The 55,976-nt window shown below is 73.3% G+C and carries 49 protein-coding genes, 2 pseudogenes and 1 riboswitch (1 of these 52 running past the window's edge); of the genes and pseudogenes, 22 read left to right on the forward strand and 29 right to left on the reverse strand.

The window, feature by feature from the left end; genetic code table 11:
- Positions 1–203: 203 nt before the first annotated feature.
- From AB0I68_RS20775 to AB0I68_RS20785, 3 genes are all read right to left on the reverse strand, one after another.
- Positions 204–5,063, reverse strand: a complete 4,860-nt coding sequence (locus AB0I68_RS20775) for a hypothetical protein (RefSeq protein WP_363178800.1) — start codon at positions 5,061–5,063, stop codon at positions 204–206.
- Between the two features lie 91 nt (positions 5,064–5,154).
- A complete protein-coding gene (locus tag AB0I68_RS20780; protein ID WP_363178801.1) occupies positions 5,155–6,057 on the reverse strand; it encodes a hypothetical protein in 903 nt (300 codons plus the stop codon).
- 364 nt (positions 6,058–6,421) lie between these two features.
- Entirely contained in the window at positions 6,422–7,927 is a 1,506-nt protein-coding gene (locus AB0I68_RS20785) for a hypothetical protein (RefSeq protein WP_363178802.1), read from the reverse strand.
- Positions 7,928–8,088: 161 nt separating this feature from the next.
- Here AB0I68_RS20785 and AB0I68_RS20790 point away from each other — a divergent pair, with 161 nt between their 5' ends.
- The 4 genes from AB0I68_RS20790 (at position 8,089) to AB0I68_RS20805 (ending at position 11,624) form a co-directional block, all read left to right on the forward strand.
- Positions 8,089–8,847, forward strand: coding sequence for a 5-oxoprolinase subunit PxpA (locus AB0I68_RS20790; RefSeq protein ID WP_363178936.1), 759 nt, complete (start codon positions 8,089–8,091; stop codon positions 8,845–8,847).
- Complete coding sequence (locus AB0I68_RS20795; protein ID WP_363178803.1) at positions 8,844–9,461, forward strand: allophanate hydrolase subunit 1; 618 nt, start codon at positions 8,844–8,846, stop codon at positions 9,459–9,461. The genes AB0I68_RS20790 and AB0I68_RS20795 overlap by 4 nt, the downstream gene beginning before the upstream one ends.
- Complete coding sequence (locus AB0I68_RS20800; protein WP_363178804.1) at positions 9,458–10,327, forward strand: biotin-dependent carboxyltransferase family protein; 870 nt, start codon at positions 9,458–9,460, stop codon at positions 10,325–10,327. Before AB0I68_RS20795 ends, AB0I68_RS20800 begins: the two co-directional genes overlap by 4 nt.
- Before the next feature lie 820 nt (positions 10,328–11,147).
- Positions 11,148–11,624 (forward strand): DUF2867 domain-containing protein, encoded by a 477-nt coding sequence (locus AB0I68_RS20805; protein ID WP_363178805.1) that lies wholly within the window; start codon positions 11,148–11,150, stop codon positions 11,622–11,624.
- 756 nt (positions 11,625–12,380) lie between these two features.
- Here AB0I68_RS20805 and AB0I68_RS20810 read toward each other — a convergent pair.
- Both AB0I68_RS20810 and AB0I68_RS20815 read right to left on the reverse strand, forming a co-directional pair.
- The gene (locus AB0I68_RS20810) at positions 12,381–13,778 is read right to left on the reverse strand and encodes a HEAT repeat domain-containing protein (RefSeq protein ID WP_363178806.1); all 1,398 of its coding nucleotides are present in this window, start codon (positions 13,776–13,778) and stop codon (positions 12,381–12,383) included.
- 343 nt (positions 13,779–14,121) lie between these two features.
- Positions 14,122–14,544: an ankyrin repeat domain-containing protein gene (locus AB0I68_RS20815; protein ID WP_363178807.1), complete on the reverse strand. Its 423-nt coding sequence runs from the start codon at positions 14,542–14,544 to the stop codon at positions 14,122–14,124.
- Between the two features lie 331 nt (positions 14,545–14,875).
- Between AB0I68_RS20815 and AB0I68_RS20820 the strand changes: the two genes are divergently transcribed.
- Both AB0I68_RS20820 and AB0I68_RS20825 read left to right on the forward strand, forming a co-directional pair.
- On the forward strand, positions 14,876–15,070 hold the full coding sequence (locus tag AB0I68_RS20820; protein WP_030162614.1) for a hypothetical protein: 195 nt from the start codon (positions 14,876–14,878) through the stop codon (positions 15,068–15,070).
- 87 nt (positions 15,071–15,157) lie between these two features.
- The gene (locus AB0I68_RS20825) at positions 15,158–16,825 is read left to right on the forward strand and encodes a hypothetical protein (protein WP_363178808.1); all 1,668 of its coding nucleotides are present in this window, start codon (positions 15,158–15,160) and stop codon (positions 16,823–16,825) included.
- Positions 16,826–16,901: 76 nt separating this feature from the next.
- On the opposite strand, the gene AB0I68_RS20830 is transcribed toward AB0I68_RS20825, so the two are convergent.
- Entirely contained in the window at positions 16,902–18,404 is a 1,503-nt protein-coding gene (locus AB0I68_RS20830; protein ID WP_363178809.1) for a PLP-dependent aminotransferase family protein, read from the reverse strand.
- A gap of 386 nt (positions 18,405–18,790) precedes the next feature.
- Between AB0I68_RS20830 and AB0I68_RS20835 the strand changes: the two genes are divergently transcribed.
- The 3 genes from AB0I68_RS20835 to AB0I68_RS20845 all read left to right on the forward strand — a co-directional run bounded on the left by AB0I68_RS20835 (position 18,791) and on the right by AB0I68_RS20845 (position 21,690).
- Positions 18,791–19,561, forward strand: a complete 771-nt coding sequence (locus AB0I68_RS20835) for a glycerophosphodiester phosphodiesterase family protein (protein WP_363178810.1) — start codon at positions 18,791–18,793, stop codon at positions 19,559–19,561.
- A gap of 67 nt (positions 19,562–19,628) precedes the next feature.
- A complete protein-coding gene (locus tag AB0I68_RS20840) occupies positions 19,629–21,002 on the forward strand; it encodes an MFS transporter (RefSeq protein ID WP_363178811.1) in 1,374 nt (457 codons plus the stop codon).
- A 313-nt stretch (positions 21,003–21,315) separates the two neighbouring features.
- On the forward strand, positions 21,316–21,690 hold the full coding sequence (locus AB0I68_RS20845) for an RNA polymerase-binding protein RbpA (protein WP_007262928.1): 375 nt from the start codon (positions 21,316–21,318) through the stop codon (positions 21,688–21,690).
- Positions 21,691–21,788: 98 nt separating this feature from the next.
- Here the strand turns inward: AB0I68_RS20845 and fxsA are convergent, their stop codons facing one another.
- The 4 genes from fxsA to AB0I68_RS20865 all read right to left on the reverse strand — a co-directional run bounded on the left by fxsA (position 21,789) and on the right by AB0I68_RS20865 (position 25,740).
- Entirely contained in the window at positions 21,789–22,376 is a 588-nt protein-coding gene (gene fxsA / locus AB0I68_RS20850) for an FxsA family membrane protein (protein ID WP_363178812.1), read from the reverse strand.
- Between the two features lie 80 nt (positions 22,377–22,456).
- Positions 22,457–23,242, reverse strand: coding sequence for a polyprenol monophosphomannose synthase (locus tag AB0I68_RS20855; RefSeq protein ID WP_363178813.1), 786 nt, complete (start codon positions 23,240–23,242; stop codon positions 22,457–22,459).
- 322 nt (positions 23,243–23,564) lie between these two features.
- Entirely contained in the window at positions 23,565–25,199 is a 1,635-nt protein-coding gene (locus AB0I68_RS20860) for an amidohydrolase (RefSeq protein WP_363178814.1), read from the reverse strand.
- Positions 25,200–25,299: 100 nt separating this feature from the next.
- Positions 25,300–25,740, reverse strand: a complete 441-nt coding sequence (locus AB0I68_RS20865; RefSeq protein WP_030011705.1) for an Lrp/AsnC family transcriptional regulator — start codon at positions 25,738–25,740, stop codon at positions 25,300–25,302.
- A 217-nt stretch (positions 25,741–25,957) separates the two neighbouring features.
- Between AB0I68_RS20865 and AB0I68_RS20870 the strand changes: the two genes are divergently transcribed.
- The gene (locus tag AB0I68_RS20870) at positions 25,958–26,392 is read left to right on the forward strand and encodes a hypothetical protein (protein WP_363178815.1); all 435 of its coding nucleotides are present in this window, start codon (positions 25,958–25,960) and stop codon (positions 26,390–26,392) included.
- A 27-nt stretch (positions 26,393–26,419) separates the two neighbouring features.
- Here AB0I68_RS20870 and AB0I68_RS20875 read toward each other — a convergent pair whose 3' ends face one another.
- Both AB0I68_RS20875 and AB0I68_RS20880 read right to left on the reverse strand, forming a co-directional pair.
- On the reverse strand, positions 26,420–27,520 hold the full coding sequence (locus tag AB0I68_RS20875) for a phosphotransferase family protein (protein ID WP_363178816.1): 1,101 nt from the start codon (positions 27,518–27,520) through the stop codon (positions 26,420–26,422).
- Positions 27,521–27,535: 15 nt separating this feature from the next.
- On the reverse strand, positions 27,536–28,669 hold the full coding sequence (locus AB0I68_RS20880) for a hypothetical protein (protein ID WP_363178817.1): 1,134 nt from the start codon (positions 28,667–28,669) through the stop codon (positions 27,536–27,538).
- Between the two features lie 239 nt (positions 28,670–28,908).
- On the opposite strand from AB0I68_RS20880, the gene AB0I68_RS20885 reads away from it, so the two are divergent.
- Positions 28,909–29,136, forward strand: coding sequence for a hypothetical protein (locus tag AB0I68_RS20885; protein WP_363178818.1), 228 nt, complete (start codon positions 28,909–28,911; stop codon positions 29,134–29,136).
- Between the two features lie 55 nt (positions 29,137–29,191).
- Here the strand turns inward: AB0I68_RS20885 and AB0I68_RS20890 are convergent, their stop codons facing one another.
- A complete protein-coding gene (locus AB0I68_RS20890; RefSeq protein ID WP_363178937.1) occupies positions 29,192–30,715 on the reverse strand; it encodes a LuxR C-terminal-related transcriptional regulator in 1,524 nt (507 codons plus the stop codon).
- A gap of 157 nt (positions 30,716–30,872) precedes the next feature.
- On the opposite strand from AB0I68_RS20890, the gene AB0I68_RS20895 reads away from it, so the two are divergent.
- The 4 genes from AB0I68_RS20895 to AB0I68_RS20910 all read left to right on the forward strand — a co-directional run bounded on the left by AB0I68_RS20895 (position 30,873) and on the right by AB0I68_RS20910 (position 33,431).
- Complete coding sequence (locus AB0I68_RS20895) at positions 30,873–31,145, forward strand: hypothetical protein (RefSeq protein WP_363178819.1); 273 nt, start codon at positions 30,873–30,875, stop codon at positions 31,143–31,145.
- Between the two features lie 175 nt (positions 31,146–31,320).
- On the forward strand, positions 31,321–31,581 hold the full coding sequence (locus tag AB0I68_RS20900) for a hypothetical protein (protein ID WP_363178820.1): 261 nt from the start codon (positions 31,321–31,323) through the stop codon (positions 31,579–31,581).
- A 45-nt stretch (positions 31,582–31,626) separates the two neighbouring features.
- Positions 31,627–32,499, forward strand: coding sequence for a Crystal protein ET79 (locus AB0I68_RS20905; RefSeq protein ID WP_363178821.1), 873 nt, complete (start codon positions 31,627–31,629; stop codon positions 32,497–32,499).
- 56 nt (positions 32,500–32,555) lie between these two features.
- Positions 32,556–33,431, forward strand: coding sequence for a ribosome-inactivating family protein (locus tag AB0I68_RS20910; protein ID WP_363178822.1), 876 nt, complete (start codon positions 32,556–32,558; stop codon positions 33,429–33,431).
- A gap of 58 nt (positions 33,432–33,489) precedes the next feature.
- On the opposite strand, the gene AB0I68_RS20915 is transcribed toward AB0I68_RS20910, so the two are convergent.
- The 5 genes and pseudogenes from AB0I68_RS20915 to AB0I68_RS20935 all read right to left on the reverse strand — a co-directional run bounded on the left by AB0I68_RS20915 (position 33,490) and on the right by AB0I68_RS20935 (position 37,961).
- Positions 33,490–34,662, reverse strand: a complete 1,173-nt coding sequence (locus tag AB0I68_RS20915) for an acyl-CoA dehydrogenase family protein (protein ID WP_363178823.1) — start codon at positions 34,660–34,662, stop codon at positions 33,490–33,492.
- A 414-nt stretch (positions 34,663–35,076) separates the two neighbouring features.
- Positions 35,077–35,586 (reverse strand): annotated as a pseudogene (locus tag AB0I68_RS20920) (TetR/AcrR family transcriptional regulator); the annotation flags it as partial.
- Positions 35,587–35,729: 143 nt separating this feature from the next.
- On the reverse strand, positions 35,730–35,882 hold the full coding sequence (locus AB0I68_RS20925; RefSeq protein WP_363178824.1) for an SCO1431 family membrane protein: 153 nt from the start codon (positions 35,880–35,882) through the stop codon (positions 35,730–35,732).
- A 126-nt stretch (positions 35,883–36,008) separates the two neighbouring features.
- Positions 36,009–36,437 (reverse strand): SPW repeat protein, encoded by a 429-nt coding sequence (locus AB0I68_RS20930; protein ID WP_363178825.1) that lies wholly within the window; start codon positions 36,435–36,437, stop codon positions 36,009–36,011.
- Positions 36,438–36,530: 93 nt separating this feature from the next.
- Positions 36,531–37,961: a peptidase C39 family protein gene (locus AB0I68_RS20935; protein WP_363178826.1), complete on the reverse strand. Its 1,431-nt coding sequence runs from the start codon at positions 37,959–37,961 to the stop codon at positions 36,531–36,533.
- A gap of 180 nt (positions 37,962–38,141) precedes the next feature.
- Between AB0I68_RS20935 and AB0I68_RS20940 the strand changes: the two genes are divergently transcribed.
- Together AB0I68_RS20940 and AB0I68_RS20945 are read left to right on the forward strand one after the other, a co-directional pair.
- Positions 38,142–38,777 (forward strand): hypothetical protein, encoded by a 636-nt coding sequence (locus tag AB0I68_RS20940; RefSeq protein ID WP_363178827.1) that lies wholly within the window; start codon positions 38,142–38,144, stop codon positions 38,775–38,777.
- Positions 38,778–39,155: 378 nt separating this feature from the next.
- On the forward strand, positions 39,156–41,096 hold the full coding sequence (locus tag AB0I68_RS20945; protein WP_363178828.1) for an AAA family ATPase: 1,941 nt from the start codon (positions 39,156–39,158) through the stop codon (positions 41,094–41,096).
- Between the two features lie 47 nt (positions 41,097–41,143).
- Here the strand turns inward: AB0I68_RS20945 and AB0I68_RS20950 are convergent, their stop codons facing one another.
- The 10 genes from AB0I68_RS20950 to ribD form a co-directional block, all read right to left on the reverse strand.
- A complete protein-coding gene (locus AB0I68_RS20950) occupies positions 41,144–42,217 on the reverse strand; it encodes a hemolysin family protein (protein ID WP_363178829.1) in 1,074 nt (357 codons plus the stop codon).
- Complete coding sequence (locus AB0I68_RS20955) at positions 42,214–43,662, reverse strand: hemolysin family protein (protein WP_363178830.1); 1,449 nt, start codon at positions 43,660–43,662, stop codon at positions 42,214–42,216. Before AB0I68_RS20955 ends, AB0I68_RS20950 begins: the two co-directional genes overlap by 4 nt.
- A 265-nt stretch (positions 43,663–43,927) precedes the next feature.
- Complete coding sequence (locus tag AB0I68_RS20960; RefSeq protein ID WP_363178831.1) at positions 43,928–44,392, reverse strand: PH domain-containing protein; 465 nt, start codon at positions 44,390–44,392, stop codon at positions 43,928–43,930.
- A gap of 53 nt (positions 44,393–44,445) precedes the next feature.
- Complete coding sequence (gene hisG, locus AB0I68_RS20965) at positions 44,446–45,294, reverse strand: ATP phosphoribosyltransferase (RefSeq protein WP_363178832.1); 849 nt, start codon at positions 45,292–45,294, stop codon at positions 44,446–44,448.
- A gap of 78 nt (positions 45,295–45,372) precedes the next feature.
- Positions 45,373–45,654 (reverse strand): phosphoribosyl-ATP diphosphatase, encoded by a 282-nt coding sequence (locus AB0I68_RS20970; RefSeq protein WP_363178833.1) that lies wholly within the window; start codon positions 45,652–45,654, stop codon positions 45,373–45,375.
- Positions 45,655–45,689: 35 nt separating this feature from the next.
- Positions 45,690–46,175: a 6,7-dimethyl-8-ribityllumazine synthase gene (gene ribH, locus AB0I68_RS20975; protein WP_363178834.1), complete on the reverse strand. Its 486-nt coding sequence runs from the start codon at positions 46,173–46,175 to the stop codon at positions 45,690–45,692.
- A gap of 81 nt (positions 46,176–46,256) precedes the next feature.
- The gene (locus tag AB0I68_RS20980; RefSeq protein ID WP_363178835.1) at positions 46,257–47,555 is read right to left on the reverse strand and encodes a bifunctional 3,4-dihydroxy-2-butanone-4-phosphate synthase/GTP cyclohydrolase II; all 1,299 of its coding nucleotides are present in this window, start codon (positions 47,553–47,555) and stop codon (positions 46,257–46,259) included.
- The gene (locus tag AB0I68_RS20985) at positions 47,552–48,205 is read right to left on the reverse strand and encodes a nicotinamide mononucleotide transporter family protein (RefSeq protein WP_363178836.1); all 654 of its coding nucleotides are present in this window, start codon (positions 48,203–48,205) and stop codon (positions 47,552–47,554) included. The genes AB0I68_RS20980 and AB0I68_RS20985 overlap by 4 nt, the downstream gene beginning before the upstream one ends.
- Positions 48,202–48,840 (reverse strand): riboflavin synthase, encoded by a 639-nt coding sequence (locus AB0I68_RS20990; protein WP_363178837.1) that lies wholly within the window; start codon positions 48,838–48,840, stop codon positions 48,202–48,204. The genes AB0I68_RS20985 and AB0I68_RS20990 overlap by 4 nt, the downstream gene beginning before the upstream one ends.
- A complete protein-coding gene (gene ribD / locus AB0I68_RS20995; protein ID WP_363178938.1) occupies positions 48,841–49,926 on the reverse strand; it encodes a bifunctional diaminohydroxyphosphoribosylaminopyrimidine deaminase/5-amino-6-(5-phosphoribosylamino)uracil reductase RibD in 1,086 nt (361 codons plus the stop codon).
- Between the two features lie 223 nt (positions 49,927–50,149).
- Positions 50,150–50,279: riboswitch (FMN riboswitch) on the reverse strand.
- Between the two features lie 278 nt (positions 50,280–50,557).
- On the opposite strand from ribD, the pseudogene AB0I68_RS21000 reads away from it, so the two are divergent.
- From AB0I68_RS21000 to AB0I68_RS21015, 4 genes and pseudogenes are all read left to right on the forward strand, one after another.
- Positions 50,558–51,234: pseudogene (locus AB0I68_RS21000) on the forward strand (glycosyl hydrolase family 18 protein); the annotation flags it as partial.
- Between the two features lie 170 nt (positions 51,235–51,404).
- Positions 51,405–52,289: an RNA polymerase sigma-70 factor gene (locus AB0I68_RS21005; RefSeq protein WP_363178838.1), complete on the forward strand. Its 885-nt coding sequence runs from the start codon at positions 51,405–51,407 to the stop codon at positions 52,287–52,289.
- A gap of 54 nt (positions 52,290–52,343) precedes the next feature.
- Positions 52,344–53,111, forward strand: coding sequence for an NAD(P)H-binding protein (locus AB0I68_RS21010; RefSeq protein ID WP_363178840.1), 768 nt, complete (start codon positions 52,344–52,346; stop codon positions 53,109–53,111).
- 151 nt (positions 53,112–53,262) lie between these two features.
- Positions 53,263–54,231 carry a CorA family divalent cation transporter gene (locus tag AB0I68_RS21015; RefSeq protein ID WP_363178940.1) on the forward strand — a complete coding sequence of 323 codons (969 nt, stop codon included), beginning with the start codon at positions 53,263–53,265 and terminating at the stop codon, positions 54,229–54,231.
- Between the two features lie 65 nt (positions 54,232–54,296).
- Here the strand turns inward: AB0I68_RS21015 and AB0I68_RS21020 are convergent, their stop codons facing one another.
- On the reverse strand, positions 54,297–55,457 hold the full coding sequence (locus tag AB0I68_RS21020) for an ROK family transcriptional regulator (protein WP_363178941.1): 1,161 nt from the start codon (positions 55,455–55,457) through the stop codon (positions 54,297–54,299).
- A 56-nt stretch (positions 55,458–55,513) separates the two neighbouring features.
- On the opposite strand from AB0I68_RS21020, the gene AB0I68_RS21025 reads away from it, so the two are divergent.
- Positions 55,514–55,976, forward strand: partial view of an MFS transporter gene (locus tag AB0I68_RS21025; RefSeq protein ID WP_363178841.1) — the start only. Its footprint extends 752 nt past the window's final position; 463 of the gene's 1,215 nt are visible here — the first part of the coding sequence; it begins with the start codon at positions 55,514–55,516; its stop codon lies off the right edge, out of view.

Raw genomic sequence — 55,976 nt, forward strand, 5'->3', positions numbered from 1 at the left:
AAGGCGGAGGAGGGAGCCAATGCGGTGGGGGCACCTCCCAGCGGTAGCTGGGGGATATTGGCGACCGACGACAACGCGGCAAGGCGCGGTGCCAGACGACCCGGGCCCGGCCCTGATCCGCCGGACACCCCCTAGGGGGGTGTCCGGGGACCGGCGGGCCGGGTCTCGTACCGGCGGCCCGCCGGGGACTCCCGGGGCTGCGGTCAGGAACCGACCGTGGAGCGGCGGAACATGCGGGTCGCCGTGATCTCGCCGTGGATGGTCTCCTGCTCCGGGGACTGCTGGGGCAGGCCCGGGCGCAGGTGCTCCTCGACGCTGATGTACTTCAGGCCCGCCCGCAGGTCCGCGTCGTTGCGCAGCCGGATGACCAGCGGGAACTCGGCGAGGGCCGTGGTGTCGAACAGGCCGGTCGTGTAGAGCAGCTGGACGCCGAGCGCATCGGAGACGGCCCGCTGGAGTTCCAGCAGGTACGTGGCGTTCGCGCGCCCGATCGGGTTGTCGAGGAACAGCGTGCCCGCGTGGCGGTGCTTGTCGCGGCCGCGATCGTTGCTGCGCAGCGCCGCCATCGTGCAGTACAGCGCGATCGCGGCGGTCAGCAGCTGGCCGCCGGAGAAGACGTCGCCCATCTGGCCCACCGGCACGCGCTCGGCGCGCAGCACCGCGTCCGGCTTGAGGATCTCCACCGAGATGCCCTTGGGCTCCAGGGCCGCCTGGACTCCGCGCAGCAGCAGGGACATGCCGTCGCGGCGGCCCTCGCCGAAGGAGGCGCTGCTGTTCTTCTTCACGGCCGCGCGGGTCGCCTCATCGATGACCTCGCCGAGGCGCTCCGTGAGGGTGGCCTGGTCCGGCTCCTCGAAGCGGATACGCAGGAACTCCTGGCCCGACCACTCCCCCAGGCCCTCGGGGAGCTGGGAGAGCCGCTGGGCGGAGCGCAGGGTGGCCAGGGCGGACTCCACCAGTCCGCGCAGCCGGTCGACGATGCTGCCGCGGTTGCGCTCCAGCTGGGTCAGCTCGTCGGTGAGGACGCGCAGCCGGGGTGCGAAGGCCGCCGCCCAGGCCGCGGCGTGCTCGGGCAGGGCGGAGGCGGGCAGTTCGCGGATCTGCTGGCGCGCGGGGGTGCGTACCTGCTCGTACCGGTTGGCGTTGGCGTGCCGGACCAGGATGTCGCTTGCCTCGCGCACGGCCGCCTCGGCGGCCGAGAGGTCGGCCGCGCAGCCGCGCAGGGAGCGGCGGGCCTCGGCGGCGGACTGCCGGGCCTCCTCCAGCGTGCCCGGGTGGGCCGCCGGCTCCTGCTCGTCGTCCTGGTGGGTGTGGTCGCGCAGCAGGTCCCGCAGCATCGCCGCGGTCTCGTCGAAGCCGCCGGCGCCGTCCTCGGCGGTGCGGTGGGCGCGCAGCAGGTCGGCGTGGGCGGCCCGGGCGGTCTCCACGGCCGCGGTGTGCGCGGCGAGCTGGGCGGTGGCGGTGCGCAGGAGGGCCTGGGCCTGTTCGACGTCGCCGGGGATCAGCTCCTCGGGCAGGTCGGTGTGCGCCTCGCCCTCAGTGGGGGCGTGCCGTTCGGCCTCGCCGCGGAGCCGGCCGAGCTGCTCGCTGGCGACCTGCGCGCGGGTCTCCAGCATCTGCACGAGGGCCTCGGCGCGCGCCGCGGCCGCCTGGCGGGAGGGCCCGTCGGCGCCGTCGGTGCCTTCGAGGAGCTGGGCGGCGCGGGTGCGGACCTTGTTGGTGAGCCGGTCGAGTTCGGCGAGGGCGGCGCTCTCGTCGCTCTCGGCGCGGGCCTGCTCGGCGCGCAGGTCGGCGCCGACGCCGACCTTCTCGTACAGCTGGGAGGCGGCCCGGTAGGCCTCGCGGAGGTCGGGCAGCGGCGCCTTGGCGGTGCCGTCGTCCTCGGGCAGGGCCTCGGGGGCGCCGGCGATCTCGGCGCGCTCGGCACGCAGCGCGCGGGCGGTGCGGCGGGCGTCGTCGGCGGCGCGCTGGGCGGCGCGGCGGTCCTCGTCGGCGGCGCGGGCCCGGTCCAGGCAGACCTCGGCGCGGGCCTCGGATTCGGCGGCCTCGTCGGCGAGTTCGCGGACCTTGGCCTGCCAGCCGGCGCGCTCGCGCAGGCGGAAGGCGAGCCCGGCGAGGGCATCGGCGGCGCGGCGGGCCCGCTGGGCGGTGTCCTGGCGCTCGTCGCGGACGCGGGCGGCGTCGGCGGCTGCCTCGTCGGCTTCGGCGCGTACGGTACGGGCCTCCCCGAGCTCGGCGTCGGCCTCCTCGGCGAAGGCACGGGCGGCCTCGGCCTGCTCCGCCAGCTCGGCGAGGCGGCCGGGCGGGCAGCCGGTGCGCCAGGAGGCGAGGCGGGCGGCGAGCTCGCGGTCCCCGGCGAGGCGGGCGGCCAGGTCGCGGATCTCGGTGTCGCGGGCGGTGGCGCGGGTGCGCAGGGCCAGGCGCTCCTCGTCGGCGGCGTGCTCGTCGTGCATGGCCGGGTTCGGCGGTACGAGGAACACCCCGGAGGCGGAGGCGTCGTCGGCCGGGGGCACGGGGGCCAGCAGGGCGGCGGCGGTACCGACGGCCACGGTGGAGCGGGGCAGCAGGGCGGCGCCGGAGAGGACCTCGCGGGCCCGGGAGTGGGTGTCGGGGTCGGTGATGACGACGCCGTCGACGAGCTCGGGGCGGGCCGCGAGGACGGCCGCGTGGTCGGCGGGGTCCACGGACTGGGCGAGGTAGCGCCAGCCGGGCAGGGCCGGGATGCCGTGTTCGCCGAGGTACTCGACGGTGGCGAGCACGTCGGGGCCGGGCGGCAGCAGGCCGCCGTCGCCGAGCGCGCCGAGGATGCGGGCGTCGTCGGCGGCGGCGGTGCGCAGCTCGAACAGCTGGCGTTCGGCCGAGGCGACTCCGTCGGTGAGCAGGTGGCGCAGGTCGTCGGCGTTCCGGTCGAGGTCGGCGACGGTGAGCCCTCCCGCGGTGGTGGGCCGGCCGGGGGCCCCGGTGGCGGATGCGCCGCCGGGCAGGCCGGTGGCCGCAGCGGGGCCCGGGACCCCGGAGCCGGCCGTCGGGGTCTGGGCGCCGGACCCGGCCGCGGGGTGGCCGGGGGGCTGCGTACGGGATCCGGCAGCCGCCGGAGACGCGCCCTCGCCCGCGTCTGTGGCCGTGGCGTAGCCGGACGGCGCAGCGGAGCCCGTGGAGGCGCCGGGCGTGCCGTTCCGCGTGCCCGTACGCGGGTGCGGGAGGAAGGTGTCGGGGACCGGCGGGAGGCCCAGCAGCTCGGCCAGGCGGGGGGAGGCGGCGAGGGAGGACGCCGCCCGGTGCTCGGCGTCGTGCGCGGCCTCGGCCGCGTCGGCGGCGTCCGCGGCGCGGGCGGCGGTGAGTTCGGCGCGGGACTCCGCGGCGGCCGCTTCGCGGGCGGCGTCGGCGGCGGTGCGGGCGGCGTCGCGGGACTCGTCCCAGGCGGCCACGGCGGTCTTCTCGGCGTCACTGGCGGCGAGGGCCGCGCGGGCCGGGTCCGCGTCGGGCGCCGAGTCGTCGAGCCAGCCGGCACGGACGGCCTCGGCGGTCTCCTGCTGGACCTCGGCGAGCCTGGCCCGCAGGTGTTCGGCCTCGCTGCGGGCCCGCTGGGCTGCCGTGGCGGCGGAGGTGGCATCGCGGTGGGCGGCCTCGCCCGTCTCCTGGAGGGCGGCGGACCGCTCCTCCTCCTCGTTGGCGACGCGCTCCCCGTCCTCGGCGGCGGTGTGCAGGGCCCGTACGAGCGCGGCGGCGGCCGTGGCGCGGGCGGCCAGTGCCGGGGCGGCGTCCCGCTCGGCCTCCAGGATCGCGGCGGCCACCCGGGTGGAGCGGTCGGACGCGGCGCGGTGGCGCAGCACGATCTCGGCGGCCTGCCACGCGGAATGCAGGGTGCGGGCTTCGAGGAGTTCGCGGCGCTGTGCGGCGGCGGCCTTGTCCGCGACGGTCAGCGCCAGCGAGGCGTGCCGGTAGGCGAGTTCGGCGGAGACGGCGGCGCTGCGGGAGCGGGCGGACTCGGCGGAGGTGACCCCGTGGGCGGCGCCGGTGACCCGCTGGGCGAGGTCGGCGGCGCGGCCGCGCTCCTCGGCGGCGCGGGCGGACAGCCGCCGGGCGAGGGTGCGCGTACGGCGCTCCGCGCCCGCGTGGACGTCGCGGAGCCGGGAGCGGGTCCCGGCCGCCTCGACGATCTTGGTGAGCAGGTCCACCGAGCCGGCGGTGAAGTCCCGCTCGGCCATCAGCTCGGCGCGGCGGCCGAGCTTGTTGCCGAAGCCGTGGACCAGGTCGGCGAGGCCGTCGGTGTCGCGGTTGTCGGTGACGGCGCGCAGCAGGAGGTCGGTGAAGTCGGAGTCCTTCTTGACCGCGAAGAGGCCGGCGGCCTCGCCCTCGTCGGCGTTCATCTCGCGCTGGTAGCGGAAGAGTTCGGGGTCGAGGCCGAGTTCGGTGAGGTGCTCGTTCCAGCGGTCGTGGATCTCCTCGAAGTACACCTCGAGGTGCGGGTACGCCTTGCCGGCCTCGGTGAGGGCGTCGCGGAAGCCCTTCATCGTGCGGCGCCGGCCCTGGGCGCCGGAGGCGCCTTCGACGGACGGGCGGACGGCGGTGGCCTCGGCGACGGGGAGGTTGTCCAGGCTCAGGCCCGGGCCGGGGCGGAAGGAGTACCAGGCCTCGGCGAACTTGCGCGGGTCGTTGGAGACCTGGCGGCCGCGCCATTCGCTGACCTTGCCGACGACCACGCACTCGCCGGTCTGGGTGTGCTGCCATTCCAGGGCCACGTGGCCGCAGTCGTCGGCGAGCAGGAACTTGCGCAGCACGCCGGAGCTGGCGCCGCCGAGGGTGTTGCGGTGGCCGGGCAGCATCACCGAGAAGATCAGCTTGAGCAGGACGGACTTGCCGCCGCCGTTCTCCAGGAAGAGCACGCCGGCGGGCGCGGGGCGGCGCGGCGGGCCGGTGGGCTCGTCCTCGAAGAACTCCGCCTGGGCGGGCGCCGGGTGGGGCACCGGCTCGCCGACTCCGCGCAGGTCGAGCACGGTGTCGGCGTAGCGCGCACCGGCGGGCCCGATGGAGTAGAGGCGGATCCTGGACAGCTCGTACATGGCGGCGGACTCTCGTGATGTCTCGTGGGTCGTACGTGGATCGTGCGTGGGTCGTACGTGGCTCGTACGGAGGCAGGTCGGGCGGCGGAACTCAGGCGTGGAAGGGCAGGCCGGCGTCGGCGGCGAGCTCCAGGTCGTCGCCCTCGGGCGGCGGGAGGAGGCTGGCGGAGCCGTCGCTGACGGGGACCACGCCGAGTTCCAGGAGCTCGGCCATGGCCGCGCTGCCCGCCATGTCGCGGACCTGGAGCTGGTAGCGGGGGGTGGTGCGGTAGGTGCCGCCGGCGTCGTCGCCGGTGCGCTGGAGGAACCCGGAGTCGGTGAGGAAGGCGGCGGCCTTGCCGACGATGCCGGTGGTCGAGCCGGCGAGGCGGCGGGCGTCCTTGGTGGCGCCGGTCGCACTGCGGCGGGCGTAGACGCGCCAGGCGGCTTCGAGGCCGGGGGCGTCGGTGGCCGGGTCGGTGTTCTCGCCGAGTTCCTCGGCGCGCTCCTCCAGGCGGCGGCAGGTCTGCCGGACGAACGCGTCGACGCCGTTGACGGTGACGCGGCCGATGTAGCCGTCGTCGGCGAGGTCCTCGGGGCGGGGGAAGGCGAGCGCGGCGACGGCGAGGTGGGCGAGGCCGTGCAGGAACCGGTCGGCGGAGTCGGCGGTGGTGCGGCGGGCGTAGTCGCCCATGCGGACGGCGAACACGGAGTCCTCGCCGGCGGCGACGGCCATGCCGGCGCGCGGGGACACCTCCAGGACGACGAGACCGAGGCCGGTGGCGACGGCGTCGGCGAGGCGGCCGAAGGCCGGGTCCTCGCGGTAGCGGCGCAGCAGCTCGGCGTACTCCGCGTCACGGGCGGGGAGCAGCTTGGGCTGCAGCCCGAAGGCGACGAGCCGGGCCGCGTCCGCGGCGTCGGCGGGGGTGACGGTCCCTCCGGGGGCGGGCGCGACGGGAGCCGACGGCGCGTCGGGCTCGCTCCACGCGGGGTACTCGGCGTGGTGGTCGCTCACGGGTGGATCTCCTCGACGGTGCGGTGTTCGTGATGTGCGGCGGCCGGCAGGCCTTGCGGCATGGCCGCTCCGGCCGCAGGCGGACAGGCCGGTCCACCGGCGCGACCGGCACGACCGGGCAGCGTGGCCACGGGCGGGACGGCCCGTCCACCAGCGCGAACGGGCGGGACAGCGCTCCGGCGACGGACCGCGGAGGCCGACACGACAGCGGCCCGGACGACCCGTCCACCGGCACGACCGGGCAGCGTGGCCGCAGGCCGGACGGCCGGTCCACCGGCGCGAACGGGCGGCGTGTCAGCCGTGGCGTGGCCGAGCCCCGTGACAGCGGCCGGCGGGCCCGGACGACGGCCCGGCCGGACGGTGGTCATGCCGCCTCCGTGCGGTCCGCCGTCATCGCGGCGGCGTCCAGGAGGGCCGTGCCGACGATCAGGTCCGCGCCGCCGAACTCGGGGTCGTCGAGCTCCGTGCCGTCGTCCACCGCGAAGAGCAGCCGCTCCTCGCCCTGGCGGTACGCCGTGCCGACCGCCGGGCTCGCCGCGTGGACGGCCAGCAGGGCCACCAGGTACGGCAGGTCCGGGTCACTGCGCCGGGCCTGCGCGAGCAGGCCCGAAAGACGGCGCGGGGCGTCGTGCGGCAGGTCCAGGAGCTCCATCGCGGCGGCGAGCTGCTCCTCGCTGAAGCGGCTGTCGTCCGGGGTCGCGATGAGATCCGGCTCCGGCATCTCCGCTCCGAGGTGCTCGCGCTCCACCGGCGGCGTCAGCAGTATCTCGACGAGGTCGGCGACGCGCACGGAGACGGGCGTGCGCAGGCCCGTGCCCGCCGCGAAGAAGGCGTCGGTGACCCGGCCGGCCTGCGCGACCGGCAGCGGCAGGATCGGGGCCACGAGCTGCCCGTACAGGTCGATCCCGGAGTGCGGCGCCGGGGCCGCGAAGGCCTGGCGGTCCTGCTCGGCGCGGAACAGCGGGCCCGCGTCCAGCAGCCTCGACTGGAGCTGGGTGTGGCGGCGGATGCAGTCCTTGACGATGTCGACGAGCTCGGCGGCGCGCCGCTTGTTCTCCGGCTCTTCCGCCTCGTCGCGCGCCCGGCGGATGTTCGTCAGGATCGCGTTCTCGTGCCGGTAGCGGTCGGCGACGTGGTCGAGGGCCTCCTCGATCATGTCGGGCACGGACTGGAGCCAGTCCACCGCCCGGACGTTGCGCCGGGTCGCGTCCAGCGTGCGGCGCAGGGTCTCGGCGTACTGCACCGTGCGGTACCGGGCCTGCTCGGCGGCGAGCTGGGCGTCCGCCAGCCGGCCGCGGCTGATCAGGACCTCCAGTTTCACCTCGGCGGCGATCTGGGCGCTGGTGACGTCCGTGTCGAGGGCGCCGACCAGAACGTTGACGGCCTCGTCCGTCGTACGGAGGTAGACCGCGCCGCCGTAGCCGGGGACCTCTTCGATCAGCTTGAAGTCGTAGTCCCTGCGGACGTACACCCCGTCGGGCCCGAACGTGCCGTAGATCGCACGGAAGCCCCGGTCGACGCTGCCGACGTTGATCAGGTTCTCGAGCACCCAGCGGGCCACCCGCTCGTGCTCGGACGCCGGGCGGTGCGGTGCCTGCGCGGCGACGCGCGGCAGCAGCCGGGCCACTATCTGCTCGTGGTCGGCGCCGGTGTCGAAGTCCATGTTGAGCGTGACGAGGTCGATCGCGGCGAGCGCGACCTCCGCCATCGCGTAGATCCCGTACTCGCCGACGAGATTGGCCTTGCGTACGTCGAGGTCGTGCAGCGGGGCGGTGCAGGCGAGCGCGCGCAGCCGCCGGGCCAGGCCCTCGTCGGCGGCCGGGCCCGGCGCCGGGGACGGAAGGGTCTTCGCCGGGGCAGGGAGAGTCACGGACAAAGACTAGGCGCTGACCCTGACAACATCCCAAACGGCATGGTTCGGCCGGATCGGTCCCGGGCGTCGCCGAACGCGTCACCGCGGTGCGGGCACTGTTCTACGCTCACCGCATGGCTTCCATGATCACACCTCTGATCACTCCTCCGAACACACCTCTGATCGACCTCAACGCCGATCTCGGTGAGGGCTTCGGACGCTGGACGCTGACCGACGACGAGGCCCTGCTGTCCGTCATCACCAGCGCCAACGTGGCGTGCGGTTTCCACGCCGGGGACCCGTCCATCATGCGCCGGGTCTGCGAGCTGGCCGCGGAGCGGGGCGTACGGATCGGCGCGCAGGTCTCGTACCGCGATCTGGCGGGCTTCGGGCGGCGCTCCATGGACGTGCCCGCGGGCGAGCTGGCCGACGAGGTGGCGTACCAGATCGGGGCGCTGGAGGTCTTCGCACGGGCGGCCGGCTCCCGGGTGTCGTACGTGAAACCGCACGGCGCGCTGTACAACCGTACGGTCCACGACGCCGACCAGGCGGGCGCGGTCGTCGCCGGGGTCCGGACGGCGGTCGGGGCCGACGACCTGCCGGTGCTCGGCCTGCCGGGCTCGCTGCTGCTGGCCGCCGCCGAGGCGGCGGGGCTCACGGCCGTACCGGAGGCGTTCGCCGACCGGGCGTACACGCCGGCCGGGACGCTGGTGCCGCGCAGTGAGCCGGGGGCGGTGCTGCACGACCCGGATGCCGTGGTCGCCCGCGCGGTCGGGATGGCCGCCGAGGGCGCCGTGACGGCCGCCGACGGCTCCCGGGTGGTGGTGGCGGCGCGCTCGCTGTGCCTGCACGGGGACACCCCGGGGGCGGCGCAGCTCGCCCTGCGGGTCCGCGAGGCGCTGGGCGCGGCGGGCGTCCGGGTGGAGGCCTTCGCGTGAGGCCGCTGGCGGTCGGAGGTGAGGCGCTGCTGATCGAGCTGGACTCGGCGGCAGAGGTGGCCGCGCTCCACGCGGAGCTGCTGCGGCGGCGGGACGCGGGCGAGCTGGGCGGCGTACGGGACGTCGTGCCGGCGGCGCGGACCGTGCTGCTGGACGGCGTGCGCGAGCCGGGCGCGCTGGCGGAGCGGATCGCGCGCTGGGAGGTGCCGCCGCTCGCGGAGACCGAGGGGCCGCTGGTCACCGTCCCGGTGCGGTACGACGGGCCGGACCTGGCGGAGGTGGCCCGGCTGTGGGGGGTCGCGGAGCGGGAGGTGGCGGGCATCGTCGGGGGGACGGTCTTCCGGGTGGCCTTCTGCGGGTTCGCGCCCGGCTTCGGCTACCTGACCGGGCTGCCGGAGCAGTTCCACCTGCCGAGGCGGGACACGCCCCGTACGGCCGTCCCGGCGGGCTCGCTGGCACTGGCGGGCGAGTACGCGGGGGTGTACCCGCGCTCCTCCCCCGGCGGCTGGCAGCTGATCGGGACCACGGACGCGGTGCTCTGGGATCCGGAGCGGGAACCGGCGGCGCTGTTCGCGCCGGGGGTGCGGGTGCGGTTCGAGGAGGTGGCGGTGTGAGGGGCGCTGCGCTGGAGGTGGTGCGGCCCGGGGCGCTGACCACGGTCCAGGACCTGGGGCGGCCCGGGTACGCGCACCTGGGGGTGCCCCGGTCGGGCGCACTGGACGCGGGGGCGCACGGGCTGGCCAACCGGCTGCTGGGCAACCCGCCGGAGGCTGCTGCGCTGGAGACCACCCTGGACGGGGTCGGCCTGCGGGCGCTGGCCCCCGTGACCGTGGCGGTCACGGGCGCGCCTTGTGCGGTACGGGTGTCCGGCCGGGCGGTGGCCTGGGGGGCTCCGGTCCGGCTTCGGGCGGGGGCGGAGCTGGAGGTGGGCCGGGCGGAGTCGGGGGTGCGCAGCTACGTCGCGGTGCGGGGAGGGTTCGCCGTACCGCCGGTGCTGGGCAGTCGCTCGACGGACCTGCTGTCGGGGCTGGGGCCGGGCGTGCCGGCCGCCGGGACGGTGCTGCCGGTGGGTGCGGCCGGGCCGGATCCGGTCTGCGGGGCGGACGCGCTGCGGGTGCCGGGGGCGCCGACCGAGCTGGTGCTGCCGTTGCGGCTGGGGCCGCGGGCGGACTGGTTCGAGCCGGCTTCGATCGCGGCCCTGTGGCGTGCGGAGTTCCGGGTCTCGCCGGCGTCGAACCGCATCGGACTCCGCACCGAGGCCGGGGCACGGCTGATGCGCAGCCGCGGCGGTGAACTCCCGAGCGAGGGCATGGTGCTGGGTGCCGTGCAGGTCCCCCCGGACGGCCTGCCGGTGGTGTTCCTGGCCGACCATCCGGTGACGGGCGGATACCCGGTCGTCGGGGTGGTCCCCGCGGGCCCACCCCTGGACGCGGCAGCCCAGGCAAGACCGGGAGTGCCGGTGAGGTTCGTGCGGCGGTAGGGGGATGGGGCGGGGGCTTCGGGGGGCAGGTGGAGGGCGGGGGCGGGGCCTGCGGACTCGGGGTCGGGAGGGCCGGCCGGGACGCCGGGGGGCCGGTCCGTGAACGCGGCGTCGGAGGGGCCGGGGGACGCCGGGGGCGGGCCGTCGACTCGGGGTCGGGTGAGCGGGTCGGGACGCCGGGTGCGCTGGCTGCTCGGGGGTCGGGACGGCTGGTCGGGACTTCGGGGCGGGGTTTCGGTCGGCCGGGGTCGGTGGAGTGTCCGGGGGCGTCCCGTCAGTCCACTGTCCTTCCGTTGCGGTCCGGGCCGTCAAGGGCGCTCCTTCGTCGCGTCGCTTCGCGATGTCGCTGCGCTCCACCCTTGACTGCCCGGCCCACCCCGGAAAGACGAAGACTGTCGGGAAGCCCCCGAAGGATGGCCGGGAGGTTCACGTTCCGATGAGCGCCCATCAGAGATGCCGAGCAGAGGCCCCTGTCATCCGCACCCAACTCACCAGGACCACCGACCCGGACGGCGATGGGGGCACGGGGAGGCCAGGCCCCTCAAGGGCCCATAGCAAGCCCTTTCCGCGTCCGGGCGGGGTCAACCTGCACCAGACAGCGGCGAGATGACCATGCCGGTAGACGTGGGCCCGTGCACGCGTCAGATCGCTACGCGCTCCTCCCGGCCTGGCGTCGGACGACCGTCCGGGGCTGGAGCCGCCACAGTTCGCGGTGTGACCCTCATGGATCGGCGACTGACCGTCGTGTGAGCTAATGACCCAACAGCGAGCAGGGGGTTGCGAGATGGGCAATGCAGTTCGTAGACGTGTGGCACCGGTGATGGAAGCCGCACGTGCGAGTCTCGGGTCCTACGACCACGTCGACGCGGTGGCAGCCGACGTACCGGCCGGCACCAGTGCCGTCGAGTTCGCCCGGTCGGTTCTGACGGGAAGCCCCCGATGGGTGGACCGACTGATGTCGCTGCGCGACAAGGCGGTGGCCCCCCTTGGCCTGCAGGTGCAGGAGCGGGGACGGCCGCAGGACACCCGGATCGAACCAGGCGTGAAGAAGGGACCTTTCCGCGTCCTGGAGGTCACAGAGGACGAGGTCCTCTGCGGTGACAACGACAAACACCTCGACTTCCGCGCCTCGTTCGCCGTGCGCTCGAAGGCGGACGGATCGGGCAGCGAGGGCGTCATCACGACGGTCGTCCGTTTCAACCGCCGCTACGGCCGTCTGTACTTCAAAGCCATCGAGCCCTTCCACCACCTCATCGTGGCCAGCCTCCTCTCCCACGCCGGCCGCCCCACCGGATGACGGCCTGATCGTCGCCAGGTGACACCAGCCGCCTCCCCGTCGTGGGCGGCTCACGTCCAACCCATGGCTGGCCCATTGCCGCGTGGTCACCTCAGCTGCGTAGTGGTCGTAGGCGGCGCCTGTGCCCAGCCCCGGGCGGTCGTCTGACGCTGAGAAATGAGGAGCGCGTAGCGATCTGACGCGTGCACGGGCCCACGTCTACCGGCATGGTCATCTCGCCGCTGTCTGGTGCAGGTTGACCCCGCTCGGACCCGGAACCTCTGACGTATGGGCCCTTGAGGGAGTCTTCCCCTCCCCGCGCCCCCGTCACCGGCCGGGCTCGGTGGTCCGGGTGGGCCGGCTCCGGACGACAGGGAGCCGCCGGTCGGCATCTCTGATGGGCCCGTCTCTGGATCCGAACCTCCCGGCCATCCTTCGGGGGCTTCCCGACAGTCTTCGTCTTTCCGGGGCGGGCCGGGCAGTCAAGGGTGGAGCGCAGCGACATCGCGAAGCGACGCGACGACGAGGAACGAGGAGGAGCGCCCTTGACGGCCCGGACCGCACCGGAAGGACCGTGGACTGACGGGACGCCCCCGGACACTCCACCGACCCCGGCCGACCGAAACCCCGCCCCGAAGTCCCGACCAGCCGTCCCGACCCCCGAGCAGCCAGCGCCCCCGGCGTCCCGACCAGCTCACCCGACCCCGAGCAGCCAGCGCCCCCGGCGTCCCGACCGGACCTCCGGTCCGCCTCGGCGCCCTCGGCGCCCGTCCCGCCCTACACCGCCGACTCCGGTGCGATCCTGCTGCGTACCGCCGACTGGACGTCTTCTTCCTCCGCCGGGTCCGACGCCAGTCTGCGGAGCCTCGGCGCGACGCGGGCGTCCGCCGTTTCCGCGTGGTGGGCCGCCACCTCGCGGGTGGTCTCCTCGCAATCCCAGAGGCATTCCACCGCGAAGCCCGCCGCGAAGGACGGGTCCGTGCTGGCCAGCGCGCGCGCCGCGCGCCCGCGCAGGTGGGACGAGGCCGTCTCGCGGTAGATGTGGCGCAGCACCGGTGCCGCGCAGCCGATGGAGAGCCGGCCGGCCCCGTCGACCAGGGCGAACAGCCGCTGGGCGTCCGGGCCGGAGCCGCGGACCGTGGAGCGGAGGGCGCCCAGGACGAGGGCGGTGTCCTCGGCTCCGCCTCGGGCGGCCAGGAGGGCGGCTGCGGCCTCGCCCAGCGCGTCGGGGCGGTGCACCCACTGCCGGGCCCGGTCGACGGCCGCGGGGCCGCACATGCGCTCGTACGCGGCCACGGCGGGCTCGTCCCCGGCGGCTTCGATGAGGTCCAGTACGGCCGGGTTCTCCGGTTCGGCGAGGACCAGGTGGTGCAGGGCGGTGGCCCGGGCGGCTTCGCCGGCGGCGCCGGCGGCGGCGGCGAGGATCGCGGAGCGGTCCTCGGGTGCGGCCACGGCGGCGAGACAGCGTGCGGCGGGTACGTGCAGCGGGGTTCCGCGGCGCAGCCCGTCGGCGGCCCAGTCGAAGACGGCCTGGACTCCCCAGCCGGGCCGGGGCCCGTTCGGGGTGAGCTGGCGCTGCCAGCGGTCGAAGGAGCCCTGCTGGCGGGCTGCGCGCAGGCGGTCGCCGTATGCGGGTGACTCTTCCCACAGGCACCAGGGGCGGGGCTCGTACGCGTCGCGGACGGCGGCGGCCAGCTGCGCCTCGCCCTCGGCCGTGGCCGGGAATCTCGCGAGGATGGGCGTGGCGAGGCCGCGCAGCCCCTCGTCGTCGTCGCGCAGGGCTAGCTCGTCGAGGGCCCAGGCCCAGTTGGCGCCGGAGGCGGCGTAGCGGCGCAGCAGCATGAGCGCGTCGTCGCGGCCGTACGAGGCCAGGTGGCCCAGGACGGACAGGACGAGGCCGGTCCGGTGGTCCGTGTCGTCGACGAGGTCGTCGGCGCTGAAGAGGTGGCTCTCGATCTCGCCGAGCGGGCCGTCGAGATCCAGGTACAGGCGCGCGTAGTACAGCGAGCGGTTCTCGACCTGCCAGTCCTGGCGCGGATCGCTGACCACGCACTGGTCCAGGGCCGCGAGGGCCTCCGCACGGGGCGCCGCGAGGGCGTGCAGCGTGCCGTCGCCGCGGCCCCGCTGGAGGAGCCCGAGCAGGGTGCCGCTTGGCGCTATGACTGGTTCGAACATGGAAATGGCCTCAAATCAAGCTGGGGACGCAACCGGGAATCGAGATTCACAGGGCCGCGTAACAGCATGTGAGGACGTCCGCCGTCATGTTCCGCTCGATGTAGACCATTGCCTTCTCACTCTCGTCGGTGCTTCGCGACCAGGGCGGTCGGTTTGCGCGGGGGGTGGGCCCGGACACCCGTCGTGTCCTGCCCGCTCCTGCCCGTCCGCCGTGTTCGCGAATCGAATCCGACGCCATGATGACCCAGCCGGTTTGTGCGCCGCGACCACATTTACGGCCGCCGTGACCAACCCGTGAGGTAACGGACCGGTCAGACCGTGCCAGGTCACGGGCAAAAACGGACTACTCGGCTCCGAAGAGTTCCAGCAGGTCGGCCTTGGCGAACATGCGGGCGGTGTCCACGGCGGAGGGGGTTCCGGCCGTCGGGTCGGCGCCTCCGGCGAGCAGGGCGCGGATGACGGCCTCCTCGCCCTTGAAGACGGCGCCGGCGAGCGGGGTCTGGCCGCGGTCGTTGGCGCGGTCGGCCTCGGCGCCGCGGGCCAGCAGGGCCGTGACGGTGACGGCGTGGCCGTGGTAGGCGGCCAGCATGACGAGGGTGTCGCCGCGGTCGTTGGTGAGGTTGGCCGGGACCCCGGCGTCGAGGTACGCGGTGAGCGTCTCGGTCTCACCCTGGCGGGCGAGGTCGAAGATCTTGGTGGCCAGCTCGATGACGTCCTCGTCGGGAGCGCCCTGGGAGCCGCCCTTGGTGGGCTCGTGCTCGCTCATCGGTCGTACCGCCTTTCACTCGCTGTCGGCATGAGGTTCCCCGGCCGGCGGGCAGGGGGGCGTACGGCGCTGCAGCCGTACGGGTGAATCGCCAGAGTAGCGCCCGGACCTGCACATACGGCGGCCAGGCCGAGGCAAGGATCCCCGTTGGCGCGGGTTGGCACCGGGTTGGTCCGGTTGGCCCCGCTTCGCACCGGACCCGCCAGCCAGGCTGCGCCGAGCAAGTGAAAAAACCCTGGATTCACCCGTATGCACCTTTTATCGCATTGATACTTCCTGTGAGCCTGGAACAACTGATGGTGACCGTCCCCACCCACCAGGAGAACCTCTCATGATCCTGTCCATCTCAGGCGTCGTCCTGCTCGGCATCATCGCCTTCCTCTTCTTCAAGAAGGACGGGATGAAGCTGTCCCACGCGTTCGTCTGCGCGCTGTTCGGCTTCTTCCTCGCCGGCTCCGCCATCGCCCCGAGCATCACGGCGAGCACGGCGAGCCTCGCGAGCCTGCTCGGCGGGATCAAGCTCTAGGGGGTGTCCGGCGGATCAGGGCCGGACACCCCCTAGCGCCGCCCCGACCGCACCGTCCCGCACCGCCCACCACTCCAGGAGATGCCCGTGGCCTGGCGCCCACTCCCCCGCATCCTCAGCAGCGGCACCCCGTCGCTGGCCCGGGGCCGCGACCTTGCTCGCACGGCCGCCGACAGCGCCACGGACGTCCTCCATCCGCTCCTCGTCATCGGGCGCGGCCTGCGCGTCCTGGCCTCGGCCGGGCGGCGCAAGTGGATCCAGGCGCCCAAGGACAAGCGTGGTCCCGCGCTGTTCCTGGGAGCCGCCTGCCTCCTCGTGGTCGCGCTGGTCCCGTACGGACCCCTCCTCGCCCTGATCACCCTGATGGCGGCGGCGGCCTGGCACGGACGCGACCGGACCCCGGTGAAAACCGGGCCCAGCGATGCCGAGACCGAACGGCTGGGGTCCCTCTACGAGGCCCTGGTGCCGTACTTCTCCACCGCCGAGGACCCGAGCCCGCTCTTCACCCACGGCGGGGAGTGGGACAAGGCGTTCAGCGACTACGCCTTCGACGGGGCGGGCCGCATCACCCGGCTCCGGATCCGCTACCCCGCCTATTTCACCGACGGTGAACCCGCCTCGCGGGCCCGGATCGAGGCCCTGCTGCACGCCAAGTCCGGGCGCGGCCGGGAGTACCTGTTCGACTGGGACGAGGAGGGCAACCATCTCGACCTGACGGTGCTCGCGGCGCTGCCGACGGGCATCGCCGCCCAGCTGTTCGTCACCTCGCCCGGCGAGACCGTGCTCGGCTTCACCGACACCGGCAGTGTGCAGCGCACCCTGCCCGTCCTGGAGGACGACAAGCCGCGCGACGTGCCGCCGGTGATCTGGCGCACCGGTCCCCGCTCCACCGAGCCGCACCTGCTGGCCGTCGGACAGCCCGGCTGCGGCGCCTCGACCCTGCTGCGCTCGATCGCCCTGCAGGCGCTGCAGCACGGGGGCGAGGTGCTGATCGTCGAGGGCGGCGGCAGCGGGGAGTTCTCCTGCCTGTCCGGGCGTACGGGCGTGCTGGCCGTGGAGTGCGGTCCGGCCGGGGCGCTGACCACCCTGGAGTGGGCCGCGCGCGAGACCGAGCGGCGGCTGATCGCCACGCACCGGGCCCGCGAGGCCGGCCGACCCGCGCCCGAGGACACCCGCCGGCCGCTGTGGATCCTGCTGGACCGGCCCAGCGTCCTCGCGCACCTCGCGGCCGCCGACGGGAGCCCCGATCCCCTCACCCGGCTCCAGGTGCCGCTGCGGCACGGGCGCGCCGCGCACATCACGGTCGTGGTGGCCGAGCAGTTCGACCACCTGGAGCTGCTGAACGACGCCGTCTGGCAGCACACCCGGGCCCGGGTCGTGCTCGGGCCCGCCTCGATCCAGCAGATCACCGACGTGCTGGGGCTGCCGCCGCACACCACTCCGACACTCCAGGTACCGCCGGGGCGCGGGTACGCCCGGCTCGGCACGGGTCCCGTGCACCGGTTGCAGGTGCCCGCCACGCCGGACCCGTACGACGACGCCACGCACCCGGCGCACCGCCGGGCGGTGCAGGAGCTGCTGCCCGGGCGGCAGCTGCCGGCGCCGGGCGGACCGGGCCGTGTGACGCTGTCGAAGCCGCTGCACATCGTCCAGCCGCCCGCCCGGGCGCAGGGCCCGTCGAGCGACGCCGAGGAGATCGAGGAGGTCCCGGCCGAGGCTCCGCCGGCCCGCGGTCCGTGGCCCGTCGGCCCCTGAACACCCGGGCCCGCGGCGCGCGGGCCGTCCCCCGCCGTGCCGTACGCCCTGCGCGCTACACCCTGTGCCCTACGCCCTACGCGACGAAGGTGCGCGGGGGCTCCGCGCCGCTGCCGCCCGCGCCCGTGCCGACCAGCCGGGCGGCCGCCGCGAGCCGGACCGCGGCCTCCTCGGCCACCGGCCCGCCGACGGTGAACGGCAGCCGGACGTAGCCCTCGAAGGCCCCGTCGACGCCGAACCGCGGCCCCGAGGGGACCCGTACGCCGACCCGCTCCCCCACCTCGGCCAGCCGGGAGCCGGACAGCCCGCCCGCGCGGGCCCACAGGGTCAGCCCGCCCTGCGGGACCGCGAACTCCCAGTCCGGCAGCTCCCGGCGCACCGCGGCGACCAGCGCGTCCCGGTTCTCCCGGGCCTGGTCGCGGCGGATCTCCACGGCCTCCGCCCAGCCGCCGGTCCGCATCAGCCAGTTGACCGCGAGCTGCTCCAGCACCGGCGTGCCGAGGTCGGCGTACGCGCGTGCCGCGACCAGGCTCCGGATGACGTCGGGCGCCGCGCGGACCCAGCCGATCCGCATGCCGGCCCAGAAGGCCTTGCTGGCGGAGCCGACGGTGATCACGGAGGAGCCGGCCGGGTCGAAGGAGCAGACCGGGCGGGGCATCTCGAGTTCCGGGTCCAGCTGGAGCTCGGCCATGGTCTCGTCGACGACGAGTACGGTGCCGGCCGAGCGGGCCGCCTCCACCATGGCGCGGCGCTGCTCGTCCGAGGCCAGGGCGCCGGTCGGGTTGTGGAAGTCGGCGACGACGTAGGCGAGGCGGGGAGCGGCGTCGCGCAGCACCTGCCGCCAGACGGTCATGTCCCAGCCGGTCAGGCCGTCGGCCATCGCGACGGGCACGAGGCGGACGCCGGCGGCGCGCATGAGCTGGAGGATGTTGGCGTAGGAGGGGGATTCGACGGCGATCCGCTCGCCGCGGCCGGCGAAGAGGCTGCAGATGGCGTCGATGGCGCCCATCGCGCCGGTGGTGACCATGATCTGCTCGGGCATGGTGGGGATGCCGCGCTCGGTGTAGCGGTCGGCGAGCATCCGCCGCAGGGCGGGGAGCCCGGCGGGGTAGTCCCCGTGGGTGTGCGCGTACGGCGGGAGCTCTTCGAGGGCGCCCTGTACGGCTTTGGTGAGCCAGGGCTCGGGGGCCGGGAGCGCGGCGCAGCCGAGGTCGATCATCGAGCCGAGGGACTCGGGCGGCAGCGGTTCCAGCCCCCGGGCGGGCAGCGGGTTCCCGGCCGGTACGGAGGTCCAGCTGCCGGCGCCGCGGCGGGACTCCAGGAAGCCCTCCCCGCGCAGGGCCTCGTACGCGGCGGCGACGGTGGTGCGGGAGAGGGAGAGGGAGACGGCGAGCTCCCGCTCGGCGGGCAGCCGGGCGGCGACGGGGACGCGGCCTTCGAGGACGAGCAGCCGGATGCCGTCGGCGAGGGTCCGGTAGGCGGGGAGTTTCTTCGCCCCGGGGACGCCGGGCCGATCCTGCTGGGAGGTGATGAGACGGGCGAGCTGTGCGGCACCGACCGCCGAGGTCCACTCTGCCATGCTGTCCGGTCCACCTTCATAGAATTGGCCCCGCCCGACAGGCGGGTGCGGCCGGTATTGGATTGCTTCTGCCCTCACAGCCTGTCACGCCGGGGTCCACCCGGACCAGGGGCGGGGCCGAGGCCCTGCGGCTGGACGGGTTCGAGCCGGTGCCGGAGGTCGCCTGCCCGGCGGACACCCGGTGGCGCGGCGCCGACTCGCTCGTGGCCGTGCACCGGGAAGGGGCGCAGCCCTTCGCCTCTCCCCGGGGCCCGGACCCGCGTCCGGCCGCGTGCGTGTGTGCCGGGATCGACTCGTGGGGCTGCACGGCCCGGGCGGTGCGGCGTTCACCACGCAGCCATCCGGCCGCTCCCTTCCCACGGGTCACAAAGGGCATACTGCGGCGGGTGACGCACGTACGCCTTCGCCATCCGTATCTGGACCACCCGGCTCCGATCCCCTTCGCGCATCGGGGAGGGGCCGCGGACGGGCTGGAGAACACCGCAGCCGCCTTCCGGCGGGCCGCCGAGGCCGGCTACCGGTACTTCGAGACCGATGTGCACGCCACCGTCGACGGGAAGCTCGTCGCCTTCCACGACTCCACCCTCGACCGGGTCACCGACGGGCAGGGCCGGATCTCGGAGCTGACCTGGAGCAAGGTCCGCGAGGCCCGGGTGGCGGGCACCGAGCCGCTGCCGCTGTTCGAGGAGCTGCTCGAGGAGTTCCCCGACGCCCGCTGGAACATCGACATCAAGTCCGAGTCGGCCCTGCACCCGCTGGTCAATCTGATCGCCCGGGCGGGCGTCTGGGACCGGGTGTGCGTGGGCTCCTTCTCCGAGAGCCGGGTGGCCCGCGCCCAGAAGATCGCGGGGCCCCGGCTGGCGACCTCGTACGGGGTGCGCGGGGTGCTCGGCCTGCGGCTGCGCTCGTACGCGATCCCGGCGGCGCTGCGGGTCGGTGCGGTGGCGGCGCAGGTTCCGGAGACCCAGGCGGGCATCCGCGTGGTCGACCGGCGGTTCGTACGCACCGCGCACGAGCGGGGACTCCAGGTACACGTCTGGACCGTGAACGAACCGGAACGCATGGAGGCGCTCCTCGACCTGGGAGTCGATGGCATCATGACCGACCGGATCGACATCTTGCGCACGGTGCTGGACCGGCGCGGGGCCTGGGCCTGACGCGCCCGCACGGCCGCCGCGCCCGGTGGGGCGGCCGCGCGGTACGGGGACCAGCGAAGGGGCACTCATGAGTGCGCAGACCACAGAGGAAGCGGAATCGGGCGCGGAGGACGGCAGAGCGGACGCCGCGGCCCGCAAGCGCGAGCAGCACGGCTGGTACTTCTACGACTTCGCCTGTTCGGTCTATTCGACCAGCGTGCTGACCGTGTTCCTCGGGCCGTACCTGACCGCGGTGGCCAAGGCCGCCGCGGACGCCGAGGGCTATGTGCACCCGCTGGGCATACCGGTCCGGGCCGGGTCCTACTTCGCGTACGCCGTCTCGGCCTCGGTGATCGTGGCCGTGCTGGTCATGCCGCTGGTGGGTGCGCTCGCGGACCGCACGGGCCGAAAGAAGCCGCTGCTCGCGGCGGCGGCGTACACGGGCGCGACGGCGACGGCCGGGATGTTCCTCCTGGGCGGCGAGCGCTATCTGCTGGGCGGGCTGCTGCTGATCGTGGCGAACGCCTCGCTCTCGGTCTCGATGGTGCTCTACAACGCCTACCTGCCGCAGATCTCCACCCCGGACGAGCGGGACACGGTCTCCTCGCGGGGCTGGGCCTTCGGCTACACCTCGGGCGCGTTCGTCCTCGTGCTGAACCTGGTGCTCTTCCAGGGCCACGACTCCTTCGGCCTCTCCGAGGGCACGGCGGTACGGATCTGCCTGGCTTCGGCGGGCCTGTGGTGGGGGGCCTTCACGATCATCCCGCTGCGCCGGCTGCGGGACCGGGCGGTGGTCCGGGAGCCCGGCGCGGGGCCGGCCGTCAGCGGCTGGAAGCAGCTCGTCGCAACCCTGAAGGACATGCGGCGCTACCCGCTGACGCTCTCGTTCCTGCTGGCGTACCTGATCTACAACGACGGCGTGCAGACCGTGATCTCGCAGGCCTCGATCTACGGCTCGGAGGAGCTGGAGCTCGAGCAGTCCACACTGATCGTGGCGGTGCTGCTGGTGCAGATCCTGGCCGTGGCGGGCGCCCTGGGCATGGGACGGCTGGCCGTGGCGTACGGCGCGAAGCGGACGATCCTCGGCTCGCTGGCGGCGTGGGGGCTGACGCTGGGGGCCGGATACTTCCTGCCGGCCCGGACTCCGGTGTGGTTCTTCGCACTCGCCTCGATGATCGGACTGGTGCTGGGCGGCAGCCAGGCGCTCTCGCGCTCGCTGTTCTCGCACCTGGTGCCGGCGGGCAAGGAGGCCGAGTACTTCTCCGCGTACGAGATGAGCGACCGCGGGCTGAGCTGGGTCGGACCGCTGGTGTTCGGCCTGACATACCAGGTCACGGGCAGCTACCGGGATGCGATCATCTCGTTGGTGGTGTTCTTCGCACTGGGTTTCGTGCTGCTGGCGCGGGTGCCGGTGCGGCGCGCGGTGGAGGCGGCGGGGAATCCTGTTCCCGAGCGGGTCTGACGGACCCTCCGGCAGCGGATTCGGTCCGGATCTTCATACGAATTCCGAACGGATTTCGACGTTGAAGCTAAGGGCCGGTAGTGTACGCCTTTGGCCTGCCAGGCGGACCGTTACTGCGCGCTAAAGAAGTGAAGACGTTGGGTGACATCTGCTGCCAGATGTGACAAAACGGGCATTGGTGGGTACAACAAGGGGCGGCACGACGGGCGACGCATCACCCGGAGCGGGAATCTATACCGCCGACCGGACGTTGACCGGATGACGACGACAGCGACACCTGTCCTGTGGGCGACAAGCCCGGGAGGCACGATTCATGAGTGAGCGAGCTCTCCGCGGTACGCGGCTCGTGGTTACCAGCTACGAGACGGACCGCGGCATCGATCTGGCCCCGCGCCAGGCGGTGGAGTACGCATGCCAGAACGGACATCGATTTGAGATGCCGTTCTCGGTTGAGGCAGAGATTCCGCCGGAGTGGGAGTGCAAGGCGTGCGGCGCCATGGCACTCCTGGTGGACGGGGACGGGCCCGAAGAGAAGAAGGGCAAGCCTGCGCGAACGCACTGGGACATGCTCATGGAGCGACGCACCCGCGAGGAACTGGAGGAAGTGCTGGCCGAGAGGCTGGCGGTCCTGCGTTCCGGCGCCATGAACATTGCCGTGCATCCGCGGGACAGCCGCAAGTCCGCCTGACAGCCGGACGCGGAGAACAAGCCGAGGGCCCCCGCCACGAACTGTGGCGGGGGCCCTCGGCTTGTTCCGTCTGCGGCTTGCGCCGTCCGCGCCTGCGCTCAGGGCGCGAGCGGCGGCCGGTACCCGGTGTCCGGGCCCGGCCGCTGCGGTCCGCCCCCGTCCCCGTCCTCGCGGATGACCTCGCCCTGGACGACCTTGCCGTCGGGGTAGTGGATACGGGCCTGCTGGAAGGCGTCGCCGAAGCTGCCGGCCGGAGCCGCGGCCATCCTGCGCTCCAGGGAGCCGGTCACCCGGCGGCCGATCCAGGCACGGACGGGCGGGAGCAGGCAGAGCAGGCCCGCCACGTCGGAGAGCAGGCCCGGCAGGATCAGGAGCAGGCCGGCCAGCATGGTGAGGCCGTTGCCGCTGCCCGGCTGCTGCGGGGTGGGCTGCTGCCCCTGCTGAGCCTGCTGGAACGTGTCCGTCAGGTTCTTGAAGGCGCGCCGCCCGGCCCGCTTGATGACCACCACGCCGAGCACGATTCCGCCCGCGAGCAGCGCGGCGACGGTCAGCCCGCCGGCCGCGTCGGCGACCAGGCTGAGCAGCCAGATCTCCACGATCAGCCAGGCGGCGACCGCCAGAGGGAGGAACGTGCGGGCGCGCGAGCGCCGCTGGGGGGCCGTCGAAAGGGGAACGCCACTCTTCATACCACCCAGTGTGCCCGGAGCGGCGTAAAAGCGGCCTCAGCCGGAGGTACCGGACACCCCCTAGGGGGCGGCCGGCGCCCTTAGCTCTTGTCCGAGTCCTTGGGCTTGTCCTGGCCGGTCAGCTTCGCCGCGTGGGCCTTGATCCCCCACTGGGTGACCCGCCAGAGCGCCTCCACCACGATGTCCTTGCTCATCTTGCTGTCGCCGAACTCGCGCTCGACGAAGGTGATGGGCACCTCGACGACGCGGAAGCCCTGGTGCACGGCCCGGCGGGCCAGGTCGACCTGGAAGCAGTAGCCCGCGGAGGCCACCTCTTCCAGGCCCAGCCCCTCCAGGGTCTCGCGGCGGAAGGCGCGGTAGCCGCCGGTCACGTCGCGGATCGGGACGTCCAGCATCAGCCGGGAGTACGTCGAGCCGCCGCGCGAGAGGAACTCGCGGCTCTTGGGCCAGTTGACCACCCGGCCGCCCGGCACCCAGCGCGAGCCCAGGACGAGGTCGGCCCCGGCCAGCGCGGTGAGCAGCCGCGGCAGCTCCTCCGGCTGGTGGGAGCCGTCGGCGTCCATCTCGACGAGCACGCCGTAGCCGCGCTCCAGGCCCCAGGTGAAGCCCGCCAGGTAGGCGGCGCCGAGGCCTTCCTTGCCTCTGCGGTGCAGGACGTGCACGTGGTCGTCGCCGGCCGCCAGCTCGTCGGCGAGCTTGCCGGTGCCGTCGGGGCTGTTGTCGTCCGCGACCAGGATGTGCGCCTCGGGCACCGCCGCGCGCACGCGGCGGACGATCGGCCCGATGTTCTCCGCCTCGTTGAAGGTCGGAATGATCACCAAGGCCGTGCCGAGCGGTCCGTGGCCTCGCTGTCCGCCGTCGCTCACTGAGTCCGCCTTCGTGTTCTTGTACGTCCTGTCACAGAGGATGACTTTAGAACAGTGGTCGGGGCCCGCGGTCCTTCGGGCCGGTCCGGCTCCCGCTGGCTGCGGGTCGCCGGGACCGTTGTCTACTGGACCGCAGGGCCCCGACCGGACCACCCTCCCCCGAGCTCCTTCGGAGCAGGGGGACCCCATCCGGCGAAACTTCCCTCGCCCCCGAGGCGCGGGCGCGCTGAGCAGACGGATCCGCCGCGTACGGACGTCCGGTGGTGGACCCGGCCGAACCTATCCGGGTCCGGCCGCCCGTACCGAACCGAGGCCGACCGGATCACCCCTGTGGGCGTACGAATACCTCCCGCCCGCCGACGACGGTGGCGAGGCACACCGGCAGATCGCCGCCGGGGGTCAGGTCGGGCAGTCCGGGGGTCCCTGAACGGGGGTCCGTGGACCAGCGGGCGACCCGGTCGTCGGGGGCCTGGACGACCAGTTCGGCGGTCTCCCAGAGCGCGTAGTCGGCGGGTGCGCCGGGCACCAGCACGCCCGCGCCGTCGCGGCCCAGGGCGCGCCAGCCGCCCCGGGTGTGGGCCGTGAAGGCGGCCCGTACGGAGATCCGGTGCTCGGGGGTGCGGTGGAAGGCGGCCGCCCGGACGGTGCCCCAGGGGTCGAACGGGGTGACGGGGGCGTCGGAGCCGAAGGCGAGGGGCACGCCGGCCTTGAGCAGGGCGGCGAAGGGGTTGAGGGTACGGGCGCGCTCGGCGCCGAGCCGGTCGGCGTACATGCCGTCCTCGCCGCCCCAGGCCGCGTCGAAGGCGGGCTGCACGGAGGCGGTGAGCCCGAGGTCCGCGAAGGCGGCGATGGTGGCGGGGGTCATCATCTCGGCGTGCTCGACGCGGTGCCGGGCGGCGCGGACGCGGGCGAGGCCGACCTTCTCGGCGGCGGCGCGCATGCCCTCGACGACGGCGGTGAGGGCGGCGTCGCCGATGGCGTGGAAACCGGCCTGGAGGCCCGCCTCGGTGCATGCGGCGACGTGCTCGGCGACTTCGGCGGCATCGAGGTAGCCGGTGCCGGTGTGGCCTGCGTCGGCGTACGGGGCGTGCAGGCAGGCGGTGTGGGAGCCGAGGGCGCCGTCCACGAAGAGGTCGCCGGCGGCGCCGATGGCGCCGAGCGCCTTGGCCTGTTCGAGGTCCCGGTCCGCCCAGTACCCGAAGACGCGCGGTCCGGGCCGCTCGCGGGCGAGGTTGAGGAGGTCCGCGAAGTCCTCGGCGGAGGAGATGTCGGGGCCGCCGCACTCGTGGACGGAGCCGATGCCGAGGGAGGCGGCCCGGTCGAGGGCGGCGCGCTGGGCCTCGGCGCGCTGGGCGGGGGTGACGGCGGCGAGCGCGGCCCTGCGGACGGCGTGGTGGTCGTCGCGGGTCAGCGGCTCGTCGCCGCGGACGGAGACGGACGGGACGAGGTCCAGCAGGGCGGTGGTGACCACGGCGGAGTGCACATCGATGCGGCTGAGGTAGAGCGGGCGGCCGGCGGCGGCCTCGTCGAGCTCCTCGCGGCGGGGCGCGCGGCGCTCGGGCCAGCGGGAGGCGTCCCAGCCGTGGCCGAGGAGCACCCGGTCGGCGGGGCGGCGCTCGGCGTACGCGCGGACGAGGCGGAGGGCGTCGGCGAGGGAGGCGGCCCCGGTGAGGTCCAGCCCGGTGAGGGCGAGGCCGGCGGACGTGGTGTGGACGTGTGCGTCGGTGAAGGCGGGTGTGACGAGCGCCCCGTCGAGGTCGACGACCTCGTCGACGCCCTGTGCGAAGGCGTCGGCGGCGCCTTCCGAGCCGACCCAGGCGATGTGTCCCCGCTCGACGACCATCGCGGTGGCGAAGGGGTCGGCGGGGCTGTGTACTTCGCCCCCGCGGAGGAGGACGGTCCGTTCGGATGCGGGAGCGCCGGCGGCGTCGACGGAGCTGGCGGTGCGGTCAGTCATGGGCACCAGTCTCTCCTCTCCCGCGCGTCCCCCGCACCTTCCCCGAACCCCGTCCGGTGGGAGGTGCGGGGGGAAGTGCGGGGGACGCGTCAGGAAAGGGTCATACCCGGGGCGGGCGGGCCTCGTAGGGGGTGGAGAGGACCACCGTGGTGCGGGTCGAGACGTGGGCCAGGGCGCGCAGGCGGCCCAGGAGGTCCTCCAGCTCCAGCGGGGTCGCGACCCGGACCTTCAGGATGTAGTTCTCGTCGCCCGCGACGCTGTGGCAGGCCTCGATCTCGGGTACGCCGGCCAGCCGGTCCGCGATGTCGTCCGGCGCGCTCGGGTCGAAGGGCTTCACCGAGATGAAGGCCGTCAGGGGCAGGCCGACGGCCTCGGGATCGACGACGGCCGCGTATCCGCGGATCACCCCGCGCTGTTCCAGACGGCGTACTCGCTGGTGGACCGCCGACGTGGACAGTCCCGTGGCCTTGCCCAGATCCGTGTAGCTCATCCGCCCGTCCCGCACGAGCAGATCCACGATCTGGCGGTCCAGCTCCTCCATTGCGCTCATAGCCGCTCAACCTAAGGCCCAAGGGCACTCCAGGCACAGTGCTGTCCGCCCACAAGCGGCACCTGCGGCGGGCATGTGACCAAGGCCACAAGGGTATGAAGGCGTACGCCGGGATGTTGTGGTTACTCGTGCCGCACGGCGGGAAGTGCTTGGTGTGGCCGAGGCCGTAGAACCTGCCCGCCCGGCCCACCCAAGGGGGAGTACATCCATGCTGAACACCAAGCGCGCCGGTCGCACCGAACCGGAGCCGCCGGAATTCGTCGACGCCGAGGACGACGAGTACCTCGAAGACGTCGAGGGGTTCGAGATCCACCACGCGATCTGCCCCGACTGCGGCCAGTCGATCGCCCTCGTCGCGGACGAGGAGTACCTGCCGGAGCACGCGCTCTGCCTGACCCCGTGGAACCCCTTCGGGCTCACGGTGTGCGCGGGCACGGGCCGCCCGGCGTCCGAGGCGCTGCCGACCGTGGGCACGGGCCTCGGGGAGCCCCAGGAGCTCGAGGTCGTACTGCTCGACCTGCCGCAGGGTCTGGACTGGCGGACGCAGCCCTTCTCGCACGTCGGCGGCCCCGGTTCGCGTCCCGTGCGGATGCCGGCGCCGGCGCTGCTGCCGCAGATGCGGCAGCACGCGCAGGCGGCCTGAGGGTCTTCCCGGCCGGATCTACCGGATCTACCAGTACGTGCCCTGCACCATGGCCGTGAGGCTGGCGTGGTGCAGGATCAGGCCGTCGGGTTCCGCCGGGATCTCGACTTCCCCGAAGTACGCCTGCCGGTAGGCGATGCGCAGCATCACGATCCCGTGCCGCAGGGCGGCGTACAGGGTGTGGAACTCCATGTCCCGCGGGGTGTGTCCGGTGAGTTCGGCGTACCGGCGCTCCAGGTCGGCGCGGCGCAGGAAGTCCGGCAGGCCCCTCTGGCCGAAGCCCACGGTCAGGTCCTGGAAGAAGCGGTGGAGGTAGACGGTCCAGCCGAGGTCGACCTCGCGCGGGGCGTACGCGGCCATCTCCCAGTCCAGGACGGCCACCGGCCGGAACCCGCCGGTCTCGTAGACGACGTTGCCGATCCGGGCGTCGCCCCAGGTGAGGACGGCGGGGCCCTCGTCCGCGGGCCACAGCTCCTCGAGCCGGTCGAAGGCCCGCTCCAGCAGCGGGGACGGCGCGAGCCCGTCGACCACCCAGGCGTAGTAGGCGCGTTGGGCGTCGACGTGGCGGCGCAGCGGGCTGCCCGTGCCCTCGGGGAGGAGGAACTCGGCCTCCTTGGCGGGGAACTGGTCGTGCAGCCGGGCCAGCAGCGAGAGGCTCGCTTCCTGGAGTACGGCGCGTTCGGAGTCGCTCGCGGCGTGCAGCCAGTTCCCCTCGTACGTGTAGGGCATGACGTCGGGCGGGACCCGGCCCTCGGCGCGGGCCATGACGAAGAAGGGCGCGCCGAGCGGCCCGGGGTCCTGCTCCAGCCACAGGACGCGGGGGACGGGCAGGTCGGTGTGGGCGGCGACCAGGCTCATCACGCGGTGCTGGCGGGGCATGTCGTACGTGGGGAACACGGTGTAGGCGGCCGGGTCGGCGGCGAGGCGCAGGGCGCAGGCGCGGACCGGGGTGTCGGGGTGTTCGATGTCGAAGAGCAGGGTCTCGCTGGACATCCCGTTGGATCCGGGGACGCAGACGCCTGTGATCTTCGCGCCGGGGAGCTCGGCGTCGAGCCAGGCTGCGAGGCGCCGGCCGAGTTCCTCGGGTTCACGGGTGGAGGTGCGCGGGCGTGGTGCGGGTGCTGCCATGGCTTCCCCTCCCTTCTACTGGGCCACTGAGCCGTAGTCGGTGAATCCGCTCGGGTCGTGGCGGCCGAAGCTGCCGTGCTCGAAGATGCCGAAGCCGGTTCGGCCGTCGAGGGTGAAGCGGGCGGAGTGGTCGGTGACGCCGAAGGCGGCCATGGGGTGGGCGGCGGGGTCGGAGAGGTCGTAGACGCGGCGGTCGGTCCAGCCGCGGCCCTGCCAGGTGCCGTGCTGCCAGTCGGCGGCGGGCGGGTAGCCGGCGCCGACGGCGAGCGGGGAGGAGTTCAGGATCTCGGCGCCGAGTTCGAGGGGTTTGCGGGCCGGGTCGGTGAGGTGGACGACGGCGCTCTCGGGGTGGCGGGTGCCCGGGCGGTAGCGGATCTCGGTCTGGGGCCAGCCGAGCTGCACGTCGTGGCGGCCGCTGTCCTCGGGGAAGACCTGGACGGCCTCGTTCAGGGTGCGGTGCCCGTCGGCGTCCTCCTGGGCGATGACCATGAGGAAGCGGTCCTCGAAGCGGACCGGGATCCAGAGCCAGTGGAAGCCCTCGGGCCGGTGCTCCTCGGCGGCCCGGCCGCCGTCCTCGCCGGGGAGGGGACGCACGCCCCAGCTGCGGTCGCGGGTGCCGGTCCAGTCCTGGGGGGTGAGGGTGTGCTCCTCGCCCTTGGCGCGGATGGTGCCGGTGACGTGCCCGGCCTGGACGAAGCGGCGGCCTTCGAGCATGAGGCGGTCGCCCCGGCGCTGGACGTGGTGGGGTTCCCACAGGGCGGGGAACTCCGCGGTCCAGGTGAGGTCGTACGAGAGCCCTTCGGGGTCGGCGGGGTCGGCCTCGCACTGGAGGCGGATGCGGTGGAGCGGTTCCTCGACGGTGATCCGCAGCGGGCCGACGGAGAGGTTCATGCGGTCGTCGGTGAGGGCGTCGGAGGCACGGACGGCGAGGAGTTCGCCGCCGGTGCGGAGGGTGGCGTAGGCGTCGATGACCCCGGCGTTGGGGTACACGCCGAGGCCGAGGATGAGGACGGCCCGGCCGGCGTGGTCGAAGACGTGGAAGATGCAGCGGTCGTAGGCGTTCCGGTCGCCGCTGACGAGGTGCTTCATCGACAACGGGGCTTGGTGGACGGGGTATTCGTCGAGGGGTACGGGTCGGTCCGCGGGCATGGCAAACCTCCTGGGCGGCGCGGTGGCACGGTGGCACGGGGCGCGGGGCCGCGGGGCGCGGCGTCGGCTCGAGCGGATATGACGGTACGTCAGAAACTGGGCCCGGGGCCAGACTTCTGTCACTCCCTGACAGCACGGCACGTCTGGCCACTTCGGGGACGGCGCGGCGGGGACATCTCGAACGGATACCCGGCGGGAAGGGGCGGTTACCCGTGCGCCGGGTGGCGCGTTGGCCCTGCATGACCACGCTCGAGACCCCTGGGCCAAGAACGGGACGGCGGCCCCGGCCGACGCCGCCCGACTACGAAGAATCGATTCCGCAGCGGCAGCCCGATCCGCCGATCTACTATGCGCTGCTGGCCCGATGGGCCGCCGACGGCCGGACGCTGCCGGGGCGGCGCGACCCGGAATGGTCCCGGATCGCTTCGTCACCGGTCTGGCCCGGCGGCCCGCTGTACGGCAACTGAACCGCCGCGCCGTGCAGCACGTTCGCCGACTTTCGTGTCGCGGCGGGCGATTACGTCACGGGGTGTCCTGGGCCTGGCGGGCCTTGAGCCGGGCCCGGTAGGCGCGGGAACGGCACGGCGCCGAGCAGTAGCGGGGCGGTCGGCCCTGCCGCTGGAGGGCGGCGGCGACGGGGAGCGGACGGCCACAGCCGGGGCAGCCCGCCGGGAGCCCGGCCTCGGTTCCGGCCCCGGGCTCGGTTCCGGCCCCGGGCAAGGCCCCGGGCTCGGGCTCGGTTCCGGCCCCGGGCAAGGCCCCGGCCCCGGGCTCGGTTCCGGCCCCGGGCTCAGCCTCGGTTCCTGGCTCGGTTCCGGCCCCGGGCTCAGCCTCGGTTCCTGGCTCGGTTCCGGCCCCGGGCTCAGCCTCGGTTCCTGGCTCGGTTCCGGCCCCGGGCGCGGCCCCGGCCTCCTGGAGCTTTGGCCCCGGGGCAGGTGCGGCGGCAGCCGGGGCTTCCCGGACGGGGGCCTCCTGCACCGGCACCGCCGGGTCGGCGACCGGGTGGCCGGTCAGGCCGTTCCGTTCCGCGATCACGCCCGCCTGGAAGCGGCTGTGCGCCCCGAGGCCGTCCAGGAGTTCGGAGACATGGCGGCGGCAGGTCCGCAGGGAGACTCCCAGCCGCCGGGCGATGGACTCGTCCTTGAGCCCCTTGGCGAGCAGCACGAGGATGCTCCGCTTCATGGCCTCCGAGACGCCGTGGGCCGCCTGTGGGCCGGTCGCGAAGGGGGTGGCGTTCGCCCAGTCCCGCTGGAAGACGTCCAGCAGATAGCCGATCAGGTCGGGTTCGCGGATGACCAGCGCACCCCCGGACCGGGCGGGCAGGAGGGCCAGCTGGCCGTCGACCAGGATCATCTGCGGGAGCACTTCGGGCAGCGTGCGGATCTCCGCACCGGAACCTATGAGCTGCTCGGCGTGCACCCGGGTCGCCTGGTCGAAGCGGGTGGCGTGCTGGTAGAGGCTGCGCATCCGGACCCCGCGGGCGAGCAGGGCCAGGTCCCGGGGCAGCGCCTCGCGCAGCGCGGCCGGCGGGAAGGAGCCGCCGTGCTTGGAGACCAGGACCTCGCTGCGGCAGGTGTCGATGACCTCGGTGAGCAGCGCGCGGACCGCGAACTGGTCCGGGAGGTGGTCGATGGTCCCCTCGGGGAAGGTGTCCCGGCGGGCCTGGAGATAGACCGGGACGAGAGCGCTGAATCCGTCGCGCTGCCGCTGGAGTTGTTCCCGCTGCTCCCGTAATGCCGCTTCGTGGGCCCGTAATTCGGTCTCCTTCTCGGCGAGGACCTGCGCGCCGGCCGACTGCGGGCTCACGGCCCGCCAGCCCACGGCGGCGCTCCCTTCTCCCCCGCTGCCGCCGGGCAGGGGCTGGAACAGGTACACCTCGGTGAGTTGCGCGATCGCCCTCCTGCAGGCCTGCTCGCTCAGACCGGTCTCGGCCGCGGCGCGTGGCAGCGTCGCGGGTGTGAGCCGTCCGTGGACGAGGGTCCACCGGTACAGCAGAGTCGCCGGTTCATCGAGTCGAGGTACGCCCGTTCCCGCATCCGCGCCCATTTCCACCGCTTGCCTCCTAAAGATGCATGGCATTCACATGATCCCTTCCAGGCCTGCCGGGTGCCAGCACGCCCTGGCAGAGTCGTCCTCGTAACCGGCGAAACAGGCGGAACCGGCGGAACCGGCGCCCATTCCCTTGCCTGACAGAGGAGTTGTCATGATCGTGAAGACCCTGCGGCTGACGGCAGGACTGGCCGTCGGGGCCTGCCTGTGGCTGGGCGGCGCCGCCGTCTGCGGCCACGGCGCTGACACGATGGGTGGCCCGGCCGGCTCCGGCACCCGGGTCACGGCGGGCTCCGGACTCGCCGACGGACAGGGCAACGGACACGGCAACGGCAACGACAACGGACACGGGCACCACGGCGACAAGCCCTGCCCCGTGACCACGGCGTGGGGCAGCTCCGTGTGTCCCGGCAAGCCGCTGAACTGAACCACCCGGGAGACCGGGTGCGGGGGCGGCGGACACCATCCGCCGCCGGTTGGGCGGATGTGGGCCCGACCCTGTCTCCTTCTCTTCCCCTCCCCTCGTTTCCCCTCCTCCTCCTTCCTCCTCGATGAGCCCGGCGCCGCCGCGGCGTGATGAGGCATGCCCGAAAGGAATCCCCATGAGATCAGCCACCGGCGCCACGACCCGGCGCCGCTCGCTCGCCGTCGCCCTCTGTACGGCCGCGACCTTGCTGCTCGGCGTCGCCGGCGCCGCGACCGCCCAGGCGGCCACCTCCGGTTACCGGGAGCCGGGCGGGACGTACCCGTCCTTCTCCCAGTGCATTCAGGCCGGCTCGCTGAGCGTCGCGCTCGGCCTGTACAGCCGCTACGAGTGCAACCCGACCTGGAACAACCAGTACCAGCTGTTCTACGTCGACTGATCCGCCCCTCCGCGCCCTCACTCACGACTCGAAGGGATACACCCCATGCAGCTGACCCGTTCCGGGGCCCGCTGGGCCACCGCGCTCACCGCCGTCGCCGCGATGGCGGCGGGTGCCACCGCGCTCGCCCCCACGGCCCAGGCCGCGCCGGTCGCCGGCCCGTCGCCCGTCGCGGCGTCCTCCGCCCGCAGTACGGACGTCGTCTTCAGCAACAGCACCAGCCAGCAGCTGACCCGGGTCAGCTCCTCCCTGCCCCACGGGTGCTGGAACAACGACGCCCTGCCTCCGGACTACATCGCCAAGGGCATCACCACCTCCTGGGGCAGCCGCTCGTGCGGCATGCTCACCGGGACGGAGGGCTACACCACCTACCGGGTCACGGCGACCGGGCAGCAGATCAAGATCCACTGGAACAACCCGTACACCGGATCGAACAGTTACGGCTGTGAGGCGCCGACCGGCTACGCCTGCACCCGGACCGGTGGGGGCGGCGACAACGCCACGGTCAACTTCACGCTGACCGGCGGCCCCGCGGCGTTCTCGGCCAAGGCCGATTCGACGCAGATGACGGCCCAGGCCGCCCGCAGCACCGTCGTCCGGGTGATCAACAACAGTGGCACGCTGCTCGCCAGGACCGGGGCCGGGCTCTCCCACGGCATCTGGACCGGCAACAACCTTCCGCCGTCGCTGATCAACCCCGGCGCCAACACCTCGTGGGAGAGCGAGTCGGAGGGCGTCATGACCGGAACCGAGGGCTACGCGAACTACACGATGGCGGGCGGCGGCACGGTCTCCATCCGCTGGGACAACCCCTTCTCGGGCAGCAACAAGTACCAGTGCCAGGTCCCCGCGCCGCACCGCTGCATCACCTCGGGCGGAGGCGGCGACAACGCGTTCGTCACCTTCGCCGTGAACTGATGCCGGCACCGGCTCCCGCCGGAACCGACGACCGCCCCCTCGTACGAAGGACTCCGATGCGCAAGACCCTGCCCGCGGCCCTCCTCGGCCTCGCCCTGCTCGGCGCGGCCGCTCCCGCCTCCCAGGCCGCCACCGAAGCACCGTCCGCACTGCCCGCCGCCCAGTCGGCGTCGATCCAACAGGTCCAGCTCAGCTGGGACCTGACCGGCAACCAGCGCAACGCCGCTGCCGAGTACACCCGCTTCATCCGCTCGCTGCACGAGAGGGCCGGCACCATCCTGCGGGGGCACGGCGACAACACCGTGTGGCAGACCAACGCCGGCAACCAGATCATCGAGGTGACCGTCGCCCTGCCGGAGGGCCGTCGGCTCAGCCTCTACCTGACCACCCAGAACCTGTACGTGCGCGGTTTTGCGACCGCCGGCGGCGGCGGTCCCGTCTTCCAGTTCACCGACCCGGAATACGACCTCGGTCACGAACTCGGCCGCAACGCGGTCAATCTCGGCTACAGCGGCAGCTACGGCAACAGCAACGGCAATCAGGGCCTGCAAGTGGGCGACGCGAACAACCGGACCCTGGCGATCAGCCAGAACGTGCTGCAGCAGCAATTCCAAACGCTGTGGTTCCACGCGGCCAACGGCGACCGGGACCAGAACGCCGTGCGAAGGGCCCTGGTCCACGCGATCGCCGCGATCGGCGAGGGGACCCGATTCCGCAACATCGAGGGCACCGTGCGCAACGGGATCGCCTCGGGCTCGACCATCACCACGCAGGAAGCCCGCGAAGAGAACCAGTGGGGACCCGGCTCCACCTATATGCTCGACGAAACGGCCCGTCCGGGTGCGGGCGGCGCGTTCGAGCTCGGTGGCGCCAACCTCCGCGGCTTCGGCGAGATGTCACGTTACATCTCGATGGTCAAGCGACCCGGGTAGCGATCCCGGTGAGGACACGGGGCTGCGCCGGCCCGGAGCCGGCGCAGCCCCGTCGCCGTCAGCGCGATTCCGGGCCGGCCAGGTGGCGGGCGATGACCATGCGCTGGATCTGGTTGGTGCCCTCGACGATCTGGAGGACCTTCGCCTCGCGCATCAGGCGCTCCACCGGGAAGTCCGCGGTGTAGCCGTAGCCGCCGAGGACCTGGACCGCGTCCGTGGTGACGGCCATGGCGGCGTCCGTGCAGAACAGCTTGGCCATGGCCGCCTGGCGGGAGAACGGCTTGCCCGCGTCGCGCAGGCGCGCCGCCGCCAGGTACAGCGCCCGGCCGGCCTCGATCTTGGTCGCCATGTCGGCGAGCATGAAGCGCAGGCCCTGGAAGTCCGCGATGGGGTGCCCGAACTGCTTGCGGTCCAGGGCGTACGTGAGGGCCTCGTCCAGGGCGGCCTGCGCGACGCCGATGGCGCAGGCGGCGATGCCGAGGCGCCCCGCGTCCAGGGCGGCCAGCGCGATGGTGAAGCCCTGGCCCTCCTCGCCGATGCGGCGGGTGTCCGGGACGCGGACCCCGTCGAAGTGCAGCTGGGCGGTGGGCGAGCCCTTCATGCCCATCTTCTTCTCGGGGACGGCGGCCGTCAGGCCCTCCGCGTCGCCGGGCACCAGGAAGGCGGTGATGCCCTTGGGGCCCTCGCCGCCGGTGCGCGCGAGGACGGTGTAGAAGTCGGCGACCCCGCCGTGGGTGATCCAGGCCTTGGTGCCGGTGATGATCCAGTCGTCGCCGTCGCGTACGGCCTTGGTGGTCAGCGAGGCGGCGTCGGAGCCCGAGGCGGGCTCGGAGAGGCAGTAAGCGCCGAGCAGGCCGCCGCCGAGCATGGCCGGAAGGTGGGCCTTCTGCTGTTCCTCGGAGCCGTATCCGGCCAGGCCGTGGCAGGACAGGGAGTGCACGCTGACGCCGAGCCCGACGGTCAGGCGGGCCGCCGCGAGCTCCTCCAGGACCTGGAGGTAGACCTCGTACGGCTGCTCGCCGCCGCCGTGCTCACCTGCGTACGGGAGACCGAGCAGGCCCGCTTCGGACAGCAGAGTGAAGATCGCGCGCGGGAACTGCCCGGCGTCCTCCTCCTCGGCGGCCACGGGGCGGATTTCCCGCTGGGCGATCTCTCGTACGAGTGCGAGGAGGTCCCGGGACTCCTCGGTGGGCAGCTGACGGTCCACCGGCTGCGGGGCGCGGTCGTTCATGGCGGCGCTCTCCTCCCTCGTCGGGCACGGCGGCGACGCGTGAGGTGTGGGACGCGCCGCCGGGTCTCGGTGCTCTTACAGCCGATACTGCCCTCCCGGATCACGGAAGGGGCAGTTCAGTGGCTGCGGCGGCTTGAGTATGCCTGATCAGGGGCGTCCCGTCACCGGGGCAAGATCACCGACCGCCTCGAACGCCTCTTCGGGAAGGGGCGGAGGCGGACACTCCGGTACGAACTCCCCGATCACCGTCAGCGTCGCGCGCAGCTGGCGGACGAGCAGGGCCCCGAGCCGGGCTCGGTCGGGCCGTCCGGACGCGGCCTCGGCGCCGGCGTCACGCGCGGCATTCGGATCGGCGGCGTCGGCGGCGGCGGAATCGGCGTCGTCGGCGGAATCGGCCTCGGCGGCCAGGGCGCCGATCCACTCCAGGGTGGCCCCCTCGACCCCGGACAGCCAGCCCACGAGCGCGAGCCGGGCGATCGGCGGGATGGTGCGGCGCCCGTACGCGCCTTCGGCGATGGTGGCCACCAGCTCCTCGCGGACCGCGTCGCGGATCGCCAGCACCTCGGAGTCGGAGCCGACTCCCCCGGTGGCGATGGTCCGGTAGGCGGCCTGGTGGTGCTCGGCGTAGTGGAGGTAGCCGTCGATGGTGCGGCGCACCCGCTCGACCTTGGGCAGGTCCGGTTCCCCGGCGGCGCGGGCGACGAGCTCGGCCACCGAGTCCTCGACGATGGCGAGGTAGTAACCGCGCTTGCTCTTGAAGTAGTAGTAGATCAGCCCCTTGGCGACCCCCGCCTGCTTGGCGATGTCGTCCATGGGGAGCGCGTCGTACGAAGTACCGGCGAACAACTTGCGTCCGATGGCTATGAGTTCGGCCCTGCGGACCTGCGAACGCCCTGTCGCACCACGCTGTTGACTATTATTCAAATTCGGCCCCAGCCTCGAACTGCCACAGGATGCCCGCAGTATGGCAGACCTGCCTCATGCACTTCCCTTGCGCGCCTGGCGCCGGACCCGGCCGTTCCGGGGCGGGCTGCCGGGGCTCCCGGGCGGGGCCGAGCCGCTGCCGGTCAGAGCCAGCCGACCTGGGTGACGAACATCGCGACGACGACCACCAGCGTCCAGCCGAGCACGTGCTCCAGCCACGTGGAGTCACCCTTGGGGCCACCGGTGCCCACGAGGTTCCGGGCACGGGCGGCGAGAGCGGCGCTGTATGCGGTCACGCCGTCCAATGTGACAGCGTTTGCGGCTTTCGCGGTAGAGATGCCCGTCACGCGTGGTGCGTATCACGTCATGGCGTGCCACCGGGCCCCGGCCGGCTTGCGGTCGGGGCCCGGCGCGTGCGGATGTCAGCCCGAGGCGGCGCGGTTGCGACCCGCCAGGCCCGCCATGGAAAGGGCGAGCAGCAGGGCGACGCCACCGGTGATCACGTTGCTGACCACGGTGCGGGTCGTGCTGACATCGCCGGCGATGACCCAGGGAGCCACGACCGTCCAGGCTCCGATGGCGACCGCCGTCCAGGCCATCGCGTGGGTGCGTTCATAAGCGGAGCCGAGTCCGCTCATGCACAGGCAGTACGCCAGGCCGGCGATCAGGTTGTTGATCGCCAGCGAGGTGAGGCCGCTGAACCCGGCGATCCACGGAGAGGCCGCCAGGTACAGGCCCGTGATGAGGGCCAGTGCCTCCACGGCCTGCGCGGAGGGTGTGCTGGTGACCCGCTCGAACCGCGAGCGCATCTCGGCGAGGTCGGGGTGGTGTTCGATGCTGTGGGTGGTCATGGCGGGCCGCCTCCTGTGGACTTTATGTGCCCTTTATGCCCTTATGTTGCGCTTATCTACCCCCCGGGTCAACGGGGAGTTTCGGCGCCCGCCTCACAGCACGCCCACCGCCCGCAGGGCCAGGATCTGGGCGAGGCTCGGCCGGGCCGGGACGTACAGGTAGCAGATGCCTCCCGAGCCGGTGACGGTCTTTCCGGCGGCGTTGTGGCGCTTGGTGCGCAGCCACACGTTCTCCCATTCGCGGCGCTTGTAGACGCGGCGGACGGCCAGGTCGTCGGGCGAGTTCGGGTCGTTGGCGACCACGTCCCCGGCCGCGGTGAAGCCGATGACGGTCATCAGGTGGCCGGCGGTGCCGTAGCCCGCGCCCGCGAGCTCCTCGGCGCGGAAGGACTGGGAGGTGATCGCCGGGATGCCCGAGCGGACCAGGGTCTCCAGGTCGGCGAGGGAGCGGAGCCGGGTGACGACCCCGGCGAGCCCGCTGTAGGTGGCGGCGTAGGCGGCGTTGAAGGGCCAGTTGCCACAGCCCTTGTAGGCGCTGTCGTAGGTGGAGCGGGCCGCGTGGCAGACCTGCGGGTCGGCGTAACGGGAATCGACCCAGGCCAGGTCCTCGGGGGCGGGCTTGCGACCCCAGTACTCGATGATCATCTGGGAGGAGGTGGGGCTGCACCAGGCCTCGCCGCCGTTGTCGTACTGGGGGTACTGGCCGGTGTGGATCTCCTGCGAGTAACGCGGGACCTTCAGCTCGTGGGCCTTGCCCGAGGGGGCGGAGGCGGGGACGGTGAACCGGTCCGGGACGTCGGAGACCATGGCCCCGGCCAGCCACACCGTCGGCCCCTGGGCGGCGCCGGGCTTGCGGTGGAGGGTCAGGCGCAGCTGCCAGTCCGTGATGCGTACGCCGTTCGCCCGCGCGGGGGCGTCGACGGCCAGGGTGTCGGTCCACACGGTGGACGTGCCGTCGGTCTGGCCGTCCACGGAGGTGCGCCGGATGTCGCCGTCGCCGGAGGCCCAGCGGCCGAGCACGTACCAGGGGGTGGCGGCGCCGCTGCCGTAGGTGGCGCGCAGTTCGACCTGGATCCAGGTGCCGGCCGGGGTGTGGGCGTTCCAGGAGGCGATGGCCTCGGTGCCGGGCACGGTGGAGCGGTGCACCGGGGAGGTCCAGGCGGCGTACTCCCAGTCGCTCCTCCTCCCGGTGTGCGGGTCGGTGTACTCGGTGCGGCCGGCCGGGGTCCCGATCACGAGGCCGGGGCGGTCGCCGGCGAGGGCGGCGGTGCCCTGGTGGGTGCCGGCCCGCCAGTGCGCGTACGCGTACCAGAACCGGTTGTCGACCGTCCCGCCGGCGCTGGCTGCGGCCGGCGCGCTGCCGGTGTCACCGGCCCCCGGGGTCTCGGCCCCCGGGGCGCCGCCCGGTTCCGGCTCGCCGCGGGGCGCCTCGGCGGCGGAGGCCGGGCCGCCGGGAACGGTGGCCGCGGCGGCGGCCGCGAGGGCGACGGCGAGCAGGGCCCGGCGTGGTGTGGGTGCGGTCATCGGCGTGGCCCCCAAGGGTCGGTGCGGCGGGTCGGCTCTCCCACCCTTCCAGTTCCCGCCCATCGGGCGCCGAAGCCGCGGCCCCGTGTCGGGGGTGAGTGACGCGGGGCCGCGGGCCGGGTCGGCCAGGGCCCGCGGGCTTGTCCCCCACCCTCCCTCCACCTGCCATACGCTGGCCGCGTGGAGCCTCAGCAGTCACTTCAGTCACTCGCGCGCGAACTCGCCACCCTGCCGCCCTCCCTCGGCCCCGTCCGGCTGATCGGCATCGACGGGCACGCCGGGTCCGGGAAGAGCACGTTCGCCGGACGGCTCGCCGAGGCGCTGGGCGGGGTGCCGGTGCTGCACCTGGACGACGTGGCCACCCACGAGGAGCTGTTCGGCTGGCCGGAGCGGCTGTGCGCACAGGTGCTGGAACCGCTGGCCGCCGGGCGGGCCGCCCACTGGGCGCCGTACGACTGGGTGGAGCGCCGGTTCGGCCCGGAGCGGGTGCTGGAGCCGGTGCCGGTGCTGCTCGTCGAGGGGGTCGGGGCCGGGCGGCGGGCGCTGCGCCCGTATCTGGCGTGGCTGCTGTGGATGGAGACACCGCGCGCGCAGTCCTGGGGGCGCGGGCGAAACCGGGACGGGCGTGAACTTTCCGACTTCTGGGACGGATGGGAGCGAGCGGAGCGCGCGCACTTCTCGGATGATCCTTCGCGCCCCTTCGCCGACACTTTGGTACGCCAGAGTGGTACGGGATACGAGTGGTCTTCAGTGACGGATGCGACCGCCGGAAGGGCCGCTTCCGTCACGGAAGGTGACGGACTCCCCCGGGCCTGAGCCGCGCCGTAAAACCGCTTGCGCGGGCCTGCACCGACTTGCTTGACCTGGGCCCCGCACCGGCCTTACGTTCTGAATGCGCGGTCTTTCCAGGCCGCAGCGGACGCGAAGCCCCCGATTGTTCCCCCGTGATCGGGGGCTTCGTTCTGCCCCCACCCGGCTTCACACCGGCGCCACAGGGGCCCCGCCTCCCCGAAATCTTCACCCTGCGTCACCTTGCACGCCTGAGGCAAGCCGCCGACCGGTGCCCGCCGCACCCTACGTATGGTGCGTAGCCGCAGGTACGATGCATCCCTGATTTCATCGGCGCAGTGGACAACTCGCGGGCGCGACGCGGGGGTTGCTGTGCACCACGGGGGCAGGCTTGTGGGGGATGTGATGGATTTCGCCGCGCCGGGCACGCACGCCCCGGCCGAACTCGCCTGGCTGCGCGGGGTGGACGCCTGCACCATGGGCGCCTATCCGCAGGCCGAGGAGGAGTTCCGGACGGCCGTACGACTGGATCCCTCGATGGCCGACGCGTGGCTGGGCCTGCACGCGCTCCGGGTGGACACCACGAACGCCTTATTGCGCATGTACGCCCACCGCGACCGCTTCGGCGAGCAGCGGGCCCGCCACCGGCGGACGCTGAACTCCTGGTACTGGCTCGGCTGGTGGGTGCAGCCCGTGCTGGAGAGCCGGCGCGACCTCCTGCTGGCCCACGCCTCGCACTGGCTGGACGGCCGGCACGTCCCCGAGCTGGACCAGGCGCTGGCCGCGCTGCCGCCGGTGGACACCGATACGCAGGTGCGGTTCCTGCACGCCTGCCGGGCCTACCTGGTCAAGGACTGGGAGCAGCTGGTGCGGCACACCGAGCCGCTGGTGGGCGATCCGCTGCTGGGCATCGAGGCGGGCCTGTTCGGCGGGATGGCCCGGGTCCGGCTGGAGATGTACGGGCAGGCCGAGCCGATGCTGTCGGCGGCGCTGATGCGCTGCCGCAGCGAGCAGCCGCAGCGCAAGGAGCTGCGGTACTGGCTGGCCCGGGCGCACGAGGGGACCGGGCGCAGCGCGGCGGCGCTGCCGCTGTACCGGGCGGTGCACCGGGTGGACCCGGCGTTCATGGACACGGCGGCCCGGCTGACGGCGATCGAGGACAGCGACTACGTCGACGGAGCGGACGGGTACGCGGGGTACGCCGCGGCCGGCTACGAGGGGTACGGCGGCCATGATCTGTCCCCGGTCGGCGGGGATTTCGCGGCGGTGGCCCTCGGCGGCGGGCCCGTCCAGGACATCACGGCGGACGGGCAGGTGGAGCCGGACCCGCTGGTCGCACCGGAGCCGGATCCGCGGTTCGGGGCTCCGGGCACGGACCGGGTGGAAGGCGTACGCCGCAAGGTGGCGGTCCCGCCGCAGACCGCGCCCGGGGGACTGCCGGCCGGGCCGTCCGATCCGGCGATGCTCGCCGAGGCGCTCGCGGAGCTCGAGCGGATGGTGGGCCTGGAGCCGGTGAAGCGGCAGGTGAAGGCGCTCTCGGCGCAGCTGCACATGGCCCGGCTGCGGGCCGGGCAGGGTCTGCCGGTACAGCCCCCGAAGCGGCATTTCGTGTTCTCCGGGCCCTCGGGCACGGGCAAGACGACCGTGGCGCGGATCCTGGGCCGGGTCTTCTACGCGCTCGGACTGCTCGGCGGGGACCATCTGGTGGAGGCCCAACGGGCCGATCTGGTGGGCGAGTTCCTCGGGCAGACCGCCGTGAAGGCGAATGAGCTGATCGATTCCGCGATCGGCGGGGTGCTGTTCGTGGACGAGGCGTACAGCCTCTCCAACACCGGATACAGCAAGGGCGATGCGTACGGGGACGAGGCGCTCCAGGTGCTGCTGAAGCGGGCCGAGGACAACCGGGACCACCTGGTGGTGATCCTGGCGGGCTATCCGGCCGGGATGGACCGGCTGCTGGCCGCCAATCCGGGGCTGTCCTCGCGGTTCACCACCCGGGTGGACTTCCCCAGCTACCGGCCGCTGGAACTGACCGCGATCGGCGGGGTGCTGGCGGACGCGAACGGGGACTGCTGGGACGAGGAGGCCCTCGATGAGCTGCGCAGCATCAGCGGGCACGTGGTGGAGCAGGGCTGGATCGACGAGTTGGGCAACGGCCGCTTCCTGCGCACCCTGTACGAGAAGAGCTGCGCGTACCGGGATCTGCGGCTGGCGGGGTTCCCCGGCGAGCCCTCCCGGGACGACCTGGCGACGCTGCGGCTGCCCGACCTGATGCAGGCGTACGGGGAGGTCCTGTCGGGCCGGGGCCCGCAGGACCGCGACCGCCCGGAGCCGCCGCCGCTGTAGCCGTGGCCCTGCGGGGGCTTCGCTCCCGCAGGGCCACGGCGGCGGAATCAGCCGATCAGGGCGCCCTCCGGGCGGGGGCCGGGCCGACGGGCCGGGATGCGGTGCGCGGGGTCGCGTACCTCGCCCACCAGCATCTCCAGGACGTCCTCCAGGGCGACGAGGCCCAGCACCCGTCCGGCCGGGTCGGCGACCTGGGCCAGATGGGTGGCGTCGCGGCGCATGACGCTGAGCGCGTCGTCCAGCGGGAGGGTGGCGGACAGGGTGGTCATGCGGCGCCAGACCCGCTGGGGCACGGCCCGCTCCCGGTCCTCGAGGTCCAGCACGTCCTTGACGTGCAGGTAGCCCATGAAGGCGCCGTTCTCGGAGCGGACGGGGAAGCGGGAGTAGCCGGTGCGGACCGTCAGCTGCTCGATCTGCCGCGGGGTCGCCGAGGGGCCGACCGTGACGAGCCGGTCCCGGGCGAGCAGGACGTCGGTGACCGGGCGGCTGCCCAGTTCCAGGGCGTCCTCCAGGCGCTCCTGCTCGCTCGGCTCGAGGAGCCCGGCCTGCCGGGAGTCCTCGACGAGCCGGCCGAGCTGGGCGCTGGTGTAGACGGCCTCGACCTCGTCCTTGGGCTCCACCTTGAAGAGGCGGAGCACCAGGTGCGCGCAGGAGCCCAGCGCGGTGGTGACGGGGCCGCACAGCCGGGCGAAGGCCACCAGGCCCGGGCTGAACCAGAGTGCGGTCTTCTCCGGCGCGGCCATGGCGAGGTTCTTGGGCACCATCTCACCGATGACCAGGTGCAGGAAGACGACGGCGGCGAGCGCCACCGCGTAGCCCAGCGGGTGGATCATGCCCTGCGGGAGGTGCGCCGCGTGGAAGAGCGGCTCCAGCAGGCGGGCCATCGTCGGCTCGGCGACCGCGCCCAGGGTCAGGGAGCAGACGGTGATGCCGAACTGGGCCGCCGCCATCATCCGCGGCAGGTTCTCCAGGCCGTGCAGCACCTGCCGGGCGCGCTTGGACGTGGCGGCCTGCGGCTCGATCTGGCTGCGTCGCACGGACACGAGGGCGAACTCGGCGCCCACGAAGAACCCGTTGGCGAGGACCAGCAGCAGGGCGAAGAGCAGTTGCAGGGCGTTCATCGGACGGCCGCCTCCCTCTCGGCCGGGTGCCCGGCGGCGGGGCCGGGCTCGGGGGACGCCGGCCGCCGTGCGGGCGAGGCCGCGGCCGGGCGGGCAGCGGGGGCGGGCTGGATGGTCGGGGCGGGGTGGGGGGCCGGGAGCAGCCGCACCAGCCGGACCCGCTCGGCGCGGTAGCGGCCGACCTGGCGGACGGACAGCTTCCAGCCGGGCAGTTCGGCGCGGTCGCCGGGGGCGGGGATCCGGCCGAGCAGGTCGGCGACGAGGCCGGCGACGGTCTCGTACGGGCCTTCGGGCACCTCGAGGCCTATCCGGCGCAGGGTCTGCACCCGGCAGCTGCCGTCGGCCTCCCAGGAGGGCCGGCCGTCCTCGGCGGGCACCGCGGCCAGTTCGGGGCCGTCGTCCTCGGCGAGGTCGTGCTCGTCGCGGACCTCGCCGACGAGCTCCTCCACGATGTCCTCCAGGGTGACCACCCCGGCGGTGCCGCCGTACTCGTCGACGACCACGGCCATCGGCTGCTCGCTGCGCAGCCGCTCCAGCAGCGGCTGCACCGGCAGCGAGCCGGGCACCAGCAGCGGGGCGACGCAGATCCGGCTCACGGTGGTGCGGGCGCGCTCGGACTCGGGCACGGCGAGGGCGTCCTTGAGGTGGACGACACCGGTGACCTCGTCGATGCGCTCCCGGTAGACCGGGAACCGGGACAGCCCGGTGGCGCGGGTCAGGTTGAGCACGTCGGCCGCGGTGGCCGTGTGCTGGAGGGCGCTGACCTTCACCCGGGGGGTCATGACGTGCTGGGCCGTGAGCTCGCCCAGCGAGAGGGTCCGTACGAAGAGGTCGGCGGTGTCCTGTTCGAGGGCGCCGGCCTGGGCCGAATGGCGGACCAGGGAGACCAGTTCGCCGGGGGTGCGGGCGGAGGCCGTCTCGTCGGCCGGTTCCACGCCGAGCGCCCGCACGAGGCGGTTGGCGACGGCGTTGAGGCCGGCGATGACCGGCCGGAAGGCGCGGGAGAAGACCTGCTGCGGGCCGGCCACGAACCGGGCCACCTGCAGCGGCCGGGAGACCGCCCAGTTCTTCGGGACGAGCTCGCCGACGACCATCTGGACGGCGGAGGCGAGCAGCATGCCGGTGAACACGGCGACGCCGGAAACGGCTCCCGCGGGCAGGCCGGTCGCCGCGAGCGGCCCGTCCAGCAGTCCGGCGAGGGCCGGTTCGGCGAGCATGCCGACCACGAGGGAGGTGATGGTGATGCCGAGCTGGGTGCCGGAGAGCTGGAAGGACAGCTCCCGCAGGGCCTCGACCACCGTGCGGGCACGGCGGTCGCCGTCGGCTGCGGCGCGTTCGGCCTCGGGTCGTTCCACGGTGACGAGGCCGAACTCGGCCGCCACGAAGAAGCCGTTGGCGAGGATCAGGGCGAATGCCGCCACAAGCAGGAGTAGCGGGATGGTCATGCCGCCGCCTCCGTGGGGAGGGCGGCGCGGGTACTACCGGACGATCCGTCCATTGCTGGAGGGAGTCACTCCTCAAGTCGCAGTTGCCCCCGGACCTCGGGGTCCCGGGGCCGGTGGGAGGGCGCACGGGTGCGCCCCGCCACCAGGGTAGTCACTGAGATCGCCGCCGCAATGGGACGCAGCGGTCGGCTGCGGCTCCGGTGCTTCGCCCGAGAGCCGTCCAAGGCCTGCCCGAGGCCCGTTCGAGGCCCGCGCGGCGGCCGACTCAGTGGTCGTGCGGCCCGGTTCCCCGGGCTTCGGCGAGCGCGCGCAGGGCGCGGGCGTCGCCGATGGCCTGCTGCTTCGCCACGCCGGGCTGGATGCCGAGGGCGGGCAGGCTCGTACCGTCGCTGAGGTCCAGGAACACCCACGGGTCGCCCGGGCGGAGGTTGACGCGCAGGATCTGCGCCCACTCCAGGCGGCGGGTGTTGGTCAGGTTCACCACGGTGACGCCCGCCTCGTCCGCGACCACCTTGGGGCGGCTGAGCAGGACGAGTACGCAGGACAGCAGGACGGCGGTGAAGATGAAGCTCATCCGCTCCCCCGGGCCGAGGTTCTCCAGCAGGAGGGCGATCGCCGTGATGGTGGCAAACATGGCGAGCCCGGCGCCCAGCAGGACGGCCCGGGTACGGGTCGGCCGGAAGGTGACCGGCAGGGCGGGCGGTGCGGGCTGGGCGGCGGACTCGGCCATGATGCTGGTGATGCCTTCTGCGGGGGGACGTACGGATCGGGGGAGCGTACGGGTCAGAGACGGCAGGCGTGGATCGAGGTGGTGAGGATCGCGCGCGCGCCGAGCTCGTACAGGTCGTCCATGATCCGCTGCGCCTCCTTGGCCGGGACCATCGCGCGGACGGCGACCCAGCCCTCGTTGTGCAGCGGGGAGACGGTCGGCGACTCCAGGCCCGGGGTGAGGGCGACGGCCCGCTCCAGGTGCTCGGCGCGGCAGTCGTAGTCCATCATCACGTAGCTGCGGGCCACCAGGACGCCCTGGAGGCGGCGCAGGAACTGCTGGGCCTGCGGGTTGTCGGCGGAGGTGCCGTTGCCGCGGATGACCACGGCCTCGGAGGTGAGGATCGGCTCGCCGATGACCTCCAGGCCGGCGTTGCGCAGGCTGGTGCCGGTCTCGACGACGTCCGCGATGATCTGGGCGACGCCGAGCTGGATGGCGGTCTCGACCGCGCCGTCCAGGTGCACGACGGAGGCGTCGATGCCCTTCTCGGCGAGGTGCTTGGCGACGATTCCCTCGTACGAGGTCGCGATCGTCATCCCGTGGAAGTCCTCGGGGCCGTTCGCGGTGCCGGGCTTGGTGGCATAGCGGAAGGTGGAGCGGCCGAAGTTCAGCGGGAGGATCTCCTCCGCGCTGGCGCCGGAGTCGAGCAGCAGGTCACGGCCGGTGATGCCGATGTCGAGCTTGCCCGAGGAGACGTAGATCGCGATGTCCTTGGGGCGGAGGTAGAAGAACTCCACCCCGTTCTCGGGGTCGACGACCACGAGCTCCTTGGACTCCTTGCGCTGGCGGTAGCCGGCCTCATGCAGCATCGCCGACGCCGGTCCGGAGAGTGAACCCTTGTTGGGGACGGCGATGCGCAGCATGGGGCTTCCTTCAGTGCGTGGGTGGCGATGGGTGTGGGTGGTGCGGGGGACCTGCGGGGACCCGCGTGGGGCTCCGGCCTAGAGGTGCGCGTAGACGTCGTCGAGGGAGATCCCGCGCGCGACCATCATCACCTGGACGTGGTACAGCAGCTGGGAGATCTCCTCGGCGGCGGCTTCCTTGCTCTCGTACTCGGCGGCCATCCAGACCTCGGCGGCCTCCTCGACGACCTTCTTGCCGATGGCATGGACGCCCTTGCCGACGAGCTCGGCGGTACGGGAGGAGCTGGGGTCGCCGTTGGCGGCCTTGAGCTGGAGCTCGGTGAAGAGCTCTTCGAAGCTCTTGAGGGATTCGTTCGCCATGATGGTCCTCAGAATACGGGGTCCCCCGCCGCCACTCAGCGCCAGGGTTCGCTGACGGACCGCAAGGTCGCAGCGGTGGAGACGGCGGCGATGACCGCTTCGTGCCCCTTGTCCTCGTTCGACCCCTCGAGCCCGGCACGGTCCAGCGCCTGCTCGTCGTTGTCGCACGTCAGGACGCCGAAGCCGATGGGGACTCCGGTGTCGATCGACACCTGTACCAGGCCCTGGGTGACGCCCTGGCAGACGTAGTCGAAGTGCGGGGTGCCGCCGCGGATGACGACTCCGAGGGCGACGATGGCATCGTAGCCGCGACCGGCCAGTACCTTCGCCACGACCGGGAGCTCGAAGCTCCCGGGGACGCGGAGGAGGGTGGGTTCGTCGATGCCCAACTCGTGCAGGGCCCGCAGGGCGCCGTCGACGAGCCCGTCCATGACCTTCTCGTGCCACTGGGCCGCGACGACGGCGACCCGGAGGTCTCCGCAGTTCCTGACACTCAGTTCGGGTGCGCCCTTGCCGCTCACAGCTGTGCTCCTCGGTGCTTCGTGGTCCGTGTTTCGTGGTGTGTGTACTGGTGCGTGCCGGCGTGTGCCGGTTGTCCGTGCCTACTGGTTGCCGCAGGCGGAGGTGGTCACGGCCTGCTCCAGCCAGGGCAGGTCGTGGCCCATCCGGTCCCGCTTGGTGCGCAGGTACCGCAGATTGTGCTCGCCGGCCTCCACGGGCATGGCCACCCGGTCGTTGACCGCGATGCCGTGGCGTACGAGGGCCGCGGACTTCTCGGGGTTGTTGGTCAGCAGCCGGACGCTCTTCACGCCGAGGTCGGCGAGGATCTGCGCGCCGGCCGCGTAGTCGCGGGCGTCGGCCGGCAGGCCGAGCTCCAGGTTGGCGTCCAGGGTGTCGCGGCCGCGCTCCTGGAGCTCGTACGCGCGCAGCTTGGACACCAGTCCGATGCCACGGCCCTCGTGGCCGCGCAGGTAGACGACCACACCGCGGCCCGCTTCCTTGATGCGGGCCATGGAGGCGTGCAGCTGGGGGCCGCAGTCGCAGCGCAGCGAGTGGAAGATGTCGCCGGTCAGGCACTCGGAGTGGACCCGGACCACGACGTCCGTGCCGTCGCCGATCTCGCCGTGGACGAGCGCGACGTGCTCGACGCCGTCGACGGTGGAGCGGTAGCCGTAGGCCGTGAAGTCGCCGTGGGCGGTCGGCAGGGTGACCTGGGCCTCGCGGCGCACGGTCGGCTCGGCGGAGCGTCGGTAGGCGATCAGGTCCTCGATGGAGATGATCGTCAGGCCGTGCTTGCGGGCGAACGGGATCAGCTCGGGCAGGCGCAGCATGATGCCGTCCTCGCCGGCGATCTCCACGATCGCGCCTACGGGGCGCAGGCCCGCGAGGCGGGCGAGGTCGACGGCGGCCTCGGTGTGGCCGTTGCGGACCAGGACGCCGCCGGGCTTGGCGCGCAGCGGGAACACGTGGCCGGGGCGCACGAAGTCGGAGGGCCCGCAGACGCCGTCGGCGAGCATCCGCAGCGTCGTGGAGCGGTCGGCGGCCGAGATGCCGGTGGAGACGCCGTGCGCGGCGCTCGCGTCGACGGAGACGGTGAACGCCGTCTTCATCGACTCGGTGTTGTTCTGGACCATCTGGGGCAGCTCGAGCCGCTCCAGTTCGGGGCCCTCCATGGGGGCGCAGATCAGGCCGCGGCACTCGCTCATCATGAACGCGACGATCTCGGGGGTGGCCTTCTCGGCGGCGATGACGAGGTCGCCCTCGTTCTCGCGGTCCTCGTCGTCGACGACGACGACCGGGCGGCCGGCCGCGATGTCGCGGATGGCCTGCTCGACGGGGTCGAGCCGGAAGGCGGTCTCGAGGACGGCGTCGATGTCGGGTACGGGCTTGAGGGTGGTCATGCCGTTGCTCCTTCCAGGGCCGGGGCGGGGGTGGTGCGCGAGCGCTGGTACCAGTCGTGGGCGCCCCACATGACGAGCGCGAAGTAGACGACGTAGACGAGGCCGGAGAAGGCCAGTCCGTTGGTGAAGGCGAGCGGGACGCCGACCAGGTCGACGAGGAGCCAGGCGAACCAGAACTCGACCAGGCCGCGGGCCTGGGCGACCATCGCGACGATCGTGCCGACGAAGATGTAGGCGTCGGCCCACGGGCTCCAGGACAGGTCCGGGAAGAGCGTGAACAGGCCGCCGACGGCGAGGGTGCCGAGGGCCGCTCCGGCGAGGAGCAACCCGCGCTCGGTCCAGGTGGCGGTGCGTACCGCGAGGGTGCCGTCCTGGGCCCGCTGCTTGCCGAGCTGCCAGGCGCGCCAGCCCCATGCGGCCACTCCGATGACGAGGAGCTGCTTGCCGACGCCGCCGGCGAGGTGCGCGGAGGCGTAGGCCGCTATGAGGATCAGGCCGGACAGGAGCTGGGCCGGCCAGGTCCATATGGAGCGGCGCCAGCCGAGGGCGAGGGCGGCCAGGCCCATCAGGTTGCCGATCATGTCGGACCAGATGACCTTCTGGCCGAAGACCGCGAAGGCCTCCGCGTTGAGCCAGGTCAGGGCGCTCACCGGTCGGTCCCCTTGCCGTCGTCGGAGGTCGCGGTCAGGGGGTTCACGCCGGCGGCCAGCAGGCGCTCGACGTACTTGGCGAGCACGTCGACCTCGAGGTTGACCGGGTCGCCGGGCTGCTTGATGCCGAGCGTGGTCAGCGCGAGGGTGGTGGGGATGAGGCTGATGGTGAAGTAGTCGGCGGCGGCCTCGACCACGGTGAGGCTGACGCCGTCCACGGTGATGGAGCCCTTCTCCACGACGTACCTCGAAAGGTGCTCCGGGAGCGCGACCTTGACGATCTCCCAGTGCTCGGAGGGCGTCCGGGAGAGGATCTCGCCGGTGCCGTCCACGTGCCCCTGGACCAGGTGTCCGCCGAGCCGTCCGCCGAGGGCCATCGGGCGCTCCAGGTTGACCCGGGAGCCCGCGTGGAGGGCGCCGAGGCTGGAGCGGGTGAGGGTCTCCTGCATGACGTCGGCGGTGAACTCGCCGTCGGCGGTCTCCACGACGGTGAGGCAGACGCCGTTGACGGCGATGGAGTCGCCGTGCTTGGCGCCGTCGGTGACGACGGGGCCGCGCAGGCGGAAGCGGGAGGCCTCCGAGAGCTGCTCGACGGCGGTGACCTCGCCCAGTTCTTCGACGATTCCGGTGAACACTCAGTGCTCCTTGGGGGCGGTGGTGGGGACGGCTTCGGGTACTGCGGTGATGCGGAGATCGGCGCCGACGCGGACGGCCTCGGTGATGGAGAGGCGCACCGCGTGCGCGATGTTCGTGATGCCGGCGTCGGCGAGGGCGGCGGGGCCGGAGCCGAGGAGCGCCGGGGCGAGGTAGCCGATGACGCGGTCGACGGCTCCGGCTGCGAGGAAGGCGCCCGCGAGGGTGGGGCCGCCTTCCAGGAAGACGGAGCGCACGCCGCGGGCGTACAGCCGGGTGAGCAGGTCGTGGACGGCGATGCGGCCGTCGTGCAGGGGCAGCCGGAGCAGCTCGACGCCCGGCAGGTGCCGGGTGTCGGCGCCCTCGCCGACGACGAGCAGGGTGGGCGCGGCGTCGTCGAGGATGCGGGCGGTCGGCAGGAGGCCGGCGCGGGTGTCGACGGCGACGCGGAGCGGCTGGGTGGCGGCAGTGGTGCCGGCGACGCCGCGAACTGCCAGGTGCGGGTCGTCCGCGCGCAGGGTGCCGCCGCCCACGAGGACGGCGTCGGCCTCGGCGCGCAGCCGGTGGACGTCGGCGCGGGACTCCGGGCCGGTGATCCAGCGGCTGGTGCCGTCCGCGGCGGCGCTGCGGCCGTCGAGGGTGGCCGCGTACTTCCAGGTCACGTGCGGGCGGCCGAGGCGTACGGAGGTGAGCCAGGCGGTGTTGCCCGCCGCGGCCTCGGCCTCCAGGAGCCCGCCCTCGGCCGTGATTCCGGCGCCGCGCAGGGTGGCGGCACCGCCGCTGGCCTGCTGGTTCGGGTCGGAGACGGCGTAGACCACGCGGGTGACGCCGGCCTCGATGAGGGCCTGGGCGCAGGGTCCCGTACGACCGGTGTGGTTGCAGGGTTCGAGGGTGACGTAGGCGGTGCCGCCGCGGGCGGCTCCGCCTGCCGCGCGCAGGGCGTGGACCTCGGCGTGCGGGCCGCCGGCCCGCTCGTGCCAGCCTTCGCCGACGACGGTGCCCGCGGCGTCGGTGATGACGCAGCCGACGACCGGGTTGGGGCTGGTGGAGCCGAGTCCGCGGGCGGCGAGCTCGATGGCGCGGCGCATGGCCTGCGCGTCGGCGTCGGCGTCGTGCGGTGCGTTCGCGGCGTGGTTCGCCACCGGGTCCTCCTGCCTCGATCGGGCACGGACTCCGGGGCCTGTCGGGATACGACAGATGAAGCGGTACAGCACACGCGGGGACGCCGAGGCCGAAATAACGGTCCGCCCGGACGTATCCGCAGGGATACGCCGATGAACCGCCGACGGCGGCGTACCGGTGACTGGCCCGCCGCGCACTGCCTCCCATCCGGACTTTCACCGTCGGTCCAGGAATTTCACCTGATCAACCGGCCGCTGGCTGCGGACGGGTCGCGGACTATACCGCCGGTTCGGAATTACACCGACCCCGGAGTGCGCTGCTTACTGGTACTGCTGCCAGTTTGCCACGGGTGATCGGCGGCCATGCGAGTGAGGGGCTGTGGCCTGGGTCACAAGCAGAGGATTCCACGCGACTCTGTCAAGTACGCCTGCGATTGGTCCAGACCTATTGACGAGCTGGTCTAGTCCTCTTAACGTTCCCTTCACCTTCCCCGGGAGACAGCCCGTCAGATGTGCGCACGTCACGGGCCAACACGCACCACTTCTCCGCCTGTTGTGTCCTTCGCGTCCCGCCATCCTCCCCTCCCCAGGAGGCACCATGCCGTCCCCCACACGCACGAGAGCGATGCTCCTGGCATCCGGCGCCGCAATCGCCGGATTGCTGCTGCCCGCACTGACGACGGGCTTTTCGCATGCGCCTGGGGGTCCACCCAGACGGAGTCCGCAGGAGAGAGCTGTCGCCCGGACGGGCTGTACGAGACCCCCGGTGTCGACGTCCCCTACTGCTCGGTCTACGACTCCGAGGGCCGCGAGAAGATGGGCTCCGACCACCAGCGCCGCGTCATCGGATATTTCACCGGCTGGCGGACCGGCAAGGACGGCACCCCCGCCTACCTCGCCAACAACGTCCCGTGGTCCAAGGTCACCCACCTGAACTACGCCTTCGCCCACGTGGGCGCCGACAACAAGATCTCGGTCGGCGCGGACAACGCGAACAACGCCGCCACCGGGATGACCTGGCCCGGTGTCGCGGGCGCCGAGATGGACCCGGCCCTTCCGTACAAGGGCCACTTCAATCTGCTGAACAAATTCAAGAAGCAGTACCCGAACGTCAAGACGCTGATCTCGGTCGGCGGCTGGGCCGAGACCGGCGGCTACTTCGGCGACGACGGCAACCGGGTCGCCTCCGGCGGCTTCTACTCGATGGCCACCAACGCCGACGGCTCGGTCAACCAGGCCGGCATCGACACCTTCGCGGACTCCTCCGTCGAGTTCGACGCAGAACGAGGAGCCCGGCACCACCGGCGACTGGGGCGTCTGGAAGGACCAGGGCGCCTGCTGACCTCGCGCCGGTGCCGTAGGTGAACGAACGTGAGGACCCGGTGGCCCGGCGGCCACCGGGTCCTCGCACGTGCTCCCGCAGGTCCCCCTCGTAGGCTGCTGCGGTGAGCACACAGGACGCCGCACGCATCGCGGACTTCGAGGAGCACCGGCCCCGCATGTTCGGCATCGCCTACCGCATGCTCGGATCCGCCGCCGAGGCCGAGGACACCGTCCAGGACGCCTGGCTGCGCTGGAGCTCCGGCGACCGCGACGACATCGAGCACCCCGGGGCCTGGCTCGCCAAGGCCGTCACCCACCTGTGCCTGAACCGCCTCGGCTCGGCGCGGGTGCGGCGCGAGGAGTACGTCGGCCCCTGGCTTCCGGAGCCGGTCCTCACCGGGGACGGGGCGCTCGGCCCGCTGGAGTCGGCGGAGCAGCGGGACAGCATCTCCATGGCGCTGCTGGTGCTGCTGGAACAGCTGACGCCGGTGGAGCGGGCGGTGTACGTGCTGCGCGAGGCCTTCGCGTACGGTCATCGCGAGATCGCCGGGCTGCTGGACCTGACCGAGGCCAACTGCCGGCAGCTCTACCGGCGGGCCGCGGGCCGGGTGGCCGCGCCGCGCCCCCGCTTCGCGCCGGATCCGGCGCAGTGGAAGAGCCTGGTGGAGACCTTCCTGACGGCGGCGCGGGACGGCGACCTGGCCCGGCTGGAGAGCATGCTGACCGCAGACGTGCAGTACGTGGCGGACGGCGGCGGGATCGTGGGCGCGGCCCGGCGGCCGATCCTGGGCCGGGACAAGGTGGCACGGTTCCTGGTGGGCGCACTGCGCAAGTACGCGACCGGCCTGCCGGTCTCCTTGGCGGAGGTCAACGGGGAGCCCGCCCTGCTCTTCGGCGGGACGGCGGTCCTGCAGGTGGAGATCGAGAACGGACTGGTCTGCGGGCTGCGGAGCGTGGTGAATCCGGAGAAGCTGGAATTTCTTCAGCGGCAGCTGTCACATTCCTGAGGGCTGTCCGGTCTCGGCTGGTGAACGCACCCCTTCAGGGAAGGAACGGACACCATGAGCACGATTCTCGTCACCGGAGGCACCGGAAACCTGGGCGCGCTGGTCGTCGCCCGGCTGCGGGCGGCGGGCCACGACGTACGGGTCCTGAGCCGGCGCGCGAAGGACTACCCGGTCGATCTGCGGGACGGCAGCGGGCTGGACGCGGCCATGGCGGGCGCGGAGGTGGTCGTGCACTGCGCGAGCACCCCGCGCGGCGGTGACGACGTGGCCGCCGGGCACCTGATCGAGGCGGCCCGGCGGGCCGGGACGGTCACGAACGTCCTCTACATCTCGATCGTCGGGGTGGATGTGGTGCCGTTCGGCTACTACACGGTGAAGCACGAGGTCGAGCGGATGCTTCAGGCGTCGGGGCTGGGCGTGACGATCCTGCGGACGACGCAGTTCCACGACCTGGTCGCCATGGCGGTGGACGCACTCGCGAAGGTGCCGGTGGTGCCGCTGCCGCTGCCGAAGGGGGTCCGGGTGCAGCCGATCGCCGTGGAGGAGGTCGCCGACCGGATGGCGGAACTCGCCGTCCCGACCCCGGCGGGCCGGGTCACGGACATGGGCGGCCCGGAGATCCACACCCTGGTGGAGCTGGGCCGGGAGTACCTGGCGGCGACCGGGCGGCGGCGCACGGTGTTCCCGCTGCCCCTGGCGGGAAAGGCGTACGCGGCCTTCCGCCGCGGCGGCAACCTGACCCCGTCCCACGCGGTCGGCCGCGCCACCTTCGCCGATTTCCTGACGGCCCGGGCCTCACAGGCCGCACAGGCCAGGAGCTGAGGCCGTCCGGGCGGGGGGCTGCGGCCGCCGCCACGTGGGAACCGTCACTGCGTTTGCACGAGACCGCATAAGCGACAGTATGGGACATACCGTCACGCTTGGTCCGCGGCATGATCCACGGTGAGGGGCGATGATCGTATCGGTGGTGTCCATGCCTGAGGGCGTCATGACGCGCACCCACGTGTCGGAGGCACGTGAGCGCCTCGCGGCTTCCCGCTTCCTGCTCGTGGACATGGAGCTGCCCGAGGAGACCGCGCCCGACGAGCAGCAGGTCGCCCACCTGCTCGGCCTGGAGGCCGAGGACGTGGAGTGGCTCGGCCGGGAGGGGGAATCCGCCCGGGTCGAGTTCCTCGGGGACAGCGCCGCGTTCGTCGTCCCCGCGTTCGAAGGGGGCCAGGCCGTTCACATCCACGCCCTGGTCACCGAGCGCGCCCTGGTCACGGTGCACCGCGGGCCGGCCGCCTTGGTGGAGAACCTCACCGCCCGGCTCCCGCACGAGAGGCCACCCGACACCGTGGCCATGCTGTTCCTGCTGCTGGACGAGGCCTTGGAGACGTATCGCCGGTCCGCCGTCCAGGCCCTTCTGGAGGTGGAGGACCTGGAAGACGAGATGTTCCGGCAGCGGCAGCCCGAGCACCTCTACCGCCTGGCACGGCTGCGCCGGACCGCAGCCCTGCTGCACCACACGCTCCTCCCCTACCACCAGTCGGCGGAGGAGGCCATGACGCGAAGGGCGTTGAACCGCAACTTCCCGGTGGAGCGCCAGCGGCTCGCCCGTGAGTACCAGCGCACTTCCAGGCTGGTACTGGCCGACATCGAGTCCCTCCAGGAGGCCGCCCGGCGGGCCTTCGGCACCTACTCGTCCCTGGTGTCCGGCGACCAGAACGGAGTGATCAACCGTCTCGCGATCGTGTCGACGATCTTTCTGCCGCTGAGCTTCCTGACGGGGTTCTTCGGCATGAACTTCGCCTATCTGACCGACGAGTTGGAGAGCGGGGCCGTCTTCTGGCTGCTCGCCGTGGGACTGAATGTGGTGTTCCTGGTCGCCGCGCTCTACGTACTGCACCGCACCCGCATCTGGCGGATCCTGCACGACGACGAAAACGTCGACGACGAGTAGGAGCGAGCCCGCGGGCGGCGGCATGGCCGCCGGGCGGAGGGCGTCGCCGTCCGGCCCGGTGCGCGTCAGGGGGCGAAGAGCTCCGACTGGGCGGCTTCGCGAGCGGCCAGGCGGGCGCCCGTGAGGACCGCCGGGTCGCCGAGGGCGGTGGCGCGGACCTCCATCGGCACCGGGGTCAGTGCGGTCAGCCGGCGGGCGACCGCGGCCGCCAGGGCGGCGCCGCCCGCGTGGCCGAGTTCGCCCGCCAGGACCAGGCACCCCGGGTCCAGGACCGCCGCGACGGCCGCCGCGCCCAGGGCGAGCCGCTGCGCCAGGTCATCGAGGAAGGTCTCGCCCGCGGCGCCCGCCACCGCCTCCTCCACCGGCCCGGTGTAGCCGTGCTCCGCAGCGAGCGCGGCCACCGCCTCCCGGCCGACCAGCGCGTGGAACCCGCCCGCACAGTCCGTCGCGGAGGGCAGCCGGCCCGTGCCCGGCACCGGGAGGAAGCCGATCTCCCCCGCGCCGCCGGAGGCCCCCCGGCGCAGCCGGCCGTCCAGGACCACCGCCGCACCGACGCCCGCGCCGAGCCACAGCAGCACGAACGAGTCCAGGTCCCGCGCGGCGCCGACCCGCTGTTCGGCGAGGGCCGCGAGGTTGGTCTCGTTCTCCACGACCACCGCGGCCGGCAGCCGCCGCTGGAGCGCCGCCACCAGGTCCCGGTGCCAGGACGGCAGTCCGACGATGCTGCGCAGCTCGCCGTCGGCCGGGGCCACCAGGCCCGGGGCGCCGACCACCACGGTGTGCAGCCGGTCCGCGCCGGCCTCGCGCGCGAGCGCCTCCAGCAGGTCCACGGCCTCGTCGACCGCGTCCACCGGGAGCGCGGCCCGGGCCAGCGGGCGGCCGAGCAGGTCCGCGACCACCGCGGTCGCGCTGTCCGTCCGTACGTCCAGGGCCGCCAGGTACGCGCGGCGGGCGACGATCCCGTACAGCCGGGCATTGGGACCGCGGCGCTGTTCGCCCGACTCCCCCACGACCTCGATCAGCCCGGCCTCGGCCAGCCGCTCGACCAGATCGGCGACCGAGGGGCGGGACAGGCCGGTCATCGCCTTGAGCTGAGTGGCGGTCAGCGGCCCCTCCTCCTGGAGGAGTCGCAGGGCGAGCCGGTCGTTGATGGCCCGGGCCGTGCTCGGCGACGCGGGCGACGGAGCGGCGGGGATCAGGGCCTTGGCAGGAGTCACGGCGCCCATTTTAGGTAGCTCCACGGCAATAACTATCAGGCAGGGTCCCTGATAGTTTAATTCCCATGACCGGGGAAACAGACCTCAGCCCGGCGCGCCTGCGCCGGGCCCGCTTCGCCATCGCCGCCGTCTTCTGCGCCCACGGGGCCGTCACCGGCTCCTTCGCCACCCGCATCCCCTGGATCCAGGACCACGCCCAGCTCAGCGCAGGCACCCTGGGCCTCGCCCTCGCCTTCCCCGCCCTGGGCGCGGCGCTCGCGATGCCGCTGGCCGGCCGGATCAACCACCGCTTCGGGGCCCGCGCCGCGCTGCGCGCGCTGCTGGCACTGTGGACCCTGTCCCTGATCCTGCCGAGCCTCGCCCCGAACCTGGCCACCCTGTGCTGCGCCCTCCTCGTCTACGGAGCCACCTCAGGGATGTCGGACGTGGCGATGAACGCGCTGGGCGTGGAGACCGAGAACCGGCTCGGCCGCTCGATCATGTCCTCGCTGCACGGCATGTGGAGCGCGGGCGCACTGCTGGGCTCGG

The sequence above is a fragment of the Streptomyces sp. NPDC050448 genome, assembly GCF_040655295.1.
Classification (GTDB): domain Bacteria; phylum Actinomycetota; class Actinomycetes; order Streptomycetales; family Streptomycetaceae; genus Streptomyces.

What these genes read in the sequence shown, in the direction of transcription:
- AB0I68_RS20820 (WP_030162614.1), top strand. Translation starts at nt 14,876, where the DNA reads ATGATCCTGTCCATCTCAGGCGTCGTCCTGCTCGGCATCATCGCCTTC.
- AB0I68_RS20860 (WP_363178814.1), bottom strand. Translation starts at nt 25,199, where the DNA reads ATGACTGACCGCACCGCCAGCTCCGTCGACGCCGCCGGCGCTCCCGCA.
- AB0I68_RS20845 (WP_007262928.1), top strand. Translation starts at nt 21,316, where the DNA reads ATGAGTGAGCGAGCTCTCCGCGGTACGCGGCTCGTGGTTACCAGCTAC.
- AB0I68_RS20895 (WP_363178819.1), top strand. Translation starts at nt 30,873, where the DNA reads ATGATCGTGAAGACCCTGCGGCTGACGGCAGGACTGGCCGTCGGGGCC.
- AB0I68_RS20915 (WP_363178823.1), bottom strand. Translation starts at nt 34,662, where the DNA reads ATGAACGACCGCGCCCCGCAGCCGGTGGACCGTCAGCTGCCCACCGAG.
- AB0I68_RS20950 (WP_363178829.1), bottom strand. Translation starts at nt 42,217, where the DNA reads ATGAACGCCCTGCAACTGCTCTTCGCCCTGCTGCTGGTCCTCGCCAAC.
- AB0I68_RS20900 (WP_363178820.1), top strand. Translation starts at nt 31,321, where the DNA reads ATGAGATCAGCCACCGGCGCCACGACCCGGCGCCGCTCGCTCGCCGTC.
- ribD (WP_363178938.1), bottom strand. Translation starts at nt 49,926, where the DNA reads ATGCGCCGCGCCATCGAGCTCGCCGCCCGCGGACTCGGCTCCACCAGC.
- AB0I68_RS20890 (WP_363178937.1), bottom strand. Translation starts at nt 30,715, where the DNA reads ATGGGCGCGGATGCGGGAACGGGCGTACCTCGACTCGATGAACCGGCG.
- AB0I68_RS20775 (WP_363178800.1), bottom strand. Translation starts at nt 5,063, where the DNA reads ATGTACGAGCTGTCCAGGATCCGCCTCTACTCCATCGGGCCCGCCGGT.
- AB0I68_RS20930 (WP_363178825.1), bottom strand. Translation starts at nt 36,437, where the DNA reads ATGACCACCCACAGCATCGAACACCACCCCGACCTCGCCGAGATGCGC.
- AB0I68_RS21010 (WP_363178840.1), top strand. Translation starts at nt 52,344, where the DNA reads ATGAGCACGATTCTCGTCACCGGAGGCACCGGAAACCTGGGCGCGCTG.
- AB0I68_RS20840 (WP_363178811.1), top strand. Translation starts at nt 19,629, where the DNA reads ATGAGTGCGCAGACCACAGAGGAAGCGGAATCGGGCGCGGAGGACGGC.
- AB0I68_RS20805 (WP_363178805.1), top strand. Translation starts at nt 11,148, where the DNA reads ATGGAAGCCGCACGTGCGAGTCTCGGGTCCTACGACCACGTCGACGCG.
- AB0I68_RS20960 (WP_363178831.1), bottom strand. Translation starts at nt 44,392, where the DNA reads ATGGCCGAGTCCGCCGCCCAGCCCGCACCGCCCGCCCTGCCGGTCACC.
- AB0I68_RS21020 (WP_363178941.1), bottom strand. Translation starts at nt 55,457, where the DNA reads ATGGGCGCCGTGACTCCTGCCAAGGCCCTGATCCCCGCCGCTCCGTCG.
- AB0I68_RS20955 (WP_363178830.1), bottom strand. Translation starts at nt 43,662, where the DNA reads ATGACCATCCCGCTACTCCTGCTTGTGGCGGCATTCGCCCTGATCCTC.
- fxsA (WP_363178812.1), bottom strand. Translation starts at nt 22,376, where the DNA reads ATGAAGAGTGGCGTTCCCCTTTCGACGGCCCCCCAGCGGCGCTCGCGC.
- AB0I68_RS20830 (WP_363178809.1), bottom strand. Translation starts at nt 18,404, where the DNA reads ATGGCAGAGTGGACCTCGGCGGTCGGTGCCGCACAGCTCGCCCGTCTC.
- AB0I68_RS20935 (WP_363178826.1), bottom strand. Translation starts at nt 37,961, where the DNA reads ATGACCGCACCCACACCACGCCGGGCCCTGCTCGCCGTCGCCCTCGCG.
- AB0I68_RS20815 (WP_363178807.1), bottom strand. Translation starts at nt 14,544, where the DNA reads ATGAGCGAGCACGAGCCCACCAAGGGCGGCTCCCAGGGCGCTCCCGAC.
- AB0I68_RS20910 (WP_363178822.1), top strand. Translation starts at nt 32,556, where the DNA reads ATGCGCAAGACCCTGCCCGCGGCCCTCCTCGGCCTCGCCCTGCTCGGC.
- AB0I68_RS20905 (WP_363178821.1), top strand. Translation starts at nt 31,627, where the DNA reads ATGCAGCTGACCCGTTCCGGGGCCCGCTGGGCCACCGCGCTCACCGCC.
- AB0I68_RS21015 (WP_363178940.1), top strand. Translation starts at nt 53,263, where the DNA reads ATGCCTGAGGGCGTCATGACGCGCACCCACGTGTCGGAGGCACGTGAG.
- AB0I68_RS20980 (WP_363178835.1), bottom strand. Translation starts at nt 47,555, where the DNA reads ATGACCACCCTCAAGCCCGTACCCGACATCGACGCCGTCCTCGAGACC.
- AB0I68_RS20875 (WP_363178816.1), bottom strand. Translation starts at nt 27,520, where the DNA reads ATGGCAGCACCCGCACCACGCCCGCGCACCTCCACCCGTGAACCCGAG.
- AB0I68_RS20880 (WP_363178817.1), bottom strand. Translation starts at nt 28,669, where the DNA reads ATGCCCGCGGACCGACCCGTACCCCTCGACGAATACCCCGTCCACCAA.
- hisG (WP_363178832.1), bottom strand. Translation starts at nt 45,294, where the DNA reads ATGCTGCGCATCGCCGTCCCCAACAAGGGTTCACTCTCCGGACCGGCG.
- AB0I68_RS20970 (WP_363178833.1), bottom strand. Translation starts at nt 45,654, where the DNA reads ATGGCGAACGAATCCCTCAAGAGCTTCGAAGAGCTCTTCACCGAGCTC.
- AB0I68_RS20810 (WP_363178806.1), bottom strand. Translation starts at nt 13,778, where the DNA reads ATGTTCGAACCAGTCATAGCGCCAAGCGGCACCCTGCTCGGGCTCCTC.
- AB0I68_RS20870 (WP_363178815.1), top strand. Translation starts at nt 25,958, where the DNA reads ATGCTGAACACCAAGCGCGCCGGTCGCACCGAACCGGAGCCGCCGGAA.
- AB0I68_RS20885 (WP_363178818.1), top strand. Translation starts at nt 28,909, where the DNA reads ATGACCACGCTCGAGACCCCTGGGCCAAGAACGGGACGGCGGCCCCGG.
- AB0I68_RS20945 (WP_363178828.1), top strand. Translation starts at nt 39,156, where the DNA reads ATGGATTTCGCCGCGCCGGGCACGCACGCCCCGGCCGAACTCGCCTGG.
- AB0I68_RS20865 (WP_030011705.1), bottom strand. Translation starts at nt 25,740, where the DNA reads ATGGAGGAGCTGGACCGCCAGATCGTGGATCTGCTCGTGCGGGACGGG.